Source organism: Bifidobacterium sp. LH_419 (genome assembly GCF_056356955.1).
Genome location: NZ_JBKEVG010000007.1, coordinates 1 through 57671, shown reverse-complemented (window position 1 = coordinate 57671; position 57671 = coordinate 1). Strand labels below are relative to the sequence as shown.

The 57671-nt window shown below is 65.4% G+C and carries 32 protein-coding genes (1 of these 32 running past the window's edge); 22 read left to right on the top strand and 10 right to left on the bottom strand.

Translation table 11 applies throughout. The features are described from left to right. From dnaB to AC1AYX_RS05975, 5 genes are all read left to right on the top strand, one after another. Window positions 1-1402, top strand: the 3' portion of a protein-coding gene (dnaB, locus tag AC1AYX_RS05995; protein ID WP_476502661.1) for a replicative DNA helicase. 203 nt of this gene lie to the left of the window's left edge; the window shows 1402 of its 1605 coding nt (coding positions 204-1605); its start codon lies beyond the left edge, outside the window; it ends in the stop codon at window positions 1400-1402. A gap of 5 nt (window positions 1403-1407) precedes the next feature. Next, window positions 1408-2832, top strand: a complete 1425-nt coding sequence (locus AC1AYX_RS05990) for a MurT ligase domain-containing protein (RefSeq protein ID WP_476502660.1) — start codon at window positions 1408-1410, stop codon at window positions 2830-2832. 25 nt (window positions 2833-2857) lie between these two features. Then, window positions 2858-3610 (top strand): type 1 glutamine amidotransferase, encoded by a 753-nt coding sequence (locus AC1AYX_RS05985; RefSeq protein ID WP_476502659.1) that lies wholly within the window; start codon window positions 2858-2860, stop codon window positions 3608-3610. A gap of 64 nt (window positions 3611-3674) precedes the next feature. Further along, entirely contained in the window at window positions 3675-3968 is a 294-nt protein-coding gene (locus tag AC1AYX_RS05980) for a phasin family protein (protein WP_476502658.1), read from the top strand. Window positions 3969-4244: 276 nt separating this feature from the next. Next, a complete protein-coding gene (locus tag AC1AYX_RS05975; RefSeq protein ID WP_476502712.1) occupies window positions 4245-5945 on the top strand; it encodes an ABC1 kinase family protein in 1701 nt (566 codons plus the stop codon). Between the two features lie 4 nt (window positions 5946-5949). On the opposite strand, the gene AC1AYX_RS05970 is transcribed toward AC1AYX_RS05975, so the two are convergent. Next, window positions 5950-6357: a type II toxin-antitoxin system HicB family antitoxin gene (locus tag AC1AYX_RS05970; RefSeq protein WP_476502657.1), complete on the bottom strand. Its 408-nt coding sequence runs from the start codon at window positions 6355-6357 to the stop codon at window positions 5950-5952. Between the two features lie 158 nt (window positions 6358-6515). After that, on the bottom strand, window positions 6516-9902 hold the full coding sequence (locus tag AC1AYX_RS05965; RefSeq protein ID WP_476502656.1) for a bacterial Ig-like domain-containing protein: 3387 nt from the start codon (window positions 9900-9902) through the stop codon (window positions 6516-6518). Window positions 9903-10227: 325 nt separating this feature from the next. Between AC1AYX_RS05965 and AC1AYX_RS05960 the strand changes: the two genes are divergently transcribed. Next, window positions 10228-11328, top strand: a complete 1101-nt coding sequence (locus tag AC1AYX_RS05960) for a LacI family DNA-binding transcriptional regulator (protein WP_476502655.1) — start codon at window positions 10228-10230, stop codon at window positions 11326-11328. On the opposite strand, the gene AC1AYX_RS05955 is transcribed toward AC1AYX_RS05960, so the two are convergent. Then, on the bottom strand, window positions 11232-12308 hold the full coding sequence (locus AC1AYX_RS05955) for a LacI family DNA-binding transcriptional regulator (RefSeq protein ID WP_476502654.1): 1077 nt from the start codon (window positions 12306-12308) through the stop codon (window positions 11232-11234). The two genes, AC1AYX_RS05960 and AC1AYX_RS05955, sit on opposite strands and share 97 nt — an antisense overlap. 223 nt (window positions 12309-12531) lie before the next feature. After that, a complete protein-coding gene (locus tag AC1AYX_RS05950) occupies window positions 12532-15930 on the bottom strand; it encodes a bacterial Ig-like domain-containing protein (protein ID WP_476502653.1) in 3399 nt (1132 codons plus the stop codon). A gap of 702 nt (window positions 15931-16632) precedes the next feature. Between AC1AYX_RS05950 and AC1AYX_RS05945 the strand changes: the two genes are divergently transcribed. Continuing rightward, window positions 16633-18777, top strand: coding sequence for a glycoside hydrolase family 36 protein (locus AC1AYX_RS05945; protein ID WP_476502652.1), 2145 nt, complete (start codon window positions 16633-16635; stop codon window positions 18775-18777). An 88-nt stretch (window positions 18778-18865) separates the two neighbouring features. Here the strand turns inward: AC1AYX_RS05945 and AC1AYX_RS05940 are convergent, their stop codons facing one another. Then, window positions 18866-21130, bottom strand: coding sequence for an alpha-galactosidase (locus AC1AYX_RS05940; RefSeq protein WP_476502651.1), 2265 nt, complete (start codon window positions 21128-21130; stop codon window positions 18866-18868). A 435-nt stretch (window positions 21131-21565) separates the two neighbouring features. On the opposite strand from AC1AYX_RS05940, the gene AC1AYX_RS05935 reads away from it, so the two are divergent. The 4 genes from AC1AYX_RS05935 to AC1AYX_RS05920 all read left to right on the top strand — a co-directional run bounded on the left by AC1AYX_RS05935 (window position 21566) and on the right by AC1AYX_RS05920 (window position 26236). Next, window positions 21566-22915, top strand: coding sequence for an ABC transporter substrate-binding protein (locus tag AC1AYX_RS05935; protein WP_476502650.1), 1350 nt, complete (start codon window positions 21566-21568; stop codon window positions 22913-22915). 127 nt (window positions 22916-23042) lie between these two features. Then, the gene (locus AC1AYX_RS05930; RefSeq protein ID WP_476502649.1) at window positions 23043-23963 is read left to right on the top strand and encodes a carbohydrate ABC transporter permease; all 921 of its coding nucleotides are present in this window, start codon (window positions 23043-23045) and stop codon (window positions 23961-23963) included. Continuing rightward, the gene (locus tag AC1AYX_RS05925; RefSeq protein ID WP_476502648.1) at window positions 23960-24844 is read left to right on the top strand and encodes a carbohydrate ABC transporter permease; all 885 of its coding nucleotides are present in this window, start codon (window positions 23960-23962) and stop codon (window positions 24842-24844) included. Before AC1AYX_RS05930 ends, AC1AYX_RS05925 begins: the two co-directional genes overlap by 4 nt. A gap of 393 nt (window positions 24845-25237) precedes the next feature. Continuing rightward, entirely contained in the window at window positions 25238-26236 is a 999-nt protein-coding gene (locus tag AC1AYX_RS05920) for a LacI family DNA-binding transcriptional regulator (RefSeq protein ID WP_476502647.1), read from the top strand. 623 nt (window positions 26237-26859) lie between these two features. On the opposite strand, the gene AC1AYX_RS05915 is transcribed toward AC1AYX_RS05920, so the two are convergent. Together AC1AYX_RS05915 and hypBA2 are read right to left on the bottom strand one after the other, a co-directional pair. Next, entirely contained in the window at window positions 26860-30615 is a 3756-nt protein-coding gene (locus AC1AYX_RS05915; RefSeq protein WP_476502646.1) for a family 43 glycosylhydrolase, read from the bottom strand. 220 nt (window positions 30616-30835) lie between these two features. Continuing rightward, window positions 30836-36400, bottom strand: coding sequence for a beta-L-arabinobiosidase HypBA2 (gene hypBA2 / locus AC1AYX_RS05910; protein WP_476502645.1), 5565 nt, complete (start codon window positions 36398-36400; stop codon window positions 30836-30838). A 402-nt stretch (window positions 36401-36802) separates the two neighbouring features. On the opposite strand from hypBA2, the gene AC1AYX_RS05905 reads away from it, so the two are divergent. The 5 genes from AC1AYX_RS05905 to AC1AYX_RS05885 all read left to right on the top strand — a co-directional run bounded on the left by AC1AYX_RS05905 (window position 36803) and on the right by AC1AYX_RS05885 (window position 44167). Then, on the top strand, window positions 36803-38800 hold the full coding sequence (locus tag AC1AYX_RS05905) for a glycoside hydrolase family 127 protein (RefSeq protein ID WP_476502644.1): 1998 nt from the start codon (window positions 36803-36805) through the stop codon (window positions 38798-38800). Between the two features lie 206 nt (window positions 38801-39006). After that, window positions 39007-40428, top strand: coding sequence for an MFS transporter (locus AC1AYX_RS05900; RefSeq protein ID WP_476502643.1), 1422 nt, complete (start codon window positions 39007-39009; stop codon window positions 40426-40428). A 247-nt stretch (window positions 40429-40675) separates the two neighbouring features. Further along, on the top strand, window positions 40676-41710 hold the full coding sequence (locus AC1AYX_RS05895; protein ID WP_476502642.1) for a LacI family DNA-binding transcriptional regulator: 1035 nt from the start codon (window positions 40676-40678) through the stop codon (window positions 41708-41710). 82 nt (window positions 41711-41792) lie between these two features. Then, window positions 41793-42878: a LacI family DNA-binding transcriptional regulator gene (locus AC1AYX_RS05890; RefSeq protein ID WP_476502641.1), complete on the top strand. Its 1086-nt coding sequence runs from the start codon at window positions 41793-41795 to the stop codon at window positions 42876-42878. A 143-nt stretch (window positions 42879-43021) separates the two neighbouring features. After that, window positions 43022-44167, top strand: coding sequence for a LacI family DNA-binding transcriptional regulator (locus AC1AYX_RS05885; protein WP_476502640.1), 1146 nt, complete (start codon window positions 43022-43024; stop codon window positions 44165-44167). 73 nt (window positions 44168-44240) lie between these two features. Here AC1AYX_RS05885 and AC1AYX_RS05880 read toward each other — a convergent pair whose 3' ends face one another. From AC1AYX_RS05880 to tatA, 3 genes are read right to left on the bottom strand one after another with little or no spacing between them, the layout of a single operon-like run. Beyond that, window positions 44241-44501, bottom strand: a complete 261-nt coding sequence (locus tag AC1AYX_RS05880; protein WP_476502639.1) for a twin-arginine translocase TatA/TatE family subunit — start codon at window positions 44499-44501, stop codon at window positions 44241-44243. Window positions 44502-44505: 4 nt separating this feature from the next. After that, entirely contained in the window at window positions 44506-45618 is a 1113-nt protein-coding gene (tatC, locus tag AC1AYX_RS05875) for a twin-arginine translocase subunit TatC (RefSeq protein WP_476502638.1), read from the bottom strand. Then, window positions 45615-45899: a twin-arginine translocase TatA/TatE family subunit gene (gene tatA / locus AC1AYX_RS05870; protein ID WP_476502637.1), complete on the bottom strand. Its 285-nt coding sequence runs from the start codon at window positions 45897-45899 to the stop codon at window positions 45615-45617. The genes tatC and tatA overlap by 4 nt, the downstream gene beginning before the upstream one ends. Window positions 45900-46404: 505 nt before the next feature. Between tatA and AC1AYX_RS05865 the strand changes: the two genes are divergently transcribed. The 6 genes from AC1AYX_RS05865 (at window position 46405) to AC1AYX_RS05840 (ending at window position 57454) form a co-directional block, all read left to right on the top strand. Next, complete coding sequence (locus AC1AYX_RS05865) at window positions 46405-48825, top strand: beta-L-arabinofuranosidase (protein ID WP_476502636.1); 2421 nt, start codon at window positions 46405-46407, stop codon at window positions 48823-48825. Between the two features lie 56 nt (window positions 48826-48881). Next, window positions 48882-52040 carry an OmpL47-type beta-barrel domain-containing protein gene (locus AC1AYX_RS05860; RefSeq protein WP_476502635.1) on the top strand — a complete coding sequence of 1053 codons (3159 nt, stop codon included), beginning with the start codon at window positions 48882-48884 and terminating at the stop codon, window positions 52038-52040. 666 nt (window positions 52041-52706) lie between these two features. Beyond that, complete coding sequence (locus AC1AYX_RS05855; RefSeq protein WP_476502634.1) at window positions 52707-53441, top strand: single-stranded DNA-binding protein; 735 nt, start codon at window positions 52707-52709, stop codon at window positions 53439-53441. Between the two features lie 116 nt (window positions 53442-53557). Next, complete coding sequence (locus AC1AYX_RS05850; RefSeq protein WP_476502633.1) at window positions 53558-53884, top strand: HigA family addiction module antitoxin; 327 nt, start codon at window positions 53558-53560, stop codon at window positions 53882-53884. Between the two features lie 391 nt (window positions 53885-54275). After that, window positions 54276-55967 (top strand): YobI family P-loop NTPase, encoded by a 1692-nt coding sequence (locus AC1AYX_RS05845; RefSeq protein WP_476502632.1) that lies wholly within the window; start codon window positions 54276-54278, stop codon window positions 55965-55967. 50 nt (window positions 55968-56017) lie between these two features. Continuing rightward, window positions 56018-57454: a hypothetical protein gene (locus AC1AYX_RS05840; protein ID WP_476502631.1), complete on the top strand. Its 1437-nt coding sequence runs from the start codon at window positions 56018-56020 to the stop codon at window positions 57452-57454. The last annotated feature ends 217 nt before the right edge of the window (window positions 57455-57671 follow it).

Sequence of the window (57671 nt, the reverse complement as noted above, 5' to 3'; positions counted from 1 at the left end):
CGGGAACGGTCGCGGCGGGTACGTGCCTGGCGCGACCGGCACGCCGGTGAGGGACGCCCTGTTCGACCGCGTGCCCCCGCATGACGACGACGCGGAGATGGCCGTGCTCGGCGGCATGCTCATGAGCAAGGACGCCATCGGCGAGGTCTCGCAGATGATCGAGGTCACCGACTTCTACCAGCCGAAGCATCAGACCATCTACGAGGCGATCATCAACCTGTTCTCCGCCTCGCAGCCCGTCGACGCGGTGCTCGTGGCGAACGAGCTGCTCAAAAGCGGCGACCTGGAGAAGGTGGGCGGCGCCGACTACCTCCATTCGCTCGTCGCCTCCGTGCCCACCGCGGCGAACGCCACGTACTATGCGGAGATCGTGCACCAGCGCGCGATCCTCAGGAACGTGATCGCCGCCGGCACCAAGATCGCGCAGCTCGGCTACTCCGCCGAAGGCTCGCAGGCGGAGGACGTCGTCAACCTCGCGCAGGCCGAAGTGTACGAGATGAGCGTCGGCAAGGTGCGCCAGGACTACGCCGCGATCGGCCCTGTCGTGCACGACGCGCTCGACCAGCTCGACAAGCTCCAGCAGGGACTCGTCAACAAGGGCGTGCCCACCGGATTCCGCGACATCGACGACCTCACGCAGGGCCTCCAGCCCGGCCAGATGGTCGTCGTCGCCGGCCGCCCGGCCATGGGCAAGTCGACGCTCGGCATCGACTTCGCCCGCGCCGCCGCCCTCCACCACCACATGACCACCATCGTGTTCAGCCTCGAGATGAGCAAGGTGGAGCTCGCCCAGCGCATCATCTCCGCCGAGACGAACATCCCGCTCGGAGCCCTGCGCCGCGCCGACGAGATCACGCCGGAACGCTGGAACACGCTGAACGGCTTCTGGTCGAAGCTCGACGACGCCCCGCTGTTCATCGACGATTCGCCGAACATGAGCCTCATGGAGATCCGCGCGAAATGTCGCCGTCTCAAACAGACCAACGACCTGAAGCTTGTCGTCATCGACTACCTGCAGCTCATGACCTCCGGCAAACAGGTCGAAAGCCGCCAGCAGGAGGTCTCCGAATTCTCCCGCGCGCTGAAGCTCCTCGCCAAGGAGCTGGAGGTGCCGGTCGTGGCGCTCTCCCAGCTGAACCGAGGGCCCGAGATGCGCAACGACAAGAAGCCGCAGCTCTCCGACCTGCGTGAATCCGGCTCGATCGAGCAGGACGCCGACGTGGTGTTCCTCGTGCACCGACCGGACTTCTACGACAAGGAGGATCGTCCGGGCGAGGCCGACATCATCATGGCGAAGCACCGCAACGGACCGACCGAGACCTTCCACCTGGCGTTCCTCGGCGCCACATCGAAATTCAAGGACATGCCGCAGGACTACAACTCCGGCGGACAGGGGGTATGAGACACATGGCATGGAATTCGTTCGCCACACCCGCCATCGGCAAAGGCGTACGCTGGGCGTCCCGCCTGCTGCACCACGGCGGATCCGCGTTCCCCGGCAAGGTCATCGAGACCATCGACCCGGGCTTCCTCGCGCGCACGCTCGGACGGCTCCCGCTCGGCGTCGTGCTCGTCTCCGGCACGAACGGCAAGACCACGACCACGCGCATGGTCGCCTCGATGCTCTCCGACCTCGGGCTCAAGGTGTTCACCAATCCGACCGGCTCGAACTTCACGCGCGGCGTCGTCTCCGCGCTGCTCCAGCAGGTCACGCTGGGCGGCCGGCTCGACGCCGACATCGCCGTGCTGGAACTCGACGAGGCGTACGCCGTGCACTTCGTCAAGCAGGTCAAACCCCGTTACGCGCTCCTGCTCAACGTGATGCGCGACCAGCTCGACCGCTTCGGCGAGATCGACAACACGGCGCGGCTGCTCGGCGAGGTCGCCAAGACCACCACCGGCACCGTCGTGCTCAACCGCGAGGATCCGCGCATCGCCGCGCTCGCGGCCCTGACGCCCGCCGGCACGCAGGTGCGCTACTTCGGCCTGTCCGACGAATTGAAGAAGCTCTTCCCCTCCGACGACGACATGGCCACCACCGTGAGCGTGGAGGAAGGTGCAGTCTCCGGCACGGCCGCCGCCGGCCGGCAGGAGCGGAAAGACGACGCCGAGGCCGTCGAACTGCCGGCGGACGTGACGTTCACTGCATTCGGTGACCATCGGGCCACGTTCCGACTGGACGGAGGCGAGCACACGACCGACGTGAAGCTCGAAGGCGTGTACAACCTGTACAACGCGGCCGCCGCGCTCGCCGTCGTGCGCACGGTCGTCGCCGACGCGCCGCGGGCGCGGACCGCGGCTGCCCCCGCCGGAGGCGAGGCGTTCCGCGAGCGGCTCAGGCATTTCGCCGACTCGGACACCGACTCGCTTATCCGGGCCGTGGCGCGCGTCACGCCCGCGTTCGGGCGCGGCGAGGTCATCGAGGCGGCGGGCAGCCCGGTCGAACTGCTGCTCGTCAAGAACCCGATGGGCTTCCGGCTCTCCCTGGCGAGCTTCCCTCCCGAAGGCGCGGACACGATGATCGTCATCAACGACGAATACGCGGACGGCCGCGACATGAGCTGGTTGTGGGACGTGGACTTCACCTCCCTGCGCGGGACCGGCGTCGCGCAGGTGTCCGGCGTGCGCGCCTGGGACATGGCCCTGCGCCTCGCATACGACCAGGTGCCGGTCTCGCAGACCGACACCGACATCGAATCCGCGTTGAACCTGTTCGTGCATGCGAACCCGGGCACGCCGAAACACATCTACTGCACGTATACCGCGATGCTCAAGGTGCGCGCCGCGCTCGGCCGCATCGCCGACGTGGCGGACGCCGGCGTGGGCGAATAGGACGAAGGGAAACGAGGAACAAGACATGGGCAAGGTAATCGACGTGATGTCCCTCTACCCGAAGGACATGAACATCTACGGCGACTCCGGCAACGTGCTCACCATCACGCGCCGGCTCGCGCTCTACGGCTACGAGCCGCGCGTCACCGCGTACAACCAGGGCGACGAATGGCCCGAACACGTGGACATGATCCTCGGCGGCGGCGGGCAGGACACCGGTCAGAAGAAGATCGTCGACGACTTCTTCCGCCGTGCCGACCTGCTGCGCGCGCTCGCCACCGACGGCGTGCCCATGCTGATGATCTGCGGCATGTACCAGCTGTTCGGCGAATACTTCGAGACCGTGGACGGCACGCGCCTCGACGGCATCGGCGTGATCCAGGCGCACACCGTCGGCCGCGACGTGCGCATGATCGGCAACCTCGTCGAGCACTCCGACGAATTCGGCGACATCATCGGCTACGAGAACCATTCCGGGCAGACGTTCCTGCGGGCCGGGGTCGCGCCTCTCGGCCACGTCGACCAGGAGGGACGCGGCAACAACGGCGAGGACCATACGGAAGGCGCGCGCATGAACAACGTGATCGGCACGTACATGCACGGCTCGCTCCTGCCGAAGAACCCCGCCATCGCAGACTATCTGATCCGCGTGGCCGCCGAACGCCGCTACGGCGAATTCGGCACCGCCGACCAGACCGAGGAACAGCGCAGGGAGCTTGAGCACATCGACGAGATCGCCGAGCAGGCACGCAAGGTGGCCGCGGCGCGACCGCGGTAGTAGGCTTAGAGCGTACGTGCGCATGGCAGCGAGCCGTGCGCGACCTTCACGAAGGAGGGACATCATGGCAGACTTCGATTTGGGTGACGGCCTGCGCAAGGTCGTGCTGGCGGGCATCGGCGCCCTCGCCACCGGATACGAGAAGGGCAGCGAGCTGGTCGACGACCTCGTCAAGAAGGGCGAGCTGACCGTCGAACAGGGCAAGAGCCTCAACACCGAGCTCAAGCGCAAGGTGGGCGAGTCGCTCGTCAACAACGCCGCCAAGGACGACGAGAAGCGCGCCGCCAAGGCCGCGGACGCCGCCGATCCGGCCGAAACGCCGGAGGAGCCGGCGGACGAGAAGGCCGACGAGGCCTGACCGTCGAAGCTTCCCATCCGATTGCGCTGACGACCGTCGGCGGATGAACCCTCGTCCGTGTGGGGGATTCCGCCGACGGTCGCCGCGGTTCAAGCCCGATCAAGGAGACGTATCGTGACGAATACGAAGCCCACGTCGACAACAGAGACGAACGGCGAACAGGCGGGGGCCTCGCCGTCGCGGTCGTCCGAGACGGCACAGTCGTCCGAGGCCGCGAAGTCGTCCGAGACGGCGCCGTCCGCGGAACGGTCCGAGCGGCAGTCCGCCGCGTCGCACATCTCCCCGGACATCCCCGTGCCCGTGCCGGTGTGGGACACCGCCCAGAACGAGACCATCGGACTGTTCGGTCCGCGCCGCGACGACTTCGCCGCGCGCTACCATCTCACGCGCCGGGGCAAGGCCAAACGACTCGCGCAGATCGTGCGCATCGTCAACCATTTCGACGCGCTCAAAGGCCTCACGCCCGTCAAGATGCGCCTCATGTTCGAGGCGCTCGGACCCACGTTCGTCAAGGTCGGCCAGATCCTCTCGATGCGTTCCGAGATGCTGCCGCAGAGCTTCTGCGACGAACTCGCCAAACTGCGCGCTGACGCCGACCCCATGCCCTACGAGACCGTGCTCGACACGCTCGCCGCCGAATACGGCAGGCCCGTGGACGAGATCTTCTCGCATATCGACTCCAAGCCGCTCGGCTCCGCCTCGCTCGCCCAGGTGCATCGCGCCACGCTCGTCACCGGCGAGGACGTGGCCGTCAAGGTGCAGCGCCCCGGCGTGCGCGAGACCATGGCGCAGGACGTGTCCATCATGCGTTCCATCGCCAAAGGCGCCACCAAAGTGTTCCGCAACACGCAGATCGTCGACCTGAAAGGCGTGGTCGAGGAGCTGTGGGACACGTTCCAGTCCGAGACCGACTTCCTCGTGGAGGCGCGCAACCTCGCCGAGTTCAAACGGTTCGCCGCGCCCTTCAAATACATGGACTGCCCGACGCCCTACCCGGACCTGTGCACCGAGCACGTGGTCGTCATGGAATACGTGGAAGGCATCTCCGTCTCCCATCCGGGCAAGCTCATCGCCGCCGGCTACGACCTCAACGACATCGGCACCAAGCTCGTCGACAACTACGCCACGCAGATTCTCGACGACGGCTTCTTCCACGCCGACCCGCACCCGGGCAACATCATCATCCGAGGCGGGCAGATCGTGCTCATCGACCTCGGCATGACCGGCCGGCTCGACGCGAAGACGCGAGCCGTGATGAAGGAGATGATCTTCGCCGTCGCCAAACAGGATTCGCCGCAGCTCGCCGACGGGCTTCTGCGCTTCGCCGGCGCCGAAGCGGATCCGGCCGACTATCCGTCGCTGCTCGCCGACCTCGATACGATCGTCAAGGAATACGGCACCGTCGACCTCGCCGATTTGGACATCGCCGCGTTCATCACGGCGCTCACCAACCTCGCCACCCGGCACGGCATCGAGGTGCCGAGCACCGTCACCACCGTGGGGCGTGCGCTCGTCACGTTGGAGGGCCTGCTCGACGAGTTCATCCCCAACGTGAACATGATCGAGATCATCTCCAAGCACATCGCCACGTCGAAAAGCCCCAAGCAGATGGTCACGGACGAGCTGAAATCCCTGGGAGTGGAGGGACATGAGGCGCTGCACAGCGCGCTCGGCGCGATGAGCGAGCTCAACGTGGCCGCCCGCATGCTCACCCGCGGGCAGCTGCGCACCAACATTGAGCTCGTCGGCTCGCAGGAGCCGTTCCAGCTGCTGAGCGACATGGTGAACAGGCTCACGATGGCGCTGATTGTGGTCGGCCTGTTCATCGGATCGTCGATCGTGTACTACGCGGGCATGAAGCCGATCATCTTCGGCATCCCGATCGTCGGATTCATGGGATACGTGGTGGCGTTCGTGCTCGGATGCTGGATCGTCGCCGACATCTACCTGAAGGGCCGCAAGCAGAAGCGGCGGTAGGCCGTCAGCCGGCGAGACGGTTGGAGATGAGGCGGTTGAGGCTGATGTGCTGTTCGGCGGCCTCGATGCTCAAGGAACGGTGCAGCTCCGGGGGGATGCGCACGAGGATGCGCCCGGAGAAGCGGCGTTCCGACAGTGGTTCCGGCGCCTCCTCGCCCGCCTTCACCAGTCGCGTGACCTCGGCCTCCGCGGCGTTGCGGATACCGACGAACGCCTCCAGCTGCGAAGCGCTTTCGAACGTCACGTCCGGCAGTTCGGCGCATGAGGCGACGAACCGTTCGGACTTACCGTCCCAGCGGATGCGGTAGGCGTAATGGTTGACGTCCGGGACGGTGGTTTTCGGGTTGGCGCCGTCCGCGGCGGTGGTGTCGGCGGGGGTCTTCCGTGACCCGGTGTTCTGGGATTCGCTCATATCGGTGATGATACCACCGATATGAGCGCTGGGGTGCGGGTGTTGGATGGGGCGACGTTCGTGGCGATGATTGCGTACGGGGTATCTCTCCCCCAGTCCGCTGACGCGGACAGCCCCCTCGTCAGAGGGGGCCGGGAACCGCTCGCCCTAGAGGGCTGTCACGCGCGCTTGCGGCTCGTGAAGGTGAGGGTGATGCCGGCGGCCGTCAGCATCACCGTCGCGGCGATGATCGCGGCCACGCCGGCGCCGGTGGCGCTCAGGCCGGTCTTGCCGTTGCCGTCGCTCTTGCCGGTCTGCGGTTTGTTTCCGGCGTCGCCGTTGCCGTTCGTGTCGCCAGCCCCGTTGTTGTTGTCGCCGTTGCCGTTGTCTCCGCTTTTGTCGACGGTGACGGTGACTTGGGTGGTGACGGTCTTGTCGCCTTCGGTGTAGGTGACGGTGACGGTCTGCTGTCCGGCCTTGTTCGCGTCGAACCCGCTGACCTGGTAGGCGCCGGCGTCCAGGACCTTCGCCGATCCGTTGCTGTAGTGGGCGGTGACGGTGAGCTTGAGCTCGCCGCCGAGAGCGATGTGGTCGCTCGCGGCCTTCGCGTCGATCGACTCCAGCGTCACGCCCGGCTGAGGCTCCGGCTCGGTGTTCTCGACCTCGCCGGCGACCAGCGGGTAGAAGGTGATCTTGTCCACGTTCGGCGCGACGCCCCACGAGACCGCGGCCTTGCGGGAGCCGACCTCATCCCAGTTGCCGAGGGTCAGGTCGCCTCCGGCCGTGGTCACGTTCACCGAACGGTTCATAAAGTGCTTGTCGGTGTACGTGTAGCGGAACGCGCCGCGTGCGATCTCCTGGCCGTCGGCGCCGCCCTGGCGCACCTGCAGGCCGAGGTCGACGATCTGCGGGTTGTAGGAGTGGCTGCCGATGAACGCGTCGTTGGAGAAGCTCACGACCATGTCGTAGGTGCCGGCCGGCACGCCGGACACGGTCATCGCGCCCTTGTCATTCTGGATGACGGTGGGCACGTGGTCCGCGGTGGCCTCGACGCGCGTCTGGTCGCCGTAGCCGGCCTTGCCGCTTTCGTTGGTGACGAACTGGTTGCCCAGGCCGGTCACGAACGCCTTGCCGCTCGCGTCGGAGGAGTCGTCCTTGGCGACTTTCGCACCGCCGGAGAGCTTGGTGTTCTCGGCTTCGACCGTGATGGCCTTCTCGTCGGAGTCGGCGGCGCGTGCCGTCGTGACGCTCTGGACCAGCGTGCCGGCCGCGCCTCCCAGCGTGATGCGGTTGATGCCTTCGGACAGGGCGACCTTCACGCAGGAGGTCTGGAGTCCGTCGACGCCGGCGGTCAGGGTAGCGGCCTGCTGGCCGTTCACGGCCAGCGCGATCGTCGCGCCCTTGGCGGCGTGATAGGAGACGGCCACCTCGTGGTAGCCGGCCTGCCAGGCGTGGGCGAACACGTCGGCGGTGCCGCCGTTGAGATCGGCGAAGCCGTTCGTGCCGTCACCCGAGTAGGAGAGCTTGGCACCGTCAGACAGGCGGATGTCGGACGCCGGGTAGGTCACCTGATCGACGGGGGAGTCGCCGCCCTTGGAGACCTGGTAGAGCAGCAGCTTGTCGGACTCGTTGTCGAGGTCGGTCGCTTCGACGGTGATGGAATGCTCGCCCTTGGTGAGGCCGTCGAGCACGATCTCGGCGCTGCCGCGGTACTTCCACTTGGCGGCGTCCTTGAGCGCCAGCTCCGCGGGGATTTCCAGGTCGCCGGCGGCCTTGCCGTCGACGCTCACGTGGTTGACGCCGGGGAAGCCGGCGGGTGCGGTGATGAGCTGGAGACGGTAGTCGCCGTCCGCCGGCACGTCCACCTTCCAGGTCATCTTGGCGCCGTTCTTGAAGTTGCCGACGTCGGCGTTGCCGGAGAACATGAAGTTGCCCCAGGAGCCGGTGTTGTCGCTCTTCGTGTAGGACCGGGCGCCGTCGGTCAGCTCGGTGTCCTCGGCCTCGATCGTCTGCAGCGAGCGGCCGTTCGCCGCGTCGTCCACGGCGACGGTGGTGTCCTGGTGGGGGGTGACGACGAGCTGGTAGGAGGCGTAGCGGTCGACGCTGACGGTGGTCACGTCGAGGGTGCCGTCCTTGACTTCGGCGTTGGAGACCGCATTGACGACGCGAGGCGTGGCGGCCACACCGTCGGGGCCCGTGTAGGCGTTCTCGCGCACGGCGACGTCCACGTGGTCGCCGAACACGTCCGGGTCGAGTCCGGTCAGATGCACGGTCACCGGCACGTCCGCGCCGATCTTGGTGCTGTCGTTCGCGCCTCCGTACAGCACGGTGGCCTTACGGTTCGTCTTGTCGATCGCGGCGATGCCCTGCAGGTTGTCGACGCTGTCCGGGTGCTCGCTGGTCACCTTCACGGTCTGCGTGCCGCGCAGGTCGCCGTACCACTTGTACATCCACCAGCCGCCGTTGGCGCTGTTGGCGCGGGCCATGTTGTCGTTGAGGTTGCCCGCGTAGTTCCAGTAGGCGGTCTGCGCCTGCACCTTCGTGCCCTCGAACATGCTCATCCACTGCACGAGCTGGCCCGGCACGGACATGTCGCGCAGCTCGCCGAACTCGGAGATGTTGATGGCGCGCGGGGAGATGCCGAGCTCCTTCTCGAACCCGCGGTACTGCTCATAGTGGCTGCGGTAGTTCTTCAGCGAGCCGTTGCCGAGCTCATGCCAGACGGTCACGTCCGGCAGGGTGTTCGCCGCCTTGGCGCTTTCGAGCAGCGTCTTGGTGCGGTTCGCGCGCCACACGCTGTCGCCGGGGCCGGCGATCAGCGCGTGGTCGGCGGTCGGCTTGACGCCGTTGACGTTGGCCTTCTCGCCGCTCTTGTACTGATTCCAGACCTTCTGGATGGTCGCGTAGGCATCGTTCCAATCGGTGAGGAACTGCTTGTAGATCGCGGCGTTCGCGTTGTCGCCGGAGGCGTACCAGTTGCCGCCGTCCGGCTCGTTGAACGGCATGAAGACGATGTCGTCCGGGTGGGAGGTGTTGGCGAGGATCTTGTTCATCACCACTTCGAGCACTTCGTCGAAGTCCCAGCGGCCGTTCGCCTGGCCGTCGGCGTAGGTGCCGTAGGAGGCGTCGTTCGGGTCGACGTCGAGCTTGTAGGTGCGGGTGTCGCCGGGGCGCTTGCCGCCGTTGTACGACCAGTCCGGGTACCAGTCCTGCAGGTTGACGACGAGCTGTTCGCCGCCGTTGGCGAAGAACGAGTTCTCCACGGCGAGCACGTCGGCGCTGGGGTGCTGCAGACCGTCGGCGGGCTTCTGCGAGGTCACCTGGACACGCGCGCCGTCGAGGATCGCGTCGGTCGGCGAACCCTCGTCGCCCAAGCCGTACAGCATGCCGGAGGCGCCGCCGTGGAAGTCGCCGGTCTCGGTCGCATAGTCGGCGGTGATGGTCTGCGCCGGCTTCGGATTGTCCTGCGCCTGGGCGCTCGCCGTCGTGACGCCGCCGATGAACAGCGTGGCAAGCGCCGCGGTCGCCCCGAAGGCCGATCGCAGTATGCGTTTCGTGATGCTCATGATTCCCTTTTCCTCGTTGACTTTCCTCGTTGACTGGTTGGCGCCGTGGCTCCCACATCGAACCGCGCCAACGATTCCCACATCGAATCGCACCATCGATTCTACGCGCGTAGATAGATGACGCAAATCAGCGCGATATGCGCGGCGTGTTATCTGCCATAACGAGAACGCCGCTATGGTTTACTGGCGTAGAACACGCGCATCGGCGATCATGGTCGATGACGTGCGGCAAGGTGAAACGGCAGGCGGAGCCGCCATGGGCCACCGGGCCGGCGGCCCGGCGAATCGGCGGAACATCAGATCGGCGGAACATCAGGGAGGCGCAATGTCCGGAACCGAACGGCGGGGCGAGACGGCACGGCCGAACGGAGAGACGACGGCGGGGAAAAGCCGCCGCCGCAGGGCCACCCGCGCCGACGTCGCGCGTCTTGCCGGCGTCTCGACGGCGGTGGTCAGCTACGTGTTCAACGACGGCCCGCGCCCGGTCGCCCCGGAGACCGCGCAACGGGTCCGTGCCGCGGCCGAGAAGCTCGACTACCGCACGAATTCGGTGGCGCGGGCGCTGAGCACCGGCTCGTCGCGCACGCTGGGTGTCGTCGTGCCCGATCTGTCCAATCCGTTCTTCTCCGACGTGTACGGCGAACTGGAATCCATCGCCTCCCGCAGCGGGTATTCGGCGATGTTCATGGCATCGCACCAGGATCCGGACAAGGAGCGGGACCGCATCGCCCGGCTCATCGCCCGTGAGGTGGACGCTGTCATCGTCGCCTCGGCACGGCCCTCATCCGAATTGGCGTCGATTCCGCGCCGGGAATGCCCGTTCGTCATCCTCGACCAGACGAAGCCGGTGCCCGGCGCGAAATGCGTGTCCACCGATTTCCAGTCGGCGGTGGAATCGGCGGTGAGACACCTGCTCGCCCACGGCCACACCTCGATCGCCATGCTGTCCGGCAAAGCCGGCGACGGGCTCGACGATCCGCGCATCCAAGGGTGGCGGCGCGTGCACGACCAGGCCGGCGTCGCCGCCGGTCCCGTCGTCGATGCGGGATTCACCCGTCAGGGCGGCTATAAGGCGATGCTCGCGCTCCTGGATTCCGGCAGGTGCCCGGACGCCGTGTTCGCCGATTCCGATCTGGAAGCGATCGGCGCGCTGCGCGCGCTGCACGAGCGGGGCGTGCGCGTCCCCGAAGACATTGCCCTCATCTCGTTCGACGGTACCGTGGATTCCGCGTTCAGCTGGCCGCCGCTCACCGTCGTCCGACAGGACGCCCACGCCATCGCCGAACGCATCTTCCGCGCGGCCGTCGAACCCGACCGCGCGCCTGACCTTCAGCTGGTCGCGGCGTCGCTCGTCGCCCGCCGCTCCTGCGGATGCGGTTGCGACGTCGATTCGCGCACGATGAGCTCGCCGGGCAACTCCGTGTAGCGTGTCCAATTGTCGGTGCGCCCGCGCCCGGCCACCACGTCGTCGATCTGGGCGGCCAACATGTCGAACGCGACGCTGCCGGCCCGACGGAAGTCCTGGCGCACGGTCGTCAACGCCGGGTTCCACACCCTGGCGAGCGGATGATCGTCGAACCCGACGACGCTCACATCCTCCGGCACTCGGCGGCCCACATCACCAAGCCCGCGGATGACGCCCATCGCGACCTCGTCATTGCCGGCGAAGATCGCAGTCACGTCGCGGCGCGTGCCCAGTTCGCGTCCGATCTCACGTCCGCTGTACGGGTCCCACGTCGCCATCACCGGCTCCGGTGCGAACACGCCCGCCTCAGCCAGCGCCTGCCGCCAGCCGGACAGTCGGCTGTAGCCGCCCGAACCGCCGGGAATCGCCACATGGACGACGGTGCGGTGTCCGAGCGAGAGTAGATGGCGGGTCACGTCGCGGCCGCCGTCGTTCTCCTGCAGCGAGACCTGCGCGACGTCCGGATTGCGGTCGCCGGCGACGAGCACCACCGGCATGTCTGAGGGGAAGAACGTGGACGCCTCGGCGCTGGCCGCGTCGTAGTTGAGCAGGATCGCGCCGACCGGGTTCTGGTCCAACGCGCGGCGCACACTGCGGCGGATGTCGTCGCGCGACTCCCCGGTGATCATGTTGATGTTCAGCTGGTATTCGTCCTCGCGGGCGCGCAGTTCGATGCCGTGCAGCATCTCCGACTGTCCGTACAGCGTGGTGTCGGTCGTCAGCACGGAGATTAGACGCGTGCGCTCCCTGACCAGCGCGCGGGCGATGGGGTTCGGACGGTAGTCGAGCAGTTCGATCGCCTTGGCGATGCGCTGGCGCTTCTCCTCGCTGACGCGCTCGCGGTCGTTGAGATAGCGGGAGACCGTCGGCACGGAGACGCCGGACAATGCCGCGACGTCCTTGATCGACGCGGTCTTCGCGCGGTTCGCTGTTCTAGGCATCGGGATTCCCATTTCGTAAGGTCGTTCATCGGTTCCGGAAAGCGGAATCGTGTACACGGTAGCATGGCGGCGTCATGACGCCGTTGACGGCGGACGGCCCGGCCGCGATCCGTGGGGATGCGGCCGGGCCGTCCGGTGTTGTGCGACTGGGGCGTGGGCTGACGTGACGTGGACCGCGCGTGATGCGCGCCACGTGCCACGTCACCCCACGCCTGACGCGACGTTACGCGCGCTTGCGGCGCATGAGGGCGAGCGTGACGCCCGCCGCGGCGATCGCCACGGCCAGGACCGCGGCCGCGGCCACGCCGGCGCCGGTGGCGCTCAGGCCGGTCTTGCCGGTCTGCGGCTTGTTTCCGGCGGCACCGGAGCCGTTCGTATCGCCGGTTCCGTTGTTGTCGCCGGACCCGTTGTCGCCCTTCTTGTCGACGGTGACGGTGGCCTGGGTGGTGACGGTCTTGTCGCCTTCGGTGTAGGTGACGGTGACGGTCTGCTGTCCGGCCTTGTCCGCGTCGAACCCGCTGACCTGGTAGGCGCCGGCGTCCAGGACCTTCGCCGATCCGTCGCTGTAGCGGGCGGTGACGGTGAGCTTGAGCTCGCCGCCGAGGGCGATGTGGTCGCTCGCGGCCTTCGCGTCGATCGACTCCAGCGTCACGCCCGGCTGAGGCTCCGGCTCGGGCTCATCGGGCACGGCGTCCTTGTTGGCGACCTCGCCGATCGTCACCGGGTAGAAGGTGATCTTGTCGATGTTCGGCGCGACGCCCCACGAGACGGCGCCCTTGCCCGTGCCGGCCGGATCCCAGTTGCCGAGCGTCAGCGCGGAGCCGTCGGTGATGAACTCCAGCGAACGGTTGAGGAAGCTGGTGTCCGAGTACGTGTAGCGGAACGCGCCGCGCGCGATCTCCTGTCCGTCGGCGCCGCCCTGGCGCACCTGCAGGCCGAGGTCGACGATCTGCGGGTTGTAGGAGTGCTTGCCGATGAACGCGTCGTTGGAGAAGCTCACCACCGCCGTGTACGTGCCGGCCGGCACCTTGCCTGCGGGGATCGTCAGCGTGCCCTTGTCGTCCGTGTGGACGGTCGGGGTGTTGTTGGAGTCCTTGACCACGACGCGGGTGCGGTCGCCCATGCCGTTCGGGCCGGTCTCGGCGGTCTCGAACTGGTTGCCGAGGCCCGCCACGAACTTCTTGCCGCTCGCGTTGGAGGCGTCGGAGGTGACGACATTCGCGCCGCCGCCCAGCGTGGCGTCCTCCGCCTCGACGGAGACGACGGACTTGTCGGTGTCGGAGGAGGCCGCGCGCGCCGTGACGATGTCGCGGACGAGCACGCCGTCGCCGGCGGTCAGCGTCAGACGGTTGATGCCTTCGGACAGGGCCGCGCGCACGGTGGTGGACTGCAGGCCGTTGTACTGCGCGGTGGTGTCGAGCACGGTCACGCCGTTGATGACGAGCGTGAGCTTCGCGCCCTTGGCGGCGGTGTAGTCGAGGGTCACGTCATGGTAGCCGCTCTGCCAGGCGTGCGCGAACACGTCGGCCGAGCCGCCGGCGAGCGAGGCGAAGCCGTCCGTGCCGTCGCCGGCGTAGGAGAGCTTGGCGCCGTCCTCCAGACGGAACTGGGCGGCCGGGTATTCGGTGCGGTCCGCGGCCGCGTCGTCACCGGTGCCGGAGACCTGGTAGAGCAGGAACTTGTCGAGCGTGTTATCGAACGCGGAATCGCCGTGCAGTGTGATCGCGTGGTCGCCCTTGGTGAGCTTCAGTTCGAGTTCGGCGCTGCCGTAGTACTTCCACTTGGCGGCGTCCTTCATCGCGAGTTCGGCGCCGAACGCGAGCCTGCCGGAGTCCTTGCCGTCGACGGTCACGGCGTTCGCGCCGGGGAAGCCGGTGTTGCCGCTGGTCACCTGCAGGCGGTAGACGCCGTCCGCAGGGACGGACACGTTCCAGGTGGCGGTGCCGCCGGTCTTGAAGCTGCCGACGTCGCCGTTGCCGGAGGCCATGAAGTAACTCCAGCCGGAGCCGGAGGGCGTCTTCGTGTACGCCTGTGCGCCGCCGGCGAGCTGGGACTTCTCGGCCTCCTGGACGAGCAGGGCCTTGCCGTTCTCCGCGTCGGTGACGAGCGTACGGTCCTGGTGCGGGGTGACGACGAGCTGGTAGGAGGCGTAGCGGTCGACGCTGACGGTGGTCACGTCGAGCGTGCCGTCCTTGACTTCGGCGTTGGAGATCGCGTTGACGACGCGAGGCGTGGCGGCCACGCCGTCGGGTCCGGTGAACGCGTTCTCGCGCACCTCGACGTCGACCTTATCGCCCAGTCCGGCCTTGTCGAGTCCGGTCAGGTGCACGGTGACGGGGATGTTCGCGCCGGTGTTCTGCACGGCGTCGGAGTTCGCGTCGTTCGCGCCGCCGTACAGCACGGTGGCCTTGCGGTTCGTGGCGTCGAGCGCGGCGATGCCCTGCAGGTTGTCCTGCTGGTTCGGGTGCTCGCTGGTCACCTGGACGGTCTTCTGGCCGCGCAGGTCGCCGTACCACTTGAACTGCCACCAGCCGGCGTTGGCCGAGTTGGCCCTCGCGGCGTTGTCGGACAGGTTGCCCGCGTAGTTCCAGTAGGCGGTCTCGGCCTGGACCTTGGTGTCTTCGAACATGGACTGCCATTGGATGAGCTGGCCCGGCACGGACATGTCGCGCAGCTCGCCGTATTCGGTGATGTTGATCTTCAGCGGGCTGATGCCGTGCTTCTTCTCCAGTGCGCGGTAGGCGGCGTAGTGGGAGCGGTAGGCGTCGAGGCTGCCGCGGCCCAGTTCGTGCCAGACGAACACGTCGGGCAGCGTGCCGGAGGCTTTCGCGTGCTCGAGGAACTTGTCGGAGCGGTTCGCGCGGTACGCGGAGTCGCCGGGGCCTGCCACGCGGGCGTGGTCGGCGGTGGGCTTGACGCCGTGCACGTTGGTCTTCTCGCCGCTCTTGTACTCGTTCCAGATCTTCTGGACGAGCTGGTATTCAGCATCCCAGTCGGTCAGGAAGGTCTGGAAGATGGCCGCGTTCGCGTTGTCGCCGGAGGCGTACCAGTTGCCGCCGTCGGGCTCGTTGAACGGGATGAACGTGTACTGGTCCGGGTGTTCGGTGTTGGCGAGCACCTTGTTCATCACGATCTCGGTGACCTGCGCGTAGTCCCACACGCCGTCGCCGCCCTCGGTGTAGGTGCCGTACGACGGGTCGGACGGGTCGACGTCGAGCTTGTAGGTGCGGTCGTCGCCGGGGCGCTTGCCCTTGTTGTACGACCAATCCGGGTAGTAGTCCTGCATGTAGATCGCGAGTTCGTTGCCGCCGTTGGCGAAGAACTGGTTCTCGAGCGCCAGCGAGTCGCCGCTGGGGTGCTGCGTGCCGAACGGGGGCTTCTGGGACGAGTTCTCGACGCGCGCGCCGTCGAGGATCGCGTCGGTCGGCGAGCCGTCGTCGCCGAGGCCGTACAGCGTTCCGGACGCACCGCCGAGGAAGTCGCCGGTCTGCTGCGAGTAGTCGACGTCAAGCGTCTGTGTGGGTTTCGTGGTCTCCTGGGCCTGGGCGGGGAACACCAGCCCCACGCCCATCATCGCCGTGGCCGCCACCGCCGCCACGACCGCACTCCATCGTTGTCCCATGCTTCCTTGCCTCTTTCTACGGGTGAACCGTTGCTTCGGGGTCTTCCGCCCCGCGCTCGCCGCCACACTGCGTCTCGACGAACACGGCCAGTGTATATCATAACGTTTTCACGAGCAAATCAAAAAATCACGCAAAGGAACGCAGAATCATTGGAATCATTGCGTTTACGGCGTCCGTAATCATCGGAAATCGCCATATGAAAACGTTATTGCGAATAACAACGCACCGTCGGCACCTGGCTTCGTCGCCCCCGTCGTCGCCGTCGCCGGGCCGCACGGCGACTCGCGTGCAGCCCGGTGCGAACGCCGGAAATCCGGGGAAGGCGGCCTGGTCCACGTCGTCGCCGGCGGGCCGTCGCTGAGGTGCGTCGTGGCCGCGATGCCGCGATGCGGCCGCGGCCGACGCGGTGTCACGTCACGTTTCGAGACTTGCGTAATGGTACCGATACCATGTTGCGCGTCGCCATGGCGCGCGGAGTGTGCGTTGGTGTGTGTATGTCCGACAAATGGCGTGATTGCAGCGATGGTAGGTGATGCGTCACGTACCGTAGTTGCGGTTGCCGGTGCGTGCGATTTGCGGCGTTGCGATGCTGTCGATATGATATGAAATCGATACCACGAAATGTGCGACAGACCGTGTGGCGGTCCCGCTGCGGCGATGACGCAGGCGGGCGTCGACGGGCGCAAACGCTAAGGAGTGACATGTCGACCTTCACTTGGGGCGGTACGGCCCTGTCCCTGACCTTCGCATGGTCCGACGACGAGCCTGTGGCCGTCGCCGGACTGCGCACGGACGCCGTGGATGTCCGCTTCGACCACCGCCTGCCGCTGGTGGAGATCCTGGCAACGGGCACCGGGCACTGGCTCGCAAACGACCGTCTCGCCCACACCGATATCGGGCGCGCGCTGCGCTACGTGAGCCACGCCGCCACGCGCGACGCGCACGGCGACCATCTCGACGTGACCCTCGCCGACGCCGCGCTGGGGCTCACCGCAACCGTCCACTACGATCTGCCGGACGGCGTGCCGATGTTCCGCACGTCGGTGACCGTCACGACCGACGGCGACGCGACCGACGCCGACTCGCCGGCGCTCGGCGAAGACGGCGCGGTCGTGCTCGAATCGGTGACGAGCTGGGTGTCTGCGTTCGGCGCGCCTGACGGCAAGGCAGCCGACTGCGACGCGTGGACGCTCATCGAAGGCGAGAACGAATGGCTGGGCGAAGGGCGCTGGCACGCCACCGCCACCCGCGACCTGTTCCCGCGCCTCAACCAGCAGATGACCGGTCATAATCCGCGCGGCGAGCACGCCGTCGTCAGCACCGGCACCTGGTCCACCGGCAAGCACACGCCGCTCGCCCTGCTCGACTCGCGCGAGCTGGGACTCACCTGGCTGTTCCAGATCGAACACGACGCGGCATGGCGCTGGGAGGTCGCGCGCGACACCGAGGACGGCTATATCGCCCTGTCCGGACCGACGGACGTCGACCACGACTGGGTGAAACGCCTTGAACCCGGCGAATCGTTCACCACCGTGCCCGCATCCGTCACCCTCGCCCCCGACTTCGACGGCGCGACCGCCAACGTGACCGCCTACCGTCGCGCGATGCGCATCGAGAAGGCGGACGACGCCCGCCCGCGCGTCATTTTCAACGACTACATGAACACGATCAACGGCGACCCGACGACCGCCAAACTGCTGCCGCTCGTCAAAGGCGCGGCCGAAGTCGGCGCCGAGATCTTTTGCATCGACGCCGGCTGGTATGACGACACCGGCGACTGGTGGCCGTCCGTCGGCGAATGGTTGCCGTCGAGGAAGCGCTTCCCGAACGGCATCACCGAAGTCGTCGACGCGATCCGCGACGCGGGCATGATCGCCGGACTCTGGCTTGAGCCCGAGGTGATCGGCGTCAAATCGCCGATGGCCGTGACGCTGCCCGAATCCGCATTCTTCCACCGCCACGGCCGCCGCGTGGTCGAACAGGAACGCTATCTGCTCGACTTGCGCGATCCGGACGCGCGTCGGCACCTCGACGACACGGTCGACCGTCTCGTGAATGACTATGGCGTCGGCTACTTCAAGTTCGACTACAACGTCTCGCCCGATGCGGGCACCGATTACGACGCCGACAGCGCCGGCGACGGCCTGCTGGGGCACAATCGCGCGTACTGCGCGTGGGTGGAGGGCCTGCACGCGCGCCACCCTGAGCTCATCATCGAGAACTGCTCGTCCGGCGGCATGCGCATGGACTTCGCGCAGACCTCCCGTTTCCAGGTGCAGTCCACCTCCGACCAGCAGGATTTCCGCCTCTACCCGACGATCGCCGCCGCCGCGCCGATGCTCATGACCCCCGAACAGGCCGGCAACTGGGCGTACCCGAACGCGAAGGACGATCCGGAGACGTTCGCGTTCAACCTCAACACGACGTTCCTCGGCCGCTTCTTCCTCTCCGGCTACGTCAACCGGATGAGCGACGGCCAGCGCACGCTGATCGCGCGGGCCATCGACGCGTACAAGCGCGAGATCCAGCCGGTCATCGGCACGTCGGTGCCGTTCTGGCCGCTCGGCCTGCCGAAGTGGGACGACACGGTCGTCGCGCTGGGGCTGAAGACGCCGGAACGCACGTTCGTGACCGTCTGGTCGCGCGACGGCGAAGGCGGCGACGTGACGCTCGCCCTGCCGCACCTGACCGGACGCGCCGACGTGGGCGTGCGCGCGTTGCTGCCGGTCGGCGACGGGTTCGCCGAGTGGCCGGTCGCGTGGGACGGCGCACGCGGCGAAGCCGTCGTGACGGTGCCCGCGGGCGGCGGGTATGTCTCGCGTACGTTCGCGTTCGACGCGGCGTGAGTCTCGGTTTTCGCTGAAAACGGGCGGGGCCCGCATTCCATGTGAACCGGAATACGGGCCCTGTTGCGTGTGATGAGTGGTCTACCCCTCAGCTGCGGATGAGCTCGATGAGGAGGGCGTGTTCGGGGGCGAGCTGCGGCAGGCGGATGCCCCACTGGGCGAGCGTCGCGCCGTCGACGACGATGCCGTCGTCGCTCCACCAGTCGAGCGCGGTGCGGCAGTTCGGGCTCGTCTCGCTTTCGTACAATGCGACGCCACCGAGCGGGCGCACCTGGTAGGTGGCCGACTCGTCCAATCCGGGGAAGCGCGTGAGCCCATACGGGTATTCGCGCGACGTGGCGATGGCGGCGAACCGGTAGACCGCGTGCGAACGGTCGGGGGCGACGAGGCCGTCGATGCGCACGGCCGGGTCGGTCGTGTCCGCGTGCACGAGCACGCCCTGCGGGATCGCCGCGCGACGCGCCTTGTACAGGTCGATCCAGCGCCTGAGGCTCGCGAGACCCGCGTCGTCCAGCTTCATGATGTTCCATTCGATGCCGAGATGGCCGAAGAACGCCATCGCCGCACGCATGGTGAGCGACGTGGCGCGACGGGTCGCATGGTTCGGGGATTCGGAGATGTGCTCGCCGATCATCTCCGGCGGCACGATGAGCGACGTGCCGCGCTGGATGTCCGCGCGCTCCACCGGGTCCGTGCAGTCGGACGCCCACACGCGCGAGCAGCGTTCCAGCACGCCCGCGTCGATGCGTCCGCCGCCCGACGAGCAGGATTCGATCTCGAGACCGGGGTGACGGGCGCGCAGATGATCGACGATCGCATAGAACGCCTCGGTCTGCTCATGCACGGCCGGACGGCCGGACGCAGGGGAGAGGGGTTCGGTGAGGAAGCGGTTGTGGTCCCACTTGATGTAGTCGATGTGGTAGGCGGAGACGAGCGTGTCGATCGCCGATTCCACATACCGCGCGGCCTCGGGATTCGTCAGATCGATGACCTGCTGGCTGCGCGCCTCGACCGGCAACCGTTCGGCGTTCGGTGCGAGCATCCAATCGGGGTGTTCGCGCGCGACGTTGGAATCGGGACTGATCATCTCCGGTTCGAACCACAGGCCGAACTCCATGCCAAGCGCGTGCACGCGGTCCGCGACGGCGGTCAACCCCCGCGGCCACAGGTCCTTGTCCACCTGCCAGTCGCCGAGTCCCTTCGTATCGTCGCGACGGCCGGTGAACCAGCCGTCGTCGATGACGAACCGTTCGATGCCCACCTGCGCCGCACGTTCGGCGAGGGCGATGACCTTCTCCTCGCTTTGTGCGAAATACATCGCCTCCCACGTGTTGAGCGTGACCGGGCGCGGCCGGGCGGGGTCGGCGAGTTCCGGGTGGAAGCCGCGCAGGTAGGCGTGGAAGCGCGAGGCGACCTCGTTGAGGCCATCGCCCGCGCCGACGAGCAGCCGGGGCGCGCGGTAGGTCCCACCCGGCGCGAGCGTGATCTCGCCGGCGTAGGGGAGTTCGCCACCGCCGATCACGCCGTGCGTGTACGGCGTGCGTTCGGCGAAGACGGTGCTGTTCCCGCTGAACGCGACATGCGCCGAGAAGACGAGTCCGTGCTCGAAGCCGAAGCCGGGCACACCGGCGCTCAGCAGGGTGGCCGCGTTGAAGTCGGGGCGGCCCATGCGCGCGTTCTTCGCGAACAGTCCCTCGGTGAACGGCTGACGCTGGAACGCGCGTTCGCGCAGATGATGGCCGGTGCAGGTCTCGACCTCGCCGACCTGCGGCGGCAGGGGAATCACGGGCGTGAGCCGCGAGACGACGAGCGGCGTGCGCCCGGTGTTCGTGAGCGACGCGTCGACGCGGACGAGGCCTTCGTCGCCGATCGCGACGGTCGCGGCGAGGGCGAGGCCCGCCGCGCCGTCCGTCGCGGTGAAGCCGATCGAATGGTCGTCATGGTGCGTTTCGTCGACAATCAGGCGCGGGAAGACCTCCACTCCGTCGCGGGATACCTGGATGGCGGGCGTTCCGGTCCATCCTTCCGCTTGCGTGGGCAGCAGGGTGGGGGACTCGCCGATGGACAGTCCAGCGTCGAGTGTCTGTGGGAATTGCGGATCGACATCCGGGAACGCGGGTTCCGCGGTGTGGCGGTCGTCCGCGGTGTGGGCCGCGTGGGTGCCGTGGTGTGCGTGCGTGGCGTGCGATGCATCCGTGCGGGTGATGGCGACGACGTGGGGGAGCCTGCCGTCGACGAACCCCATGGTGAGACGGACGATGCGGCCGTCCGCTGCGGAAGGCGTTCCGGAAGGCCGTTCGGAAAGCTGTCCGGAAGGTTTCGGTTGGGTGATGGTCACGGCGTTCATGTGCATGGCATACCTCGATGTATCTGGGTGGAGCAGTGGTTCGACTGTGTTCGACCGCGTGCGCGCGAGGGGCGGGCCGGATGCGGTCCGGACGCGCCGCGCCTGCGTGGGAATCGATACCAACGAGGATACAACGTGGAATCGGTACCACAAAATCGTAGATGCGGAGTTTGGTAGGTTTCGTGGGTGTGACATGTGGCGGAAAACGCTGATAAATCAGCGAGTGCAACGTTCTACGTTATCGGTTTCAGGCAAACGTTATCATTCTGCGACACTCCATGAGTGGTTGACATGGAATCGATTCCACTTACAATTGCAGCTATCGGAACTTCCGAGGTCACGGCATCGCAGTGATGGGTGCCGGATCCCGCCAACCAACCGATGGATTCGTCCCGTTGGAGGGCGGGTCGAGGATTCACATCAGGCATAAGGAAAGGCTCAATGATGAGGAACTGGAAGAAAGCGACCGCCATCATCGCGGGCGTCGCCGCCATGGGCATGATGTTCGCGGGCTGCGGCAACCCCGCCGCCGCAGGTGGCGACGACAACGTCGACACCTCCTCCGCCGACTACTGGCCGGCCGAAGACACCAAGCTCGACGGCGTCAAGCTCACGTTCTGGGCCGCCCAGAACTCGAACAAGATCCCGGTCAAGGTCATCAAGGACTTCGAATCCAAGACCGGCGCCACCATCGATCTGCAGACCATCCCGGACAACTACGAGTCCAACGTGCAGACCAAGATCACCACCGGCGACTCCCCGGATCTCATGTTCTGGCAGGCCGTGCCGTCCACGCTGGCCGGCTTCGTCGCCCAGGACAAGCTGCAGAAGCTCGACAACGCCCCGTGGCTGAAGAACTACGCGGACGGCATCGCCGACGCCGGCGGCAAGTACCAGGGCACCTACTACGGCGCCCTCGTCTCCGCCCCGGACACCGAAGGCGTGTGGTACAACAAGCAGGTCTTCGAGAAGGCCGGCATCACCGAGACCCCGAAGAACTGGGACGAGTTCATCGCCGCCGCCAACAAGATCAAGAGCTCCGGCGCCGCCGACTCCGCGCTCTTCGAGATGGCCGGCTCCCAGTGGGGCACCCAGTGGGCCGTGCAGGTCCAGCTCGCCGAAGCCGCCAAGGCCGGCCTGTGGGACAAGGTCAACTCCAACAAGGACAGCTTCCAGGGCAAGGACATCCTCGGCGCCATCAAGGAGTACAAGCAGATGCTCGACGACGGCCTGTACAACAAGGACGCCGGCTCCGCGAAGGACACCGACCAGGCCCAGGCCTTGCTCGACGGCAAGACCGGCATGATCATTCAGACCAACTCGATGTTCAACGCCATCTCCGCCCTCGCCGACAACGACAAGACCAAGCTGGACGACACCATCGGCTTCTTCCCGATCTCCAAGGAAGGCAACATCGGCACGTCCATCCCGCAGCAGGGCAACTCGGTCGTCGCGTTCAAGACCGGCGACTCCCAGCGTGAGGCCGCGACCCGCCAGTTCATCCGCTTCTGGCTCGGCTCCGAGTACGAGACCTTCATCAAGGACCAGAACCTCGTCTCCATCCTCAAGGACGTCAAGACCCCGGACACCGTGCCGCAGGCCCAGCTTGACGCCTTCGCCGCCCTCAAGGACTCCGTCGGTTCCATGCAGTCCCAGGCCGTCGCCAACCCGGATCTCTACCTGAACCTCGCCAACATGGTCAACGGCACCCAGACCCCGGAGCAGGTCGCGAAGACCACCCAGGATCAGTTCGCCCAGATCGCCAAGGCCCAGGGCGTCAAGGGATTCTGATCTGACCGGAACCCGCTAGGTTCCATCTTCCACAGGCATCCGGCCGGGGCCTTCCGGAGCGCGGCCCGCACCGCCTCCGGTCCCCGGCCGGGATGCCGCAACACACATACATAAGGAAACGAATCTGATGACGACGACACACGTCTCGAAGTCCGCCCCGGTCAAGGGCACGCGGACTCTGGAGCGCAAGAACTACCCGTTGCGCTACATCGTTCCCGCGGGCGTCATGCTGCTGGTGTTCTTCTTCCTGCCCACGGTAATGAACTTCATCTACGCGTTCACCGACTGGTCCGCGTTCAAGAAGACCATCGACTTCAACGGTCTCGACAACCTCAAGCAGCTCTTCGAGAGCGGCACCCTGATGGCCGACATCAAGGTCACCCTCATCTACGCGGTCCTCGTGGCCTTCTTCCAGAACGTCTTCGGCCTGGCGCTCGCCGTGCTCCTCGAAAAGGACACGCGCCTCAACCGCTTCGCCCGCACCATGTTCTTCATCCCCGTGATTATGTCCGCCCTCGGTGCCGGCTACATCTGGCAGGCCGTCCTCAAGACCGACGGCGTCGTCAATCAGATCCTGAGCTTCTTCGCCGGCCACACCGTCGCCATCCAATGGCTCGGCTCGACCACGTGGACCATCGTGATCGTCACCATCATCCACGCATGGAAGTGGATGGGCTTCGCGATGCTCACCTACCTCGCCGGTCTCAAGACCATCGACTCCGAAGTGCTCGAAGCGGCCTCCATCGACGGCGCCAACGCGTGGCAGACCTTCTGGCAGGTCAAGTTCCCGCTGGTCGCCCCGGCCGTCACCTTCAACGTTGCGACCGCGTTGCTCGGCTCCATGAACTCCTTCGACATCGTCCAGGCCACCACCAACGGCGGCCCCGGCGGCTCCACCGAGATCCTGAACCTGTTCATCTGGCGTACGTTCGGCAAGGGCCTGTACTCCCAGTCGACCACGATGAGCCTCGTGCTCTTCATCATGGTGATGGTCATCGCCATCCCGCTCGTCATCTACCTGCGTAAGCGTGAGGAGAAGATCCTATGAGTAGCGCATCCTACAGCGAATCCGGCGTCAAGACCAACAGCCTCACCGTCGTGCGCAAGAAGTCGAAGGCCGGCGGCATCATCCACGCCGCCATCGTCATCCTGCTTATGCTCGTGTTCCTCGCCGTGCCGTTCTGGATCCTCATCGTCACCGCCGGCAAGACCCAGGCCGAGGCCGTCGTGCCCAGCATGGCATTGCCGAGCAAGTGGCACCTCATCGAGAACATCCAGACCGTCATCGTGCAGGGCAAGGTGTTCCCCGCGCTCATCGGCTCCCTGCTCGTCACCGTGCCCAGCGTGTGCATCTGCCTCCTCTTCGGTTCGATGGCCGCATGGATCTTCGGCCGCCGCACCTCCAAGGGCGTGGCCATGCTCTACGCGCTGTTCATCTCCGGCGTCATCCTGCCGCCGTCCGTCGTGACCATCATGATGCTGCTCAAGATGATCGGCCTGTCCGGCACCGCCATCGGTATGAACTGCGTGTACATCGGCATCTACCTGTCCGTCGTGATCTTCTTCATCACCGGCTTCATCCGCACGATCCCGCCGTCCCTCGAAGAGGCGGCCCGTATCGACGGTGCCAGCCCGATGAGGATCTTCTTCACGATCATCTTCCCGCTGCTCGCCCCGACGCTCGCTTCCTCGACGATCCTCGTGGTGCTGTACATCTGGAACGACATCTTCTACTCGCTGTTCATCCTGTCCGGCAAGATGAGCACCCTGCCGCTCAACCTCTACAACGTGGCGAGCGCGGGCCTGTACCTCAACAACTGGCACCTCATCTTCGCCTACATCATCCTGATGACCCTCCCGCTCCTGATCGTCTTCATCATCGGCCAGCGCAAGATCATCTCGGGTATCACTGGCGGCGCCGTGAAGTAAACAGCGCGGTGCGCTGTCTACAGGCGCCGCCGAGCGGCGACAGCCGCGAGGCAACGATGAGCCTCGCCTCAGGCGAGTCCGTAATTGCTGACCGGCGCCGTGAAGTGAACAGCCTCACCCCTTGGCTCTCCTTGCCAGGGGAGCTGGCGCCGAAGGCGACTGAGGGGTAGTTTCCGCCAGCCACCCACGATTCTCTCCTCCTCCATTCCCGAACGCCCCGACCCCGCATGGTCCTCCTCCTTCGCCTGCCGGGGGCGGGGCGTTCACCCTCTCCAACGACCTCCATCCCGCCCGGTCCATGCGATTCATGCGCGACGCCGCGCATCGCCTATACTGGGCGCGATGGAAGATAGACAGGTTCACATGCCAAGACCCAAGGAAAAGCGCGCGCCGGTGATCAAGGACGTCGCCGCGCTCGCCAATGTGTCGGTGTCCACGGTGTCCCGGTATCTCAACGATTCTCCCCGCATCAGCGCCGAAAGCCGGGAGCGTATCGCGCACGCCATCAAACTGCTCGACTACCATCCGAGCCGCGTCGCCCGCGGACTCGTCAACTCGGCGATGAAGTCGATCGTCGTGCTCACCAGCGATACCACGCTGTACGGTTCGGCGATGACGATTCAGGGCATCGAGGACGAAGCCCGCACGCACAACTATCCGGTGAGCATCTCGAAGCTCGCCGACGAATCGACCGAAGCGCTGCGCACCGCGGTCACGATGGTCACGGACCAGAATCCGAGCGGCGTGATCGTGCTCAAATACGATGCGCTCGCCGCACAGGCATTGCAGCTGCTGCCGGACACGATCACGAAGGTGGTCATCGCCGGCGACCGCGAGCCGGATCTCGATCAGGTGGATCTGCGCGAGAACCAATCCGGTCGGGAGATTACGCGATATCTGCTGTCGCTCGGCCATCGCAACGTCTTCCATGTGACGATCCCGGGCGGTGGCGGCGGCTACAGCCGTACCGCCGGCTGGGAGGCCGAACTGCGCGCCAACGACAAGCCGATTCCGGACATGATGCACTGCTCGTGGGATCCGGCCGACGCGCGCGAGCTCGGTCACCGTGTGGCGCATATCGACGGGCTTACCGCCGTGTTCGCCGGCAACGACGAGATTGCGATGGGCCTGATCCGCGGGCTCGAGGACGAAGGCAAGTCGGTGCCCGGCGACATCAGCGTCGTCGGCTTCGACGACCATCCGCTCTCCTGCGTGTGGACGCCTCCGGTGACCACCTATCGGCAGGATTTCCCCGCGGCAGGCCGTAAGGCCGTGCAGCTGCTGCTCTCGCGCATCGACGCGCGCGAGAACGGTGAGGAGCTCCCCGCCCGCTTCGTCGAGCTGCAAGGCGAACTCGTCATCCGCGACTCCGCCGCCGCTCCCCGCGCCTAAGCGCGCTGGCTGCCGCACGGCGAACGGCGAACGGCGGACGTCGGACTCGCCGGCGCAGTCGGGTGGGGAAGAGACCCTGCCGGGTTCGGGCATGTCGGAGTCGATGCTGTTGTTCATCAATCGCCGGCAATTTGTCGGTGGGGTTGTCCCTCGACGTGGGAACGGTGTTGTTTTGCGTCGAGGGGCAGGCGGGTGTGTTGGGTGATTTGGGGGTCTGGTTGGGGAATGGCGGAATTTCAATGGTTTTGGGATTCGGCTTTGTGTCCCTCGATGGGTGTCAATCGTTGTAACCGGGTTGAGGGGCAAGGGGCTTGCCCCTCGATGGAGAAATGCGGGGATAAGACGTCGAGGGGCAAGGAATTGCGAGGATTGTTGTCCCTCGACGATGGAGGACGGTGTTTTGATGTTGAGGGGCAAGTGGTGTGCTCGGTTGCTCTCTGTGCATAGGTCTCTCCCCCAGTCCGCTTCGCGGACAGCCCCCTCGTCAGAGGGGGCCAAGAGATAGATGCAGACTTGTGTCGCCTAGCCCCTAAGGGGCAGCGGGGTCGGAATATGATGAGGTCCCTCGCGCCAACCCGGTGCGAGGGACCTCTACTGTGTGGTGAACTCAGTCGCTCAGATGCTCAGTCGCGGGTCTTGCGGCGGAGGACCAGAACCGTGCCGGCGGCGGCCAGCATCACGGCGGCTGCGGCGGCGACCGTGGTCACCGTGGAGCCGGTGGAGCTCAGCTTGCCGGCGTTCGAGGCGCCGGGCTTCTGGGCGTTCTGGCCGGGCTTCTGTGCATTCACGCCATTGCCCGTACCGGCGTTGCCCGAGTTATCACCCGAGCCATCGCCGTCGCCCGTACCGGGCTTGTCCGGCTCGCCCGGCTTGGCGACGAGTCCGGCGATCGCCTCGTTGAGGGCGCGGGTCGCGTTGGCCACGTCCGCCTGGGTGGCGTTCGGATTCTTCGCGACGTCCTCGGCGGCGTCGATCGCGGCGAGCAGCAGATCCCACGATTCCTTCGTGTAGTCGCCCTGCTTGCGGCCGTCCGTCGCCTTGGCGGCGGCGTCGGCGAGCTCGTCGCGCTGCTCCTTGGTGGCGGGCGTGTTCTCCGGCGTGGCCTTAACGAGCGTGCCGTCGGTCAGTGCCGTGTTCAGCGCGGAAGCCGCGGCGGAGACCTCGTCCTGCGTGGCCTTGTCGTTGTCATACACGGCCTTCGCGGAGGCGACGACCTTCTGGAACGCCTTCCAGGAGTCGGTGGTGTAATCCTTCTCCTTGAGCGCGGCGGCCTTGTCGAGCGCGGTCTTCAGCGCGGTCTTGTCCGCAGCCGGAGGCTCCGGGGTGACGGATTCGGGCGCGTGGACCTGCCATTCGACGGCGGCGGGGGAGGCGGAACCGGAGGTGATGACCATGCGCAGCTTGGTCGTCTTCACCGGAGTCTTCCACGTCGCGTCGCTCCAGCCCTTGGCGTCGCCGGTGGCCCAGCCCTTGGACGGCGAGTTGGCGGTCACCGTGTACGTGGCGTCCGGAATGTCGACGAACGCGCCGGCGCCGTCGCCCGCGGCGGAATCCCAGTACTGGAGCTTCCACGAGGCGGGGATGCCGAGGCCGCCGTCATCGGAGGTGAACTGCACGCGGCTCGAGTCGATGGTGACCTCGCGGTCCCACTCGTAGTCGAGGCGCATCTCGCCGGTGTTCGGCCAGGTGCCCCAGATGTCCTCGTTCGCGTTGGTCGCGTCCGGGATGATCTTGCCGTCGTTGAGCGCGGCCACGCCCTTCGTCCAGCTCGACGCCTTCTTGTCCACGTCGGTGCCGACCGCGTCCTTCTCGATGTAGCCGATCAGCGGCACGGACGTGTCGGACGGGATGTCGGCGGAACCGGCGGCGGACACGTTGCCGGCCTTGTCGGTCGCACGGTAGTACACGGTCGTGCGCGAGCTGCTCAGCGCGGCGATCGCCTCGCCGTCCTTGTACGCGGTCCACTCGCCGTCCTTGCCGATGCGGTATTCGATTAAGGCGACGCCGGAACCGGTGCCGTCGTCGGCCTTGAGCGCGACCGTGCGCTTCGCCTTGTCCACCGTGGCGGTGACCTTCGGCGCGGCGGAATCGACCTTGCCGGAGGCCTTCGCGACGTCGGACACGTTGCCGGCGGCGTCGGTCGCGCGCGCCCACACCTCGACGTCGCCCTGCGTGGCGATCGTCTGGACCGCGGCGTTCGCGTTCGAGGCGACCGTCTTCCAGTTCGCGCCCTTGTCGGTGGAGATCTCCAGCTTGGCGGCCGGCAGACCCGAATCGTCCGAGGCCTGGACGGCAGCGAACGGCGCGGTGGTGAGCCACGTGCCGTTGCCGGCGTTGGCGGCGAGCGAGACCTTCACGGTCGGCTTGGTCGTGTCGGCGGCGGGCTTGTAGCCGTCCTTGACGGTGACGTCCACCGCGACGTTGCCGTTCACGCTCGCCTCGCCGGGAACGCCGGAGACGACGCCGTAGGCTTTGAACGTGCCGGCCTTCGCGTAGGAGGCGGCGTCGACCGGACGCCAGATCACCGGGGAGGCGACGGTCTTGCCGCCGTACGTCACGTCGACGGTGGCGGGCAGTTGCGGCGCGACGCCGGTGCCGGTGGTCACGCCGGCGGGCGCGGCGATGACGGGCGACTCATCGGCGGAGTCGACCTCCCACTCGGGCACGGCCACGGACGCGTAGCCGCCGTCCACGGCCTGACCGGTCAGATCGAGCTTCAGCGCGGTGGTGGTCACGGCGTCGAACGTGACGGTGTTCGGATGGTCCTTGCCGGTGGTCGTCGTGTAGGCGCTCGGATTGGTGACGTCCTTCCACGTGCCGTCGGCGTCGAGGTACTGGATCTTCCAGGAGCCGGGCGTGCGCAGGGCGTTGGAGTCCACGTCGAACCAGACCTTGGAGGAGGAGACGCGCACGGAGCCGTCCCACTGGTAGATCAGCGAGTCGCCGGACTGCGGCTGCGGGATCGAACGGTAGTTGGTCCAATGGTCCGGCGGCACGACGGCGGCGACGAGCACGCGGCCGTCGTTGACGGAGCCCTTGTAGGCGGGCGTCTCGGTGAACGTGGCGCTCACCTTCGCGTAGGGGGCGACGTTGCGGCTCGGCTGGGTCTTCTCGGCCTTGGTCGGGTGCGCGGTGGAGGTCATCTTGCCGTCCTTCCACGTGACCTCGTCGATGCTCACCGCGCGGCGGAAGTCGGTGCCGCCGGCCTTGTCACCGGTGTGGTAGGTGACGTACCACTTGTCGCCGAACTGGAGCACGGACGGGTGCATCGTGGTGGCGGAGCCGGACGGCACGAGCACGCCCTGGTACGTCCACGGGCCGAGCGGGCTGCTGGAGGTGGAGTACTGGACGCACGCCTGGTAGTTGGATTCCACGCAGGTGGCCGCGCCGGAGCCGGGCTTGCCGCCGTCGTACACGTTGTAGTAGGTGTCGCCCTTATGGAACACCCATGCGGCCTCGAAGAAGCCCTTCGGGCCGTTCGCGCCGGTCTCGGCGTCCTTCATCGTGTGCAGGTTCGGGGTGCCGTCGTCCTTGGTTTCGACCTCGGTGTAGGAGGTGCGGCCGGTGGAGGCGTCCTTCTTCATCTTGATGGCGAGCTGGGTGCCGAACGTGCCGAAGTGCAGGTAGCCGGTGCCGTCATTGTCGACGAAGAACGCCGGGTCGATGGTTTCGATCTTCGTCTGGGAGGTGGTGAGCAGCGGCTTGCCGATGGCGTCCTTCCACGGGCCGAGCGGGCTCTTTGACTTGGCGACGCCGATGGCGAACGGGTCGAGTCCGGCCGCCTCGGAGGCCTTGTCCTTCACCGGGATGTAGTAGTAGAACCAGTCGTCGGACTTGTCGTCCGGGGTGCCGTTGTCGTCGGCGACGACCTGGCCGGCGTAGGCGCCGTCGCCGGTCGCCCAGCTGAACAGGTCGGCCTTCGCGACGGTCTTGTAGTGCGTCCACTTGCCGGCGTCGAGGCCGTTCTGGTCGGTGACGTAGACGCCCCAGTCCTTCATGTTGAAGCTGCCGTAGTCGGGGGCGGCCTCGTCGTGTCCGGTGAACACGAACAGCTTGCCGTCGTAGGAGAGGGCGGCGGCGTCGGCCGAGTAGTAGTTCTGCGAGAGGTCGTTCGGGGTGTCGACGCCCTCGTTCTGGCCGATCGGGTTGCGCATGTAGTTCGGCAGCGCGCTGTTGTCGATCTGCGTGACGGTCACGTCCGGGTTGTTGGTCGGCAGGTCGTCGTACGCGTGTCCGGCCACGCTGGGTGCGTTGTCGGCGCTGGGCGCGTCCGCGGCGAGCGCCGTGGGCGCGGCGATCAGGCCGCCGGCGAGCAGGGTGGCCGCGGCCACGATGCCTCCCGCGATCGACCGCCATGGGCGATTGCTGTGTGCGTTCATGTGTTGTCGCTCTTCTCTGAGTGTGATGGACAGTTGCGATGATATCCGATTGCCGCGTTCGTCGCGGTTCGCTGTGGATTATCGCGGATTGTCGCGGATAGGGGACGACCCCGCCGGGGCGGAGTCACCGGTTTCCCGGTGCCTCACGTCCCAGCGGGGTCTGTCCGTCGCGTCACGTGCGTCGCCGCCTGCCGGCGTCACGCGGGTGACGCGACGGAGGTCAGCGGCCGGTGTCGCGGCGCTTGAGGGCGATGACGATGCCGGCGGCGGCCAGCATCATCACGGCGGCGACGGCGATGGCCGACACGGCCGCGCCGGTGGCGGCGGTGACGCCGCCGTTGGCCTTATCGGTCACACCGGGCTGGGAGGAGCCGGGCTTCTCCTCGGCCTTGGTGTTCCAGTAGGCCTTGTCCAAGGCGTCCTGCGCGGCGTCGATCTCGGCCTGGGTGGCCTTGTCGTTCGCGAGGACCTTCTTGGCGCTGGCGAGCTGCTGCTGCAGGGCGTTCCACGCCTCGTCGGTGTACTTCGCCTTGTCGGCCTTCTCGGCCTGGGCGATGGACGCCTCGAGGTTCTTGCGGTTCACCGTCGTCTCGCCGGGCTTGCCAGGCTGATCGGGCTGGTCGGGCTTGGTCGCCGGGTGGGAGGCGAGGACCTTCTGGGCGTCCTCGAGCTGGGCCTTCGCGGCGTCGACCTCGTCCTGCGTGGCGTTCGCGTCGTCGTACACCTTCTGGGCGGCGGCGACGACCTTCTGGAAGTCGGCCCACGCCTCGGCCGTGTACTTGGACTCGTCGAGCGAGGCGGCGGCCTTGAGGGCGGCCTCCAGCTCGGACTTGTCCACCTGCGGCTGGACGGGCTCGTCCTTGGCGGCGTGCACGCCCCACTCGGCGACGGCGGTGCCGAAGGTGCCGGTGCCGGTGTGCGGGGTGAGCACGAGGCGCAGGGCGGTGGTCTTCACCGGGGCGAAGGTCACGGTGCTCCAGCCGTCGTTCTCGGTGGCCAGGGCGGCCGGCGAGTTGCGCACGGTCGTGTAGTCGCCGTCCTTCGTCGGGGCGACGTCCTTCCAGGAGCCGTCCTCGGCGAGGTACTGGATCTTCCAGGCGTCCGGAACCTCGAGGCCGCCCTTCGCGTCGTCGGTCTTCGCGAAGTTGGCCCAGTACTGGACGCGGCTGGAGTCGACGGTGACGGACTTGCCGAAGTCGTACTCGGCGTACATGCCGTCCTTCGCCTGGCCCCAGGTGCCCCAGACCTTGGCGTTCACGTCCTGGTCGTCGGTGGTGGGCCAGGTCTTGTCCACCACGACGCCGTCGTTGAGCTTGCCTTCGGCCTTGGACCAGCTGGCCTCGGCGGAGACGGAGGTCTTCGAGGCGGTCTTCTCGATCCAGCCGTCGGCCGGTTCGGGCTCCGGCTCCGGAGTGGAGGAGCCGTTCGGGTCGGCGACCACGTGGACGGTGAGCTTCGCGTCGGCGGAGGACTTGTCGGCGGTGCCGGAGACCGTGTAGTCGCCGATCTTCGTCAGATCGATCGCCTTCACGTCGGCGGCGTTCCACTCGACCTTCTCGTCGTTCAGCATGCCGTTCGGGAAGCGGACCGGCACGGTGGTCGGCAGGTCGACGGACTTGGCGCCCTGGTAGACGGTCTGCTCGACCGGCTGGGCGGCGCCCACCGTCTGGTTGGCGGTGTCGGAACGGGCGGCGACGTGGGCGGTGGTGCCGCTCAGCGCTCCGGCGACGGTGCCCTTGACGTCGAACTCGTTGTCGGCGGCGAGCTGGTCGTCGGTCACCTTGCCCCAGGTGACGGCGAGGTCACGACGGGTGCCGTCGGAGTAGGCGGCGCTCACGGTGGAGGGCAGCTTGAGGTCGGCGGCCTTGGTGCCGGTCTGGACCAGACGGTTGACCGTGTCGACGCTCAGCGGGTCGACGGCGTAGGCCTCGAACTCGGAGACGCCCACGACCGCGCCCTTCGGGAAGACGACGCGCAGCTTGTCCGTCTCGACGGTGTCGGCGAACTTCACCTCGTTGCCTTCGTTCTGGTTGACCGTGTACTTCTGGCCGTTGGCCAGCTTCACGTCCTGCCAGTTTCCGTCGGTGTCGGCGTACTGGAGCTTCCAGCTGGTGGCCATCGGCACACCGCCGCCATCGGTCCAGAAGAACAGCTTGGCCTTCTTCAGCGGGACCTTGCCGGCCCACTGAAGCTGCAGCCACGGCTCGGCGCCGGTGTTGTCGCCCCAGTTGTTCCAGGTCTCGTTCGGCGTGTTCGTGTACACGACCTTGCCGTCGATGACCTTCTTCGCGTTGTCCTTCGGCTGGTAGCCGTTGGTGTAGCTCGCCGAGGCGGTGGACTGCGGCGCGACGTTCGAGGTGCCGTCGGACGGGATGCCGTGGACGGTGATCTGCTTCTCGCCGGTCAGCTCGCCGTCGGAGGCGGTGAGCTTGAGGACGTAGTCGCCCTCCTTGTTGAAGGTGACGGTGGTGCTGGCCGCGGAATCATCCACGAACTTCGCCACGCCGCCCTCGGGGCCGGAGACCTGCTCCCACTTGGTGGTGATGTCGCCGTCCGCCGGCAGGCCGTCGTCCTTCACGGAGCCGACGATGGTCGCGCCGGAGGAGGTGCTGGTGGAGACGTAGGCGTCGACCTGCGGGGCCTGGTTGCCGGCGGTGCCGGTCGCCTTGATGCCCGTGCTGTAGGCCTCGAGCTCCTTGACGCCCACGGCCTGGCCGGCCTGCGGGGTGAAGGTGACGCGGATGGCCTTGGCGTTCACCGCGTCAAACTGGATGCGGTTGTAGTTCGCGCCGGCGTAGGCGGGCGTGCGCACCTGGTTCGTCAGCGGCTTGAAGTCGGTGCCGTTCTCGCTGTACTCCAGCTTGTAGTTGGCGGGCTCGGCGTAGCCGGAGATCGTCTGGCTGGAGGAGCTCTGGTAGAAGTACAGGCGGATGTCGTCGATCGTCTGCTGCTGCTTGAACGTGACGGTGATGTCGTCCTTCTTGTTCGGGGAGCCCTTGGTGCCCCAGAAGGATTCCATCACGTTCTTGCCGTCCACCGCGTTGGTGGCCGGGTAGCCGTTGGTCTCATAGGAGGCCTTCACGTCCGCGCCCTTGGCGAGGTCGGTCTGGCTCTTGGAGGCGGAGTCGACGTTCGCGCCGGACTTGGCGAACAGATCGGTCACGCGCTGGTCGGCGGTGAAGGTGATCTGGTCAGCGGACTTGAGGTCGGAGCCGGTCGCGCCGGTGATCTTCGCGCCGGACTTGTCCTTGACCTCGACGGAGCCGGTGGACGGATCGTAGACGAGGTGCGCGAGCTTGTCGGACGTGAACGCGAGCTTGCCGCCCACGTACAGGCTGTAGCCGGCGGGGCCGCCGTAGTGGCTGCCGTCCTTGTCCCACACGATGGAGACGTCCTTGCCGTGGTAGCTCAGGTTGTTCACCGTGAAGTAGTTCCAGCCGGGGATCTCGATCGGGTCGAGCTCGATCTTGTCGTCCTCGCGCGGGACCATGCCGGCCACGTCCTCGACCATCGTCCAGTTCGTGGTGCCGAGCTGGGTGTGGTGGATCCAGGAGCGGTAGGTGATCTTGCCGCCGTTCTGCGCGGCGTCAAGGTTCTTGTCCTGGTTGTTGACCTTGCCGTCGCCGTTCAGGTCGCCGACGTTGTTGTTGTCCTCGTTCCAGAACTCGTTCTGGTCCGGGTACTCGTTGTTGCCGCCCTGGTAGTGGGAGAACGCCACCCAGTACAGCAGCTTCTTGAACTGCTCGTTGGTGATGTAGCCGTTCTTGGCCGCGTCATAGTTGCGGATGCCGGCCGAGTAGACCTGCAGCAGCGGCTGGGCGTTGATGATCGAGAAGTTGTTGGAGCCCGGGAAGTTCAGGGCCGCCTTGTCCGCCTGGTTGGCGGTGAAGAACGGGAAGATCGGGAACTCGTCGGAGTCGGCGAACAGGCGCAGCGCCTTGTTGTAGTCGCTGTTGCCGGTCGGCATCAGGCCCTCGGAGTACGGGTAGTAGTTGTTGATCTCCTTGTACTTGGCGAAGGCGCCGTCCTTGAGCCACTTGTGCTTGATCAGGTCGTCGGAGGAGTCCCACAGGTCGTTGAGCACGTCGGACTTGATGCCGTCGGCGATCTTCTGCATCTTCTCGGCGTTGGCGGTGTCGCCGGCGGCCTTGTAGGCCTGGGCGGCCGCGTTCGCGTTGGCCCACAGGTTGGCGGAGCCGTCGGCGCGGTCCATGCGCTGGCCGGAGCGGCCGGGCTCGGAGAAGGAGACCGCGTCCGCGTCGTTGCCGGTCATCGACCACCAGGACCAGTCGATCAGGCTGTTCTTGTTGGCGTTCTGGTTGTCGTTGTTGTCCGGCTCGGTCTGCGAGTTGAGCAGGCCCTGCACGTCCTCGGCGCCTTGGTCGGCGAGCTTCTCGGCCACGGTGGCGCCGCCGCCGTGCACCTTGTAGGCGTCCCAGCCGGCGCGCGTGATGTACTGCGTGTAGGAGTGGTTCCAGTTGGCCGGATCGCCCGGGTTGTCGTGGTAGTAGTAGTACCCCGACTTGCCCTTCTTGGCGGTGTCGCCGGCGGAGAGCCACGTGCCGTAGGAGTACTCCGGGTTGCGGAACCACTTGGTGTCCATCATGAACATGCCGGAGGTGAGCACGATCTGGTTGTTGTAGCCGAGCGCGCCCTCGACGGAGGTCGGGTACTGGAAGGTGTTGCCGGGCATGTTCGCGTCGAGCATGTTGAAGCGGCTCAGCCACCAGCGGTAGACGACCGTCTTGTCGATGTTGTCCTCAGGGGTGTCGACGTACGGGGAGTTGTCGACCCACCACTTGTTGTAGGTGGTGACGGAATCCTTGTAGGAGGCCGCCGGGTCCTTGAGGTCGCCGTTGTAGCGGGCCTCGTACTCGGTGGTGGAGTCCGGCAGCTCGTTGGCGATCAGGCCGAGCTGGAGCTTGGTGGTCGTCGGCTGGCCGGCCGCGAGCTTGACGGTGCTGACCAGCTTGCCGCCCTTGACGGTGAAGTCGTTGCCGGAGAAGCGCGGGTAGATGGTGGTCAGGTTGTTCTTGACGTTGACGCGGCCGGTGAGTTCGGTGTCGCCGTCGTTGCCGGTGGTCACGAACGGGGAGGAGGCGGTGAGCGTGAAGTCGCCGCCCTTGGTGCTGTTCAGGGTGAGGTTGGCGACCATCACGTTGTTGTTGGTGATGTACTTGACCTCGGTGACGACGAGCGACTTGTCGGCGTTGGTGAACACCGTCTTGAAGTAGCTCGGGGTCTGCTTGCGCTGGGAGGCGTCCTCGGTGAGGTTCTGGCCGTCGATGGAGACGGTGAAGCCGTTCTTGCCGGTCTGGTCCCAGTACGCGGCGTCGCCCACGAAGCCGAGCTGGCCCGGCGTGTGGGTGTACATGTAGGCGGCGCGGCCGCGGGTGAACAGGATGCTGTTGTTGTCGGCGCCCTCGAACTTGTAGGTGCCGGCGTCGTTCTTGCCGTCCGAGCCGTTCGGCTTGTTGCCGGTGCGGGTGAGGATGCGGTCGATCCAGAAGTCGTGGTCGGTGTCGGTGCCAGCGCCGTCGGCCTGGTCCTTGGCGAACGTCTGGGCCAGGTAGCTCTGCGTCGGGTTGTAGGCGACGGTGTTGGCCTTCGTCTGCATCGGGTCGTCGGAGCCGTAGAACTTCGGGTACTGCACGTCCGCGTTGGGGTGGGCGATCTCGGCGGCCGAGGCGGTGACCGCCCCTCCGCTGAGCAGCGTCGCCGCCGCCACCACGGCACCTATCGACGCGATCCACTTCTTCCGAGTGGACTTACGCGATGAGTCCATGTGTTGTTTCCTTCTCCTTGTGCACAGTCCGTCGTTGCACTGATCCGCGCCGGACCACGCTGGTTTCATTGGCGTCGCATCGGGCTGGCGTTGCGTCGGGCCGTCCTGCACTGACCTTGGACCGGCGCGCGCCCGTGTGACTTGTGTTCCATGCTATGGATGCGGAGTGCGAAAACAGGTGCGAAACATGTGGTTGCGAAATTTTTCGCGCGAAAAATTTCGCAATGGCGCGAACCGGGAAAATCGTTTTTCCGATGCTCGTACACTCGCTCAACGAAGCCGTTCGGAGGAACACGAAATCGATTGCGCAGCGGCCATGTTCCCCCGGCCAAGCAGTGCGGCAAGGAAACACTTCGACGGATGCGGGAACACCGCATCCGCACCATGCGGAAAGGACGAGGCATGAGCCAGAAAGTCACGGTGACGTCGCCATTCTGGAAGCGATACCGCGAGAACGTCGCCAAGGAGGTGATCCCCTACCAGTGGGCGGTCATCAACGACGAGCAGAAGATCGACATCCCGCGCGACCCGTCGGGCGCCCAGCAGGACATCGACTACCACTACAGCCGCGCCGTGCGCAACCTGCGCATCGCCGCCGGCGAGGAGGAAGGCGAGTTCAAGGGATTCGTCTTCCAGGACTCCGACGTCTACAAGTGGCTTGAGGAGGCCGCCTACTCCCTCGCCTACGAGCCGGACGAGCAGCTCAAGGAGCTGTGCGACAAGCTCGTCGACCTCATCGCCCGCGCCCAGCGCGAGGACGGCTACCTCGACACCCCGTACATCATCAAGTCCGGCGCCTTCGCGAACCGCGAGCGCTTCACCCAGATCCAGCAGTCCCACGAGATGTACGTGATGGGCCACTACATCGAGGCCGCCGTCGCGTACTACGAGGTCACCGGCAACCAGCAGGCGCTGGAAGTCGCCGAGAAGATGGCCGCCTGCCTTGACGCCAACTTCGGCGAAGAGGACGGCAAGATCCCCGGCGCCGACGGCCACCCGGAGATCGAGCTCGCGCTCGCCCGCCTCTACGAGGTCACCAAGGAGGAGAAGTACCTCAAGCTTGCGCAGTTCTTCATCGACGTGCGCGGCAAGGACCCGAGCTTCTACGACAAGCAGAACGAGAAGATCGGCGACGGCTCCACCGACATCTTCCCGCAGATGCGCGGCTGGACGCACGAGTACACGCAGACCGCCCGCCCGATCCGCCAGCAGAAGACCGCCGAGGGCCACGCCGTGCGCGTCGGCTACATGCTCACCGGCGTCGCCCACGTGGCGCGCCTGACCGGCGACAAGGAGCTGGAGGAGACCGCCAAGCGCCTGTGGAAGAACATCGTCACCCGCCGCATGTACATCACCGGCGGCGTCGGCTCCACCCACGTCGGCGAGGCCTACACCTACGACTACGACCTGCCGAATGACACCATGTACGGCGAGACCTGCGCCTCCGTGGCCATGAGCTTCCTCGCCAAGCAGATGCTCGAGATCGAGACCAAGGGCGAATACGCCGACGTGCTCGAGAAGGAGCTGTTCAACGGCTCCATCGCCGGCATCGCGCTCGACGGCAAGCACTTCTACTACGTGAACGCGCTCGAGGCCGACCCGACCGCCACCGACCACAACCCGGACCGCTACCACGTGCTCATGCACCGCGCCGAATGGTTCGGCTGCGCCTGCTGCCCGGCCAACATCGCCCGCCTCATCGCCTCCGTGGACCGCTACCTGTACACGGTGCACGAGGATAAGCGCGAGATCATCGCCCACCAGTTCATCGCGAACGACGCCGAGTTCTTCGACGGCGTGAAGGTCTCCCAGAAGTCCAACTTCCCGTGGGAGGGTCACATCGAGTTCACCGTGGACGTGCCGGAAGGCGCCGACCCGGTCAAGTTCCTGGTGCGCATCCCGTCTTGGTCCGCGTACAAGCATGAGCTGACCGTCAACGGCGAGGACGCCCGTCGCCTGCCCGTCGAGGACGGCTTCGTGACCATCGAGGTGACCTCCGGCACCACGAAGATCACGCTCGACCTCGACATGGCCGTGAAGTTCATGCGCTCCAAGACCGTCGTGCGCCACGACATCGGCAAGATCGCCGTCATGCGCGGCCCGATCGTCTTCTGCGCGGAGGAGGCCGACAACTCGGCTCCGCTGTGGAACTACCACATCGGCAGCCACGACGCCTCCAAGGCGAAGGCCGAGTACCACTTCGGCGAGCTGGACGGCGTGGAGGTCATCACGATCCCCGCGACCAAGCGCACGCACGACGACGTGGAGTTCCCGCTCTACGCGGACGTCGAGGAGCATCCGGTCGGGGAGAAGTCCTACGACCTGAAGCTCATCCCGTACTACGCGTGGGCGAACCGCCAGGTCGGCCAGATGCAGGTCTGGTTCGATTCGGACTTCTGATCCGTGGTCGTGGCCCCCTCTGACGAGGGGGCTGGCGGTCCGCAGGGCCGACTGGGGGAGAGATCCGGCTGTTTCCGGGGTCTACCCCTCAGTCAGCCTCCGGCTGACAGCTCCCCTGTCAAGGGGAGCCGAGAGAAAACGCGGGCTCCCCATGGGAGCCCGGCAATGAGATTTTTCCAAACCAATCAAAGAAGAAGGAAAAAGCAATGAGTGCTGCAACTCAGGACGCTTCCGCAGTGAAGCTGTCGGTCAAGGAGAAGGTCGCCTACTCCTTCACCGATATGGCAGGCAACCTGCTGTACGTGACCATCTCCTCGTACATCATGTACTTCTACACCAACGTGTTCCACATCCCGGCCGCCGGCGCGCTGGGCGCGGGCACGATTCTCCTGGTCGCCCGCTTCGCTGACGCCATCTCCGCCGTCGTGTGGGGCTCCATCGTCGACCACACCAACACCAAGTGGGGCCAGTCCCGTCCGTGGTTCCTCTGGCTGTGCGTGCCGTTCGCGATCACCGTCTGGATCGCGTTCACCGCTCCGAGCCTGCCTGACGGCGCCCCGAAGTTCTGGTACGCGCTAATCACCTACATCCTGGCCGCCGGCGCCATCTACACCGGTATCCAGACCCCGATCACCGCCATCCTGCCGAACCTCACCTCCGACCCGGTCGAGCGCAACAACGCCAACTCCTTCCGTATGGCCGGCGGCCAGATCGGCTCCTTCATCACCTCGTCCTTCACCATCCCGCTGGTCGGCTGGTTCGGCGTCCACTTCGGCAGCGGCGACAAGACCGGCTTCATGATCGTCACCGCGATCTGGGGCATCGTCGCCATCATCCTGCTCCTGTTCTCCTTCAAGAACCTCAACGAGCGCAACTACCACCCGGAACTCAACAAGCCGATTCCGCTGTCCGACTCCCTGAAGGCCGCCAAGGGCAACTGGCCGTGGATCATCCTGGTCGTCGCCTTCGTGATCTACTGGGTCGCCCAGTCCACCCGTAACGGCGTGTCCACCTACTACGCCCAGTACGTGCTCAACAACCGCGACCTCGTCTCCCTGTTCAACGGCGTCCAGGTCCTCGGCCTGCTCGGCACCATCGCGATGCCGTTCATCGCCAACAAGACCAAGAACAAGACCCTGACCATGATCATCGGCCTCGTCATCGGCGGTCTCGGCCAGGCCCTGATGCCGCTCGCCGGCCACAACGTGCCGCTGCTGGTCATCTTCTGGACCATCGGCGTGTTCGGTGCCGCCATCGCCATCGGCATGCCGTTCGGCATGCTCGCCGACACCGTCGACTACGGCGAGTGGAAGACCGGCATCCACGCGGCAGGCTTCCTGACCGCCGTCGGTTCCGCCTTCTGCATCCAGGTCGGCTCCGGCTTCGGCGCCTTCCTCCCGCTCGAGATCATGGGCGCCGCCGGCTACGACGCGACCAAGGACGTCCAGTCCCAGGCCGCCCAGGACGCCATCACCTTCTGCTTCATCTGGCTGCCGGTGATCGTCTACGTGATCGTCGCCGTGATCATGTGCTTCTACCGCAAGTTCGAGAAGATGGAGCCGCAGATCAAGGCCGAGCTGGCCGAGCGTCACGAGGCCCAGCTGAAGGCCGAGCAGGCCAACGCCTGATCCGGTCCCGGCCATCCCATCGGATGGCCAGCCCCCCTTCCCGGCTTCCGGGGCGAACGGCAAGCCGGATCCCTATCTCCTAATCTCCTTCCTTCCACACTGTGCCCCGGCGGGCGAACCCCCATGGACCCCATGCGAGTCGCCCGCCGGGGCACAGCTCTTTCGGATACGATTGATGGTCATCCATCGGTCCGTCACCATCGCTTCACCGTCCGCCGTCGCGGACGCACGCAGAAAGGACGTCAACATGGGCAAGGGCGCATACGCGGTGGCCCGTCTGGAGGACGTCGCGGCCGCCGCCGGCGTATCGATCTCCACCGCCTCGAAGGCGTTGCACAACAAGCCGCGCATCAGCGAGGCCACGCGCGCCCGCGTGTTCGAGGCGGCGCGACGTCTCGACTATTCGCCGAACAAGCAGGCCCAGTCCCTCGCCGGAGGCCGCACCAGCAGCATCGGCGTGCTCACCTACGAGCTCACCGCGCACTGCACGAGCCCGGTGCTCGTCGGCATCGAACAGGAGATGAGCTCGCGCGGCATCAGCGTGCTGCTCGCCAACGCGCAGTCCGACGCCTCGCTGGAGCCGGGGCACATCGAACAGCTCATCTCGATGAACGTGGACGGCCTCATCGTCATCCACGACGAGACGAACCCGCATCCCTCGCTCGGCGACGGCTGGGGCATCCCGATCGTCTACGCCTACGGGCCGTCCACCAACGTGATGGACTGCTCGGTCACCTGCGACAATCTCGAGGCGGGCCGTCTCGCCGTCAACCATCTCATCGACTGCGGCCGCCACCATATCGCCGTGATCGCGGGCGACGACCGGTTCATCGCCGCCGGCGACCGTCTCAAGGGCACATTGGAGGCGCTCTCCGAATTCGGCATGGAGCCGGCCGGACAGGTGCGGTTCGGCGCGTGGACCGAGGATTGGGGCCGCGAGTCCGTGCGTCGTCTGCTCGACGACGAGCATGCGGAGTTCGACGCGCTCATCTGCCAGAACGATCCGCTCGCCCGCGGCGCGCTCGAGGAGCTGCAGCGCCGCGGCGTCACGGTGCCGGACGACGTCGCGGTCATCGGCCACGACAACCGCGAGGTGTTCGTCAACGCCACCCATCCGACAATCACCAGCATCGACAACAACGGCGAGGCGGTCGGTCGTCTCGCCGCGCGCTACCTGCTCGACGCGCTCAACGGCACGCGACGTCACGGCACCGACTACGTGTCCTGCCGTCTCGTGCCGCGCGAGTCGACGCGTCTGCTCGACGACGCGGACGACGCCTGAGCCGTTCCGGCCTGAACCGTCCCGTCGTAACGGGAGCGAAGGGGGTTAGCGCTCACGGTCGTAAGGGGTTACCATGGTGCCCATGGCGACAGGGACATCCGGAACGGCGGGGCGCAAGGTGACGCTCGCCGACGTGGCGAGGGAGGCGAACGTGTCGGTGTCGGCCGCGTCGAAGGCGCTGCGGCACGCCGACCGCATCTCCCCGCAGACCCAGCGCGCCGTCGCGGCGGCCGCGCAACGGCTCGGCTACATGAGTCCCGCCGAACGCGTCAAATCCACGCGCCGGCGCAAACGTTCGGGACTCGTCGGGCTCATCACCTCCGACTACAACGGGCGCTTCTCGCTGCCGCTGCTCACCGGCGCGGAGACCACGCTCGGCGCCTCCAACCACGCGGCGCTGCTGATGAGCTCGCACGGCCGGCCTGCGCTGGAACGCAGCCACATCGACCGTCTCGCCGCCTACGGCGTGGACGGGCTGATCGTCGTGGGCGACACGTCGAACCCCCGTCCGCCGCTGGACGAGCGCACGACGATGGGCCTGCCGGTCGTCTACACCTACGATCCGTCGCGCGATCCGGACGATTGCAGCATCGTGTGCGACAACGTGGGCGCCGGCGCGCAGGCCATCGAATACCTGCTGAGCCTCGGCCGCCGCTACATCGCGATCATCGCCGGTTCCGAGGATTTCCAGGCCGCGCACGACCGCATCATCGGCGCGCAACGCACGTTCACCCTCTACGACTTCCAGCCGGTCGACATGCTGTTCGACACGTGGGGCGAGGATTGGGGCGAACGCGCGGCGAAGATGCTCCTCGAACGCCACCCGCATCTCGACGCGATCTACTGTCTGAGCGACGAGATCGCGCGCGGCGCGGTGAGGGGCCTTCTGGCCGAGGGCAAGGACGTGCCGCGCGACGTCGCGGTGATCGGGCACGACAACTGGTTCGTGTTCAGCGCGAACGTGCATCCGACGCTCACCACGTTCGACAACAACATCGCGATGATCGGCAAGATGGCGGCGAGGTATCTGCTCGACGCGATCAACGGCCATCCGCATCACGGCGTGTTCAGCGTGGAATGCCCGATGGTCGTGCGCGAGTCCACCGAAGTGGGCCGCCGCACCGCGGTCGAGGGCAGCGGAAGAATCTACGAGCGGCGCAACGGCTAGGGGAGCGGCCTGCCGGACGCGGCCGTTTCATCATGCATCACGTCTTCGTGAACGTTCACCGCACCCGTGCGCGCATGGCTACAATGAGTGCTGTTACGAGGAAGCAAGGCAGGCGGCGTCGCCTGCGTGTGATGGGAGTGCGTATGTCACATGCGATCGGTGCCATGGGCGCCACGGGCGATCTCACGCCGGACGGCGAGGAATCCCGCGACCGCGTCGGCACGGAATCACCTGGGCGTGCGCCGGTGCGTTTGCGTGATGTCGCCCGGGCGGCGAACGTCGCGTTGTCCACGGCGTCGCGGGCGTTGCGCGGTCAGCCGCGCATCAACGAGGAGACGCGTCGTCGCGTGTTCGAGGCCGCCGAACGTCTCGGTTACGAGCCCGAACAGATGCGGTCGTTGAAGCGCACGATAGGCGCGGGAGGCGTCGCGGGCGGCATCGGAACCGGCATGGCGGCCGGCGTCCAGCCCGGCATGCGCATCGGCGTCATCTGCATCGACCTGGCCGGCACGTTCACGCCGACGATCCTCATCGGCGCGGAGAACGCGCTGCAGGCGCGCTCGATCACCCCGATGCTCGTCAACGCCGGCGGCAACGAGGCGCTGCTCTACCGGTGCGTCGAACAACTGCTCGCGCAGGACGTCGCCGGACTGCTCATCATCTCGCGGCGCACCGATCCGGTGCCCTACCGGTTGGACGTGCCGGTGCCCGTCGTGTACGCGTACGGCCCCTCCACCGATCCGGCCGACTGCTCCGTCGTGCAGGACAACGTCGAATCGGGGCGCATGGCGGTGCGGCATCTGCTCTCCTGCGGGCGCACGCGCATCGCCGTCATCGCCGGCGACCGCACGTACAGCGTCTCTCACGAACGGTTGCGGGGAGCGGAGGATGCGTTGCACGAGGCCGGTCTGGAACTCGCGTGCAAGGCGCGGTTCGGCCCGTGGGACGTCGAATGGGGTCGCGCCGCCGTCCGTCTGCTGCTGGACGACGACCCCACGTTCGACGCGGTGGTCTGCCAGAGCGACGTGATCGCGCGCGGATGCGTCGAGGAACTGGAACGCAACGGGCGCAACGTCCCGCAGGACGTCGCGGTCATCGGCCATGACGACCGCGAGGACTACGTCGTGTACGCGCACCCGTGGCTCACCTCCATCGACGACGGCAACGAGTCGCTGGGCCGCATGGCCGCGTTGCTCCTGATGGACGCGATCGAAGGCAGGCCGCATCATGGCGTCGACCATGTGGCCGCCCGCCTCATCCAACGCGAATCCACGCTGCCCACCGACTGATCCCGCCATCACGCGCCCGTCGTCCGTCACGTCCGTCACGTCCGCCGCGTCCGCCGCGTCCGCCGCGCGCCCGTCAGCGGATTGGCGGCAGCAGCCGGTCGACGTCCTGTTTCGCGCCGTCGATCGTCCGCCGGATGTCGTTGATGCCGGAATCCTCGACGATGCCGTGCACGTCGATGTCGCTCTGCTTGCGCAACGCGGCGCCGCGCGCACGCAGGTCGTGGATGAAACGGCCCGCCTTGCGCGCGTATCCGGGCAGACGGTCCGGACCGACCAGAATCACGGCGATGACGAGAATCACCACCAGTTCCGTGCCGGAAATACCGAACAACATGCTCTCACTCTCCTTCCGATGGCGCGGCAGGCGACGTCACTGCGTCGGACGTCGCGGCCACGGCCCGCGCCTTGCGTGCGCGGCCGGGCGCGATCCGCGCGACCGTCTCGCGCACCTTGCGCCACGCCGCGAACAATCTCGGCTCCTCGCCGGCCTCGCGCATGATCCTCCACAATTGGATGCGCTCGTACAGCCAGCACACGCCGATCGCCGCGAAGTAGATCGCGCAGATCGGCAGGGCGAGCGCGCACAGCGTGCCCGGGTCGCCGGTCGGCGTCGCCACGGCGGCGAAGACGAACGCGACCAGCACGGCCACACGCCACTGCCTGAGCCACGTGCGTGTCTCGACGGCGCCCATCATCGTCAACGCGACCATCACGACCGGCAGCAGGAACGACAGGCCGAAGGCGAGCGTCATGCGCAGAATGAAGTCGAAGTACACGTCGGCGCTGAGCAGCGTCGCCGTGTCCGCAGGCGCGAATCCGGTGAGGATCGCGACCGCCTGCGGCAGGAAATACCAAGCGAGGCCCGCGCCCGTGAGGAACAGCGGCACGGACGCGCCGATGAACGCGACGGCCGTCCAGCGCTCCCTGCGCTTGAGCCCCGGATTGATGAACGCCCACAGCTGGTACGACCACCATGGGCAGGAGGCGACCATCCCGAGGAAGAACGCGATCTCCAGCTTCACGTTGAACGCGGAGACCACGCCGTTGAACGTGATGCTCATCAGCCCCTGCTGCTGGGCGGCCGCCGTGAGGAACGGCTGTTGCAGGATGCGGAACACCTGGTCGCTGACCATCCATCCCGCCACGGTCATGACGGCGATGCCCGCCGCGGCGCGGATGAAGCGCGTGCGGAACTCGATGAGATGGTCGGCCAGCGGCATGACCGCCTGCGGGTTGCGGGGTCTGCGGGATTTGCGCGGTTTGCCCGCGTTGCGTGTGTTTCGTGCGTTGCGTGTGTCGCGTGACGACGTCGCCGGCGCCGCGGCGCTGCCTGCGGCGGCGACGTCGGTCTCCGGTTCGACGAGAAGACTGTCGAGATCGAGATGCGTGTCGCGTTCGCTGGGATGCAGCGTCGGTGCCGGAGGCGTGAAGCTTCCGGAAACCGCGTTCATCGCGTCGCGGCTCCGGTCACGGATGCGGGTGCCGGCGCGGCGGTGGCGTTCACCGTGGCCGCGGGTGCGGCGACGGGCGCGGGTGCGGCGGTGACGGCCGGGGCGGGGGCGGGTTGCGCGGTGGCGTTCACGGTTTCGGCGTCGTCGGTCTTGGTCTCGGAACGGAAGATCTTCAGCGACTGTCCGACGGACTTGGCGAGCTCCGGCAGCTTCTTCGCGCCGAACAGCAGCACGACGATGAGCAGGATGATGATGAGCTCGGTGGGACGAAGATTGGCCATGATGAACTGTCCTTCCAACTACTGCGTTGTGACAGGGAAGGTTCTTCTTATTGACGCACCAATTCGCGAGTATAGCCCGTCGCGGAGGACACGGCCAAATCGGGTGTCGTTGCGCAACGTGCAACGAAGCGGAAAACATGCGCAACAAGTTGCGCAACTCATTGGGAAAAAGGTTTTCGCACATGCAACTGGGGCGTGGGGGATGCGCTTGGTGTTTGGAGGTCCGCGGGAAACGTGCTTATTGTGAACGTGCACAGCAAGGGTGCCGCGGCAAAGGAGGCCGCGGAGCCGATATGGAGGAAGGAGCCGGCGCAGGAGCCAGTCAGGGAAGACGACGATCGTTTCCGCCCCGAACAAGACAACAGACAGGGGACGCACCACCAACGGGAACGGCCGCCGTCGCCCCGGACGGACGCTTTTTCGCGCCTTCTTCCCGCCATGTCGACGCCCTCGCATGACACCAACGCCGGCGTATGGACGCGCCGGCATCCAATGAAGGAGCAAGATGAGTTCGACAGAAGCAACAATGGCGACGACCGGCATCTCACGCCGCGCCGTACTCGCCGGCGCGGCCGCCATCGGCGGCACCATCGCCGTGGCGAGCGCACTGGGAGTAGGCACCACGCAGGCCCAGGCGGCCCCGTCCGCCACGGGCGCGGCCGGTGCGGCGGCGAACGCCGGCGGCAATGGCGGCGTGACCGTGCCCGCCGCGCAGCGCACCACCAAGGCCGTGGCCAACATCACCGATTCGCCGGCGCTGCCCGGGTGGGACGTGCAGCCGTTCCCGCTGAGAAGCGTCGCCGTGACCGGCGGCGTGTTCGAGCGCGCCAAGGACGACCTGCTCAACTTCGCCCGATACTACCCGATCGACCGCATGCTCACGTGCTTCCGCGCGCAGGCCGGCCTCGATACAAAGGGCGCCGAACCCGCCGGAGGCTGGGAGAACTTCCCGAACGGCTCCGTCGACAAGGCCAAGGAGCAGCAGTGGGGTGCGGACGAGTACACGCGAGGCCAGAACAAGAACGGTGCCGACGGCCTGCTGCGCGGCCACTACGCCGGCCATGCGATGACGATGCTCGCCCAGGCGTACGCGGAAAGCGGCGAAGAGGCGATTCTCAACAAGATCAACGCGCTCATCGCCGGACTCGTGGAATGTCGTGACGCGCTGCGCAAGATGACCTACAACGGCAAGGCCCGCTACTCGCACCCCGGATTCCTCGCCGCCTACGGCGAATGGCAGTTCAAGGCGTTGGAGGAGTACGCCCCCTACGGTGAGATCTGGGCGCCCTGGTACACCGAGCACAAGATTCTCGCCGGCCTGATCGCCTGCTACGAATACGCGGGCAACGAGGACGCGCTCGACCTGGCCGAGGGCATCGGCCATTGGGCCTATTCGCGTCTGAGCAAGTGCACGAAGAGCCAGCTGCAGAAGATGTGGGACATCTACATCGGCGGCGAATACGGCGGCATGAACGACTCGCTCGTCGACCTGTACAACGTGTCCAAGGACAAGAACCGCGACGAGTTCCTCAAGGCCTCGAAGTTCTTCGACACCGACAAGCTGATCGACAACTGCGGCGCAGGCGTCGACATCCTCAACAACCTGCACGCCAACCAGCACATCCCGCAGTTCGTCGGCTACGCGAAGGACGCGGCCATGGCCGACGCGGACATCAAGGAGGCGGATCGCAAGCGCTACCTCAAGGCCGTCGAAGGCTTCTGGGGCATGATCGTGCCCGGCCGCATGTACGCGCACGGCGGCACCGGCGAAGGCGAGATGTGGGGTCCGGCGCACACCGTGGCCGGCGACATCGGCAAGCGCAACGCCGAATCCTGCGCCGCGTACAACATGCTCAAGATCGCCCGCTGCCTGTTCTTCATCGACCACAAGCCCGCCTACATGGACTACTACGAGCGCACGATCCTCAACCACATCCTCGGCGGCAAGTCGCGCGACCTGCACAACCCCACGCAGGATGCGACGACCGGATTCACCCCGGGCAACTGCTACATGTACCCGGTGAACCCCGCCACACAGAAGGAATACGGCGACGGCAACGTCGGCACCTGCTGCGGCGGCACCGCGTTGGAGAGTCACACGAAGTACCAGGACTCCATCTACTTCCACTCGGCCGACAACAAGGAGCTGTACGTCAACCTGTTCACGCCATCCACGCTCGACTGGGCGGACACGGGGCTGAAGCTCTCCCAGGAGACCAACTACCCGGAAGAGGAGACCTCGACGCTCGCCGTCACCGCGACGCCGACGAGCAAGGTCACCTTCCGCATCCGCATCCCCGCCTGGAGCAAGGGCGCGACGATCGCGGTGAACGGCAAGGCCGTCGACGGCGTCAAGGCCGGCGAATACGCCACCGTGGAAGGTGACTGGAAGGCCGGCGACAAGATCGTCGTCACCATCCCGCTGCAGCTGCGCACCGAGTCGACCGACGACCGCAAGGACATCCAGGCGCTGTTCTACGGCCCGACGCTGCTTAACGCGCTCAACCCGTCCACCAAGTTCATCCAGCGCGGCTTCTACGAGCGCAACGGACTGGATGGCACGATCAAGCTCGGCGTGCAGAAGAAGGAAGGCACCGCCAACTACTTCATCATCGACGGCGACGAGTTCGAGCCCGCCTACAACGGCGACAACACCCCGTACCACATGTACTTCCAGCGCAAGGACGACTACGTGGGGTTCGCGGGCAAGCTCACCGACGTGAGGAACCCGAAGCGCCCGGCCGCGAAGGACCGCAGCGAGTCCACCCTGATGGACGACATCTGGGCGGCCGCGCCGTTCGCGAACCGCACCGCCTTCGTCAAGAAGGTCCAGGAGGTCACCAAGACCTACCAGGACGAGGGACTCCTCTCCAGCCGCGATCGCCAGGCGATCCTCCTCGCCGCCGGCCGCGCCAAGATGAGCTGACCCCGCCGCAATCCACGCAATCATCACAGACATCACTTCAAGAGAAAGCATCATCCATGACCATCGCAAGCACTGCAACGGCCGCGAAGGCGGGACTGGCGAAACGCTTCGCCGCGTTCGCCGTCGCCGCCGCGACGCTGCTGGCCGGCGGCGCATTCGCCGCACCGGCCAGCGCGGCGGACGACCCGGCTCCCGCGGAGACGAACGTCGCCCTCAACACGGAAAAAGGCAACGACAACGCACCTGACGTGTCCGTCAGCTACGTGACCGGCTGGAACTCGACCGCCGCCATCAACGACGGCAGCATCGACGGCAACGCCAGCTACGGCGGCTGGGGCACGTGGGGCAACACCTCCGACCACGAGACCGCCACGTACACGTGGAACCGCGACGTGACCACCTCCAAGTCCGTCGGCTACTACTGGACGAACGTGAAGACCGGTGACGGCGGCGTGCCGCTGCCGAAGAGCGTCTCCATCGAATACCTGAACGCCGACTCCGGCAAGTACGAGACCGTGCCGAACCTCAAGGTCGACAAGACGTTCCCGACCGACGACCAGCTCGACGCGTCCAACCCGGTCTACGGCCCGTACACGTACACCTTCGATCAGGTGACCACCAAGTCGCTGCGCCTCGTCGTCAACAAGCAAGCCAACGACAACAAGGGCATCACCGTCACCGAGTGGCAGGTGCTCGGCACCAGCGCCGCCCTGCCCGTCGACCCGGGCGACCCGGACGCCTTCGAATACACGCAGCAGGTCGCCGTGCGCACCACGCCCGGCGTCGACCCGACCTCCAAGCTGCCCGCCGAAGTGTGGGTGACCCCGGAGGACGGCCCGAGCCTCAAGGTGCCCGTCACGTGGGAGGCCGTTCCGGCCGACGCCTACGCGACCGCCGGCACCACCGCGGAAGTCAAGGGCGCGACCAAGGCCGGCACCTATGACGGCATCAAGGTCGAGGCAGGCCAGGTGACCGCCACGATCGGCGTCTACGACCAGCTGAACACCGAGGTGACCGACGCCGAATACGTCTCCACCGTCACCACACCGAAGGTCAAGCCGGTCCTGCAGGACACGGTCGCCCTCACCTACGCCGACGGCTCCGTCGAATCCGGCCACAAGGTGACCTGGGACGAGATCCCGGCCGCCGACTACGCCGAGGCCGAGCAGATGGGCGAGGTCTCCGGCGCGATCGAAGGCGTTGATGGCGTCAAGGCGTCCGGCATGTTCTTCGTCGTCGCCCCGTCCGACCCGAACGCCAAGCCGATCGTCTCCATCGACTTCGACTCCGCCGCCCCCGGCTCCGGCTGGTACACCACCACGCCGAAGTTCACGATCACCGCGCTGCGCGGCGTCTCCACCGTGCCGATCAAGACCGTCGAATACAAGATCGGCGACGGTGAGTGGACCGCCGGCATCGGCCCGGTCTCCGTGACCGAGCAGGGCGAAGTGACCGTCTCCGCCCGCGCCACCGACGAGAACGGCAACGTCCGCGAAGCCTCCCAGACCATCAAGGTCGACACCAACGCGCCGAAGGTCACCGCCAAGCAGGACAGCAAGAACGGCAACGACGTGGTCGTCTCCCTCACCGCCGACGACGGCGCCAAGGGCTCCGGCGTGACCCGCGTGCTCTACTCCACCGGTCCGTCCAGCAACCCGAAGTCCAACGAGAACACCATGTGGGGCACCTACGTGGACGCCGACAAGATCAAGGTGCAGCTCTCCGCCGACCACGACACCTACGTGCACTTCTACGCGCAGGACGCCGCCGGCAACGAGTCCAACTACGCCAACATCAACCTCGGCAAGGGCGAGGCCGTCGCACCGGAACCGTCCGTCGACTCCGTCGCGATCGCCGGTGACGGCGTGAAGGACGGCAAGCTCGCGCTCACCGAGGGCGACAAGGCTGCGCTCACCGCTGACGTGAAGGTGACCGGCGACGCCGCGACCACCGTCACGTGGAAGTCCTCCGACGAGAAGGTCGCCACCGTCGACAAGGACGGCAACGTGACCGCCGTGGCCGCCGGCAAGGCGACTATCACCGCCACCTCCACCGCCGACACGACCAAGTCCGCCAGCGTCGAAGTGACCGTCGCCGCCAAGCCGGTCCCGGTCGACAAGGCCGGACTCAAGGCCGCCGTCGAACTCGCCGGCAAGCTGGACCAGTCCGCGTACACGTCCGACACGTGGAAGACGTTCGCCGCCGCCCTCACCTCCGCGCAGAAGGTCCTCGCCGACGACTCCGCCACGCAGGCCCAGGTCGACGCCGCGCAGTCCGCGCTCGCCGATGCCGTCGCCGGATTGAAGCCGGTCGAGCAGAAGCCCACCGTCGACAAGTCCGGCCTCAAGGTCTCCGTCGAAGTCGCGAACAAGCTCGACAAGTCCGCGTACACGGCCGAAAGCTGGAAGGTGCTCGCCGACGCGCTCGACGCCGCCCAGAAGGTGCTCGACAACGCCAACGCCACCCAGGCGCAGGTGACCGACGCCCAGCAGAAGCTGGTCGAAGCGGTCGCCGGCCTCGAGAAGGTCGTCGAGCCGACCCCGACCCCGGTGGTCAAGGACGGGCTCAAGGCCACGGTCGACGCGGTCAACGCCAAGAACCTCAAGGAATCCGACTACACGCCGGAGACCTGGAAGGCGCTTGCCGACGCGCTCGCTTCCGCGCAGGCCGTGCTTGACAACGACGCCGCCACGCAGGATCAGGTGACCGACGTGCAGACCGCGCTGGTCAAGGCCGTCCTCGGTCTCGAGGCCGCTACCGAGCCTGAGCAGAAGCCGGTGGACAAGTCCGCGCTCGAAGCCGAGGTCGCCAAGGCCGCCGCGATCGACCGCAGCCAGTACACCGACAAGTCGCTCAAGCTCCTCGACGCGGCCGTCGCCGCCGCCAATGACGTGCTCGGCGACGAGTCCGCCACCGCGAAGCAGGTGTCCGACGCCAAGGACGCGCTCACCAAGGCGCTCGCCGGTCTGGAGAAGAAGGCCCCGACGCCTTCCAACCCGGGCAACAACAACGGCAACGCCGGCAACAACGGCAACGCCGGCTCCGGTAACGGCGCTGGCAACGGTTCCGGCAGCAATGGTAACGCCGGCAAGGGTAACGGCAACAAGGGCGCCGCGCTCTCCAAGACCGGCAGCGCCGTCGCCACCCTCGCCGCGCTGACCCTGCTCCTCGCCGCCGCCGGCACCACCACCGCCCTCTACCGCAAGCGCCAGTAAGCGCCCGGATTCCAAGGAAACGGAATGCGCCTACGGCGCATGCGATAAAGGAGCGTAAGGGAACCTGAATGCGCCTACGGCGCATGCAATCCTCTTGCGCTCCCCCTTTCAGGGGGAGCTGTCCGGCGAAGCCGGACTGAGGGGGCTCCTGCCCAACCCAAAGGCCGCCGCATCCACCAAGATGCGGCGGCCTTTCTCGTATTCTCGGCTCCCCTTGTCAAGGAACCTGCGCAACCCGGCATTGAGGCGGCGCCCGAAGTGCTTCGGCTCCCCTTGTCAGGGGAGCTGTCGGCGAAGCCGACTGAGGGGTAGTCCGCCCGCGATCCGCAACATGCGCATATCAATCCGCATCCTCCATCCCCGCGTAATCATGTGCATTCCCGTGCGCGTTTTCGCATCACCCGGCATCCCTCCGCACCCGACCTCCCGCCCAACCCCATCACCCCGCATAATTGTGGATAACCCGCTCCCCATCCACACGTTATCCACAACACGCCCGGACTCCGGGGCTCTATCCACATCGTCCCGTCGCACTGGCGACGCACCCGCGCGATGACGCACGCTGGAACCACCGGGGAATCGGCGTCGTCGCCCGATTTCCCGGTCCAGAACCGCAAACCGCAACGATGCAGCGCCGGCCGACCAGCCGGCCGGAAAGGACCTCACATGGGCATCCAACAAGCGCTGGTGACCGTCACCGGCAATCTCGGGGCGAATCCCGTCTCCTTCAATACGAACGCGAACGTCCCCGCATGCTCGTTCCGTCTGGGCGTGACGCCGCGTTTCTTCGACCAGGGCACGGGGCAGTGGCGTGACCGTGACACCACGTGGGTGAGCGTGTGCGCCTACCGCGGACTCGCGAAGAACATTCTCGGATCACTGGGCAAAGGCGACCCCGTGATCGTGACCGGCACGATGCGCACCGAACGCTGGCAGAAGGAAGGCGTCGACCGCATGACGCCCGTCATCGACGCCGCCGCGGTAGGCCCCGACCTGAGCCAGGGCGTCGCCACATTCGCCCGCCTCTCGCGCCGGCAGCCCGGCGTCAACGCCGGTGCCGGCGCGGACGGCGGAACGGACGGTAATGGTGTGGCCGGGGGTGGCGGCGCGGCTGGTATGGCTGCGAACGGCGCCCCGGCGAACCCGCTGAACCCCGCGATTCCGCCGAATCCCGCCTCCGTGACCGGCGTTGTCATCGATACGGACGGCGTGGGTGGCGGCGATGGCGGTGCCGGCATCGCAGGGGTGGTAGCTGGCGCTGACGCCGCGGCAGGCGGTGCGGACGGTGCTACTGCGGCAGGCGGCATGGCCGCCGACGCCGCAACCGCCGCCGTCAACCCCGCCACCGGCGAAATGAGCGAACCGGACGAGCCCGACGACTTCGGCGACCCCGCAATGTAACGCCACCGTGCGGGACGGCGCACATTCCCGCCGCCCCGCACTACTAACGTTTGGCGATACTAACGGATGGCGATAGTATTAGATGGATTGGTGTGCTGTGCAGAGGAGGGTTGAAGATGTCTGCTTCGACGACTACCAGCAGGAGGGACTTGTTCGCCACCCCCGGCGAGATTCTCAAGGAGGAGTTCCTGGAGCCGCTGGGCATCAGCAACTATCGGCTCGCCAAGGCGATCGGCGTCTCCGAGACGGCGGTAGGGGAGATCATCAAGGGCAAGCGCGGCATCAGCGTGGCGATGGCCCACCGGCTTGGCAAGGCGCTCAACACCTCCGCCGAATTCTGGATGAACCTCCAGCGCGACTACGAGATCTTCACCTTCGACCCCTCCACGGTGGAGAACATCCAGCCGCTGGTCCCCGAGCAGCCGCTCGTATCCGAACAGTAGAGCGACTTTCTCCAATTTGCGCCCCCTTCGGGGGAGCTGTCCGGCAAAGCCGGACTGAGGGGGGTAAAGCGCTCGGACGCTTGTCGCAGCACACACTGACATCCGCATTTCGTCGCCTACTGACTTGCCGGATCTGCTATTGTCGGGTGGACGCCGCGCACGTTGTGCAACGCATCGCTGGCCGTGCGCCACAACTGCCGCGCTGACTCATAGTGTGGCACGGCTTCCGGGCGGGGTCGATGGGGACTCAAATGACGTGGATTTTCCCCCGTTGCCCCGCGGACTCTTGGAGAATGCCCAACAGAATCCCGCCCGGCAGTCGTATGGCGCGTATGATGGAACACATGTTTCGCGGACGCGCAGGGGCGTGTGGGCGAAGAAGGGCATGTCAATGGGAGGACAGGAAAAGGGCAAGGGCCACATCGGCAGAACAGGTGTGCCATTACGACGATTGATGCCGCGCTTCGAGGAGACGCGCCACGGCACCTACGCCCGCACGTTGTACGACGCATGCAATCCCGATCTGGTGAAGCACGACAAGAAGAGCGATCCCGTCGATGGTTCGGCTGCCGCAGATGATGCGATAGACGACGCCTACGCCGGCCTGCCGCGCAACGTCGCTCTGCTGGGCGGCTACGGCACCGGCAAAAGCAGCATCATCCAAGGCTTCGAACGCTACGTCCGCTACGAATTCCGCTGGCTGACCAAGCTGGGGTTCCCTAGTTTGTATACGTATGACTGGTTTAGAGATGGAATTTGTAAAAAGGGTCCGCATTGGTTGAGAGACGGGATTGATACGAAGGCTCCGCATTGGGCCGGTCGTAAGTTTGGATCGATTCTGCGATGGATAGCACTCGTTGTCTTTGGTATCGGCATGGCTGGGGTGTTTGCGGCTATGTCTCTGAGCGCTTTGCGATTACATCCTTGGCGATGGTGGCGGAACGTCTTGGGAATCATTTGTGGGTTCCTTGCGCTTGTTGTTCTTGTGGCTTTTTCTATTAGGCGACGAGCACGAGCCAAAGCTATACCGGGCTACATCAAAGTGTCTTCGCTGCTGCTCTGCAGGCAAGAGGATTCTACCGTCAAGAAAACCTCGGACGAGGTATTACCTCGTCCGAAGAAGAATGGGAAATCTCCCGCAGCTGCGCCGAATGCAAATGTTGGTGACACAACTTCATCGAGCAATGTTCCTGATGTCTCGCCTTCGTCTGAAGAAGCAGCGGGCAAAAAGCCGGCGGATAGTTCAGCTCCTGCGGCGAACAATAAAACGATGCGATATCAGACTGACCACGTAGTAGTGGAAGTCCATCCACTTGAAAAGGACAGTGGTTCCACACAAGAGCACAGCGCCAAGACTCTTGATATCCAACGGGAAGTCGTCAAGCAGCTGATTTACAGCGTCGCCCCGCGCATCGTCGACCTGTCGCACTTCCACCGCTTGCGTTCACGGCGTTCTCTACGTGAGAATCTGTCTTTGGTCAGTGTTCCAGCGTTGGGTTGTGCTTTATTGGTGTTCTTCGTATGGATCTCGCAAAGCAAACCAACACTTGAAGGTGTGCGTGGCTTCATCAAAGAACCTGATCGTTGGTGGAAGAGCCCGTGGCTATTCAATGCAGTGGTGATTGTGGTCATTGTCTGTTGCTTGTCTTTTGCGTTGAAAGACCGGCTGCGTCTCTCGAAAATCCAGGCCGCTGCAGAAGGCGTTTCGCTGTCGTATGAAGACAACAAGGCCAATCTCGACTATTTCGATAAGTACCTTGATGAAATCATCTTCCTGCTTGAGAAGGCGAACATCCGCTATGTGGTGTTCGAAGATCTCGACCGCGCTGATGACATGAACATCTTCTATGAGCTGCGCGAGCTCAACATGCTCATCAACTCGTCAACCCAAATGCACAACCAAACCGTAACCTTCATCTACGTCATGGGCGACGACAACTTCGCTTCGGCGTATGGTTCCCCATATGAGACAGCCGAAAACAAGGCTAAATTCTTTGATGTTAATGTATATGTACGACCGTTTGTCGCATATGGAAATGGTGCTGGAGTGCTCCAGGAATTGATGGAAGATAATGCGTTATGAAAATACGCATCTCAAAATAAGGGGAAAACAAAGACTGGTGAGGTGGAATAATGTCTGAAGATTATTTTGATAAGGAATTGTTGCGCTTGATTGCCAAACACTTTCCTGACTATCGCATATGGGTTGATGTTCGCAATCTATACTTTATTACTAAGCATCGTATTTATGATATGTATGGCACTGTAGATAATGGTGGAAATGGGCATCTTCTTTTGGGTAAGCCGTCTGAATGGTTTATGCCAAACGAGTGTTTAGCTGCATGCGTTTTACGTGTTGCTTACCCGAAATTAACTGAGAAGATCATTGCTAATGACAGCCCTTTCGATGATTCTTTTGGGGTATCGTACACCTTTAGAGAATTAGTTTCAAGATGTTATCGCGATAAAACACTCACTGTTGAAGAAAAGTCTGAAGATGATAGAAAGATAAGAGAATGGGAGAAGTATCCATTTATAGTTGACTGCATGCGTCCTTATTGGTTTACATCGAAGTATCCAATATATCTGATTGATTGGGAGGGGAAGATGACTCCTGGCGCTTGGCTGGTTATGGAAAGTGGTAATTCTATAAAAGGAGATGGCGGTTCAAATTCGGAATTATCTATTATGGAAGACGTATCCTATCTTCCATTGGGTGAAATTGATTGCAGGTCAGTATTTGAATGGTATCCAATTGATGTATATAATCGAATAACTTCGAATGTTTCGCTGTTGTACTGGTCTCTGACTATGGGAAAAGATATTCCTGTAGATCCCGTAGTTGTGTTTAAACGTAAGAGTCGTCGTGATGTAATATTTGATGTCATCAAAGGGGAGTTTCGTAAACAGTTTATGGCTTTGTGTAATCATGAAACCTCTAATTCGTTACTTGTCTCGTTTATTGCAACGCACACTTTTTTCGTTGTTGGGAATGCTTTTCAACGTATTTTGGAGAACGGTTTTTATGACTTGTATAAAACTTTATGCTCTCGCTTGATTGATGAAGTATTTACTGGCTCTAATTCCTATGTGGCCATATCATTTATCTATTTATTTTCTTACATCGATTTGCCAATTGTAAAGAACGATGTTAAGGAGGATGAGTTTTGCTTAATTGATGCAATAAATCAACATAAATATGTTATTGGTTCCTATTCCTCGAGGTTTAAGGATTCTGAGAGATTGTTGTATATTTATAAGCGTCTTTATCTCCATAATCCTGACTTTTATAAAAGTGGGTTAATTTCAGTTCTTGAATTATTGTGCTCAATGTGCACTTTCTTTGTTGCTCGCAATGATTCTATTGTTTGGGAAGGGATGACTCGAGAAAAACTAGTGGCAAAGCTGCGAGCTTATGTGTGCGAGAGGGTTGAAAAAGAATCATTATCAAATAATGACGTGAGGAATCAGCAGTTTCAGTCATTTAAGGAACGTTTGGATACCGGTTGGTTGCCGGGGGATGATGATGAACCTAGTGATGGAGATGGTGGCAAGCTGGAAAAGAAGTGACGGGTGATGCTGATAGCCGGGGTGCGACGTTTACTACGAACGTTACACCCCCAGCTATCTCTCCCCCACCCGGCTTCGCCGGGAGCCCCCTCGTCTGAACCGCACCCTGATTGTTGGACTGAAGTAATTCGGATTCGATGATTGGAGGTGCGGTTTCTCATGTCCGGGAATCGCAGGCGTCGTTATGACGATGGTTTCATGCGGCTCGTCGTTGGTG

What these genes read in the sequence shown, in the direction of transcription:
- AC1AYX_RS05980 (WP_476502658.1), top strand. Translation starts at nt 3,675, where the DNA reads ATGGCAGACTTCGATTTGGGTGACGGCCTGCGCAAGGTCGTGCTGGCG.
- AC1AYX_RS05930 (WP_476502649.1), top strand. Translation starts at nt 23,043, where the DNA reads ATGACGACGACACACGTCTCGAAGTCCGCCCCGGTCAAGGGCACGCGG.
- AC1AYX_RS05985 (WP_476502659.1), top strand. Translation starts at nt 2,858, where the DNA reads ATGGGCAAGGTAATCGACGTGATGTCCCTCTACCCGAAGGACATGAAC.
- AC1AYX_RS05840 (WP_476502631.1), top strand. Translation starts at nt 56,018, where the DNA reads ATGTCTGAAGATTATTTTGATAAGGAATTGTTGCGCTTGATTGCCAAA.
- AC1AYX_RS05890 (WP_476502641.1), top strand. Translation starts at nt 41,793, where the DNA reads ATGGCGACAGGGACATCCGGAACGGCGGGGCGCAAGGTGACGCTCGCC.
- hypBA2 (WP_476502645.1), bottom strand. Translation starts at nt 36,400, where the DNA reads ATGGACTCATCGCGTAAGTCCACTCGGAAGAAGTGGATCGCGTCGATA.
- AC1AYX_RS05855 (WP_476502634.1), top strand. Translation starts at nt 52,707, where the DNA reads ATGGGCATCCAACAAGCGCTGGTGACCGTCACCGGCAATCTCGGGGCG.
- AC1AYX_RS05900 (WP_476502643.1), top strand. Translation starts at nt 39,007, where the DNA reads ATGAGTGCTGCAACTCAGGACGCTTCCGCAGTGAAGCTGTCGGTCAAG.
- AC1AYX_RS05880 (WP_476502639.1), bottom strand. Translation starts at nt 44,501, where the DNA reads ATGTTGTTCGGTATTTCCGGCACGGAACTGGTGGTGATTCTCGTCATC.
- AC1AYX_RS05845 (WP_476502632.1), top strand. Translation starts at nt 54,276, where the DNA reads ATGGGAGGACAGGAAAAGGGCAAGGGCCACATCGGCAGAACAGGTGTG.
- AC1AYX_RS05970 (WP_476502657.1), bottom strand. Translation starts at nt 6,357, where the DNA reads ATGAGCGAATCCCAGAACACCGGGTCACGGAAGACCCCCGCCGACACC.
- AC1AYX_RS05960 (WP_476502655.1), top strand. Translation starts at nt 10,228, where the DNA reads ATGTCCGGAACCGAACGGCGGGGCGAGACGGCACGGCCGAACGGAGAG.
- AC1AYX_RS05860 (WP_476502635.1), top strand. Translation starts at nt 48,882, where the DNA reads ATGACCATCGCAAGCACTGCAACGGCCGCGAAGGCGGGACTGGCGAAA.
- tatA (WP_476502637.1), bottom strand. Translation starts at nt 45,899, where the DNA reads ATGGCCAATCTTCGTCCCACCGAGCTCATCATCATCCTGCTCATCGTC.
- AC1AYX_RS05945 (WP_476502652.1), top strand. Translation starts at nt 16,633, where the DNA reads ATGTCGACCTTCACTTGGGGCGGTACGGCCCTGTCCCTGACCTTCGCA.
- AC1AYX_RS05925 (WP_476502648.1), top strand. Translation starts at nt 23,960, where the DNA reads ATGAGTAGCGCATCCTACAGCGAATCCGGCGTCAAGACCAACAGCCTC.
- AC1AYX_RS05955 (WP_476502654.1), bottom strand. Translation starts at nt 12,308, where the DNA reads ATGCCTAGAACAGCGAACCGCGCGAAGACCGCGTCGATCAAGGACGTC.
- AC1AYX_RS05940 (WP_476502651.1), bottom strand. Translation starts at nt 21,130, where the DNA reads ATGCACATGAACGCCGTGACCATCACCCAACCGAAACCTTCCGGACAG.
- AC1AYX_RS05895 (WP_476502642.1), top strand. Translation starts at nt 40,676, where the DNA reads ATGGGCAAGGGCGCATACGCGGTGGCCCGTCTGGAGGACGTCGCGGCC.
- tatC (WP_476502638.1), bottom strand. Translation starts at nt 45,618, where the DNA reads ATGAACGCGGTTTCCGGAAGCTTCACGCCTCCGGCACCGACGCTGCAT.
- AC1AYX_RS05935 (WP_476502650.1), top strand. Translation starts at nt 21,566, where the DNA reads ATGATGAGGAACTGGAAGAAAGCGACCGCCATCATCGCGGGCGTCGCC.
- AC1AYX_RS05950 (WP_476502653.1), bottom strand. Translation starts at nt 15,930, where the DNA reads ATGGGACAACGATGGAGTGCGGTCGTGGCGGCGGTGGCGGCCACGGCG.
- AC1AYX_RS05990 (WP_476502660.1), top strand. Translation starts at nt 1,408, where the DNA reads ATGGCATGGAATTCGTTCGCCACACCCGCCATCGGCAAAGGCGTACGC.
- AC1AYX_RS05915 (WP_476502646.1), bottom strand. Translation starts at nt 30,615, where the DNA reads ATGAACGCACACAGCAATCGCCCATGGCGGTCGATCGCGGGAGGCATC.
- AC1AYX_RS05865 (WP_476502636.1), top strand. Translation starts at nt 46,405, where the DNA reads ATGAGTTCGACAGAAGCAACAATGGCGACGACCGGCATCTCACGCCGC.
- AC1AYX_RS05885 (WP_476502640.1), top strand. Translation starts at nt 43,022, where the DNA reads ATGTCACATGCGATCGGTGCCATGGGCGCCACGGGCGATCTCACGCCG.
- AC1AYX_RS05965 (WP_476502656.1), bottom strand. Translation starts at nt 9,902, where the DNA reads ATGAGCATCACGAAACGCATACTGCGATCGGCCTTCGGGGCGACCGCG.
- AC1AYX_RS05905 (WP_476502644.1), top strand. Translation starts at nt 36,803, where the DNA reads ATGAGCCAGAAAGTCACGGTGACGTCGCCATTCTGGAAGCGATACCGC.
- AC1AYX_RS05850 (WP_476502633.1), top strand. Translation starts at nt 53,558, where the DNA reads ATGTCTGCTTCGACGACTACCAGCAGGAGGGACTTGTTCGCCACCCCC.